The organism is Mycoplasma tracheobuteonis, from assembly GCF_054456995.1.
In genome coordinates this window covers 57672-102702 of record NZ_JBTKTG010000002.1, presented here as the reverse complement: position 1 = coordinate 102702, position 45031 = coordinate 57672, and the positions used below count along the sequence as shown (strand labels likewise).

Here is a 45031-nt window from a genome sequence, read left to right as displayed (position 1 = left end):
TTTCTTTTGCCATTTTTAATAATTTATGAATTTACACAAAAATATATATAGCATCCTGAAGATAGTATAACATTGCCTACTAAGCAAAGGATCTGATACTAATTTGCCTAACTTCTAGTGCTAAAAGTATAAAAAAACTTATAGCCGAGGCTATAAGAATTTACTATTATAAATCAATATTTTTAACATATTTAGCATTAGTTTGGATAAATTCACGTCTTGGTTCGACACGTTCACCCATAAGTGTTTCAAACACTTGATCTGCTTTATATGCGTCCTCAATTTGAACTTGAAGCATTTTTCTGTTTTCAGGATCCATTGTTGTTTCTCATAATTGTTCAGGATCCATTTCTCCAAGTCCTTTGTAACGTTGAATAGTAATTTTAGTATTAGGATTTAAATCAGCTAAAATATCATCTTTTTGAGCATCATTGAATGCATAAGCAACAAATTTATTTTGTTGAATTTTGTAAAGAGGTGGTTGAGCAATATAAATAAATCCGTGTTCAATTAAAGGTTTAAAATATCTGTAGAAGAATGTGAGCAATAATGTTCTAATGTGAGCACCATCGACATCGGCGTCAGTCATAATAACAATCTTGTGGTATCTTAACTTGTTAATATTGAAGTTATCACCTAATCCGGTTCCTAGAGCTGTGATTAATGAAAGAATTTCTTCGTTAGCAAGGACTTTTTCTTGACGAGATTTTTCTACATTAATAATTTTCCCTCTTAACGGTAGAATGGCTTGAGTTTTTCTGTCTCTACCCATTTTAGCACTACCACCAGCTGAGTTCCCTTCGACTATATATAATTCTGAGACTTCAGCATTCTTAGAAGTACAGTCTGATAATTTACCAGGTAATCCTCCACTTTCAAAAACGTTTTTTCGTCTTGCGTTTTCTCTGGCTGCATTAGATGCTAAACGTCCTTTACGAGCTGTTGTAGCTATTTCAATAATCTTTTTAGCTAAGTCAGGATTTTCGTTTAAGAAACGTTCTAAGATAGGGCTAAATACTTTATTTACTGCTTGTCTTGCATCTTTAGAACCTAATTTACCTTTAGTTTGTCCTTCGAACTCAGGATCAGGGTGTTTAATTGAGATAACTGCTGTAACGCCTTCGAGTAAATCATCACGAGTGAATTTTTCTGCATCAGTTTTGATAATTCCATGTTCAATTGCATAGTTGTTGATTAATCTCATTAGTGAATCATAGAATCCAGAAACGTGACTTCCGCCTTCGTGAGTTGAAATGTTGTTTGTGTAAGAAATTACATTACCACGATATAAATCTGCTAGGTATTGCATTGCTACTTCTACACCGATAACAACATCTTCATCCTTATTGTTTTTAACTGAATATTCACCTTCTGCATAAATAACTGGTGTAACAGGCTTATACCCTTCATTTAATTCGTTGACATAATCAATAATCCCATTATCATATTGGAATTCAACTTGTGTATTATCACGAAGATCAGTTACTGAAACATAAAGCCCTTTGTTTAAGTGTGCAATTTGTTTAGCGTGGTCGATAATTAATTCTTTATCAAAAGGAAGTTCTTCCATTACTAAATAGTCTGGATGGAATTGAATTTTTGTTCCCGTTTCATTAGGATTACATTCTCCAATAATGTGAGTTGATTGAATAGTTTTTCCACCGTTAGCAAATTCTGCAAAATAGATATTTCCATTTCTCTTAACTCAAGCTTTAAATGAATCACTTAAAGCATTAACTACTGAAGCTCCAACCCCATGAAGTCCACCTGAAACCTTATAAGCATTAGATTCGAACTTACCTCCAGCGTTAAGCTTAGTTAATACAACTTCAAGAGCTGAGATCTTAAATCTTTCGTGTGTATCAACAGGAATCCCACGCCCATTATCTTCAACGATAATTGAATTATCAGGAGTAATTGTAATATCAATTCTTGATGCGAACCCAGCCATACATTCGTCAACTGAGTTATCAACAATTTCTCAAACTAAGTGGTGAAGTCCTGATTTAGATGTAGAACCAATGTACATCCCTGGTCTTTTTCTAACATGTTCAAGACCTTCTAAAAACTGAATGTTACTTGCATTATAGTTGTTTTGTTGTTGGTTTTGCTCTGCCATTTTAGCTCCAATTCTAATAAATATTTATATTTATTAGAATTATATCGAAATTTGGACTTTTTCCAAATTGCTCAAGTCGTTTAAATCTAACTAATATGCCTATGAGCTAGATAAAAAAAATAGCATCGCTGCTATTTTTCATCAACATGGAATACATCATTTATATTTTCGGCTCAAAATCCACGTTTTTCTTCTTGAGCTTTCGCTTGAACTTTGATGATATTTGCTAAATAATCTCTTTCTAATTGAGTGTGTGTATAATACTTAGCTTTAGGATTTTTATCTTGAATGTATCAGTATCTAGCAAGACCTTCACGAACTTGTTGTGTACCAAATTCATCATCTAGATTCATTTCAGAGTTAGGGAAGAAGAAACAAATTCATCTACCATAAATATCAGTATCTGTTTGTTTAAGGTAGAAGACATAATTTTCTTCTTCAACAATTTTTTGTAAATTTACTTTTGCTTTTTGAGCATATTCATTTTCTTTAGGAGCTAATTTTTTATCTTTGTCTGGTTTATTTTTAAATGTTTCAGGAGTGTCTACACCTCTAAAACGAACACCTAGATCTCTACCATTGTGCATACGAACATTCATAAATTGATTGCTAATGTCGCTACCATCATTAGATTCTCCAAAAATTACACCATATACTGTATCACCATCGGCTACAGGTCCCATTAGTACTGCATAACCATTTGGTAAATTCTCTTGCATAAAAACTTGATATTGTTTTAATTCATCTGTATATTCTTTATCAAATTCTAAAGCGCTTAGAGAAAAATCAAAACGTTTATTTGCTACTCTGTTATTTAAATTTGATAAGTAAAGTTCATATTTTGATTTACTTTGGTCATTGTTTAAATCATGTTCAATAATGTATTGAGATTTTTGAATCATTTTATCTATTGATAAATTAAATTTAGCTCAACTTTTCTTTATTTGCATATCAGCTTCATTTTCAGCTGAAAACACCTTGTTCATAGCTTTAAAATTATTTTGAATTTTATCAATTTCATCTTGATTATTCATGTGGCTTAAGTTATTAACTTGAGTTGATAAATATTGATTTAAAGGTGCATATGAAGTGATTTCGTTTTTAGTAAGCAAATTCTCTCTAGCATATTTAATAGCTAAAGCACTATTTTGTGGTGGATTTGGCACTGGTTGAGTTATAGGAGTATTTCCTGGTTCGATAGGTTGAGGAGCAGGTTGTGGTTCTGGTTGTACCTCTGGAGTGGGAGTTGGCTTTGATATAGGTTGTTTTTCAGGCTGAGAAGTTGAATCCTTAGTTGGTTGGTCTTGCGTTTGTTTATTGCTGCATTGTACTGTGATAGCTGGTATCAAGCAAGTAGTGATACCTGCTAAAGTTAATATTAAATTCTTAAACTTTTTCATATCTAAATTTTAATCCTTTATTGCTAAAGCAAAACAAAAAAGGCTTATGCCTTTTCGTTTGAACCGAATTCAATTATTTTTTCCTTAATTACCTTGCACATAGCTTCATAGCCTGGTTTGTAAAGCTTTCTAGGATCGTAATTTTTACCTTCTAAATCTTTACCTGAGATTATAAATTCTCTAATTGCTTCATGATTTGCAAGTTGAAGTTCTGTATTAACATTGATTTTTGTAACACCAAGTGAGATAGCTTTTTGAATTTGATCCTTAGGAATACCACTACCACCGTGGAGCACAATTCCAAGTCCAGTTTCTGTAGCTAATTCAGATAGCACATCAAAGTTTAATCCTTTTCAATCCTTAGGATAAATTCCATGTATATTACCGATACCAGCAGCAAGTACTGTAATTCCTTGTCTACTTAATTTAACTGCTTCTTTAACATCAGCAATTTCGCCGGCACCAATAACGCCATCTTCTTCACCACCAATTGAACCAACTTCAGCTTCTACAGACATATTTCTACTTGAAGCAAGGAAAACAAGCTCTTGTGTTAATTCTTTATTTTCTTCGAATGGAAGATGTGAACCATCAAACATAATTGATGTAAAAGCTTCAGATTTAATGGCTTGCATACATCCATCAAAAGTACCGTGATCTAGATGTAAAGCTACAGGAATAGTGATTTTAAAATCCTTGATCATACCAAGAACCATTCCTGATACAGTTTCAAAACCACCCATATATTTTAAAGCACCTTCAGAAACTCCTAGAATAACTGGTGATTTCATTTCTTCGCAAGTGAGTAAAATTGCTTTAGTTCACTCTAAATTATTAATATTAAAGTGAGGAACAGCATATTTATTCTTCTTTGCTTTTTTTAGCATATCTTTTGCATTTACTAAAGCCATGATTACCTACTAAAATTCGATGTTTTTACCTTGTCATTTATCGTTAGGTGTTCTTTGAAATCTTTTATCAACTGTTAAAAGACGATGTAATTCACCCATTTTTGTTTCTCTTACTTTTTCATAAGATTTATCAGCTGTAACAAAACGTTCTTCTCAGTCTGATTTTAATTCATTTTCTACAGCATCAAATAATTCAAAAAAGCTAAATTCAGCTGTAGGGTTTGAATTTACTTTGTTAATTGCGATTTCTAGCATTGTTCTTTTTGACATAATTATCCCCTTAAAAGTATTTGTATTATACTTGATTATTTTATTATTACATTGATTTAGGAGCTGAAACACCAATAAGTTTAAGCCCTAGTTGTAAAACGATTTGTACAGCTTGAACTAAGTAAGCATATGTACTTTGATCTTCGTGATTTAATAATTTAGTTTCAGCGTAAAAACTGTTAAATAATTTAGCTAAATTAATTAAGTATTGAGTCATTAAGTTAACTTTAGTAGTTGAAATAATAGTTTTGATTAATTCATCAAAGTTATCTAATTCAACGATAACTTTTTTAGCTTTATCAGTGAATTGAATGTTTTTATTAATTGCATCTTTAGTTAGTCTATCTAGAAGAGAAACTGCTCTTGAGTGCGCATATTGTACTATGAATACTGGGTTTTTTGAATCTTGTGAGTTAGCGAAGTCAATATCAAAGTCAAATTTATTATTGATTTCTCTTGTTAACATCATGAATCTAATAGCATCTGTTGAAGAAACATCCATTAAATCAGCTAAAGTAACGCTTGTTCCAGCACGCTTAGACATTTTGAATTCTTGTCCATCTTTGATTAATCTAACTAATTGAATAGTTAAGATGTTTAAATTATCTGGATTAAATCCTAAATATTGCATTGCGATCTTCATTCTTTGGATATATCCTGAGTGGTCTGCTCCAAAAATGTTTACTAATTTACTGCATTTATTAAACTTAAATTGGTGATAAGCGATATCAGGTAAGAAATAAGTATAATCACCATTTGATTTGACTAATACACGATCTTTATCATCACCTAAAGCTTTGGTTTTTAAGAATAAGGCACCATCTTGTAGGTAAGTTGCATTTGATAGATCCTTAAGCGTTTTTTCAATAGCACCTGATTGTTTAATTGCTTTTTCGCTTGAGAATGTATTAAATGTAACGTTAAAGCTAGCTAAATCTTCTTTGATTTTATCCAACATAATTTTTGTTGCTATAGTTGCTAATTTTTCACGTTTTATTTGATCTAACTCAATAAATTCGTCACCATACTTATCTTTGATTTGTTGAGCACCTCAAATAATATCATTCCCTCTGTAGCAATCTTCAGGCATTTGGTGTTGGATGTTGAATAATTCACAATATCTAACTCAAATAGAATCAGTTAAGACATTAATTTGATTACCAGCATCATTTACATAATATTCAGCCTCAACATCATAACCTGCATGTCTTAGAATTTTAACAAGTGAATCACCGAATGCAGCACCTCTGGCATGTCCTACATGCAAGAATCCTGTTGGGTTAGCTGAAACAAATTCAACATTTAGTTTTTCTCCTTCTACATATTTTCCACCAAAAGCATCTTGTTCACTGATGACTTGTTGAATAGTTTGAATAAAAGCATCATTAGCTAAAACTATGTTTAAAAATCCAGGACGAGTTACATCAACTTGACTAAATAAAGCATCTTTATTTAGTAAATCAGCTATCTTTTCAGCTGAAGTCATAGGATTTTTATCTACAGCATATTGTTTTACGATGAAAGCAACATTAGTTGAAAAGTCATATTGCACTTGTTGAGCATTTAAGTTTTCAGGAACATTAGGTTGAACCACATTAAAACTTAAATCATCAATTTTAAGATCACTAGTAAAAAAGCCTTCATTTTGTAGTTGTTTTAAAGCTTGATTTATCGCAAGCTTAACTTTTTGTTTTAATGACATCATACTCCTTAAATATAGGTATATTAATAATTTTTTATATTATATAAAATTATTAATATTGTATAGGCTTAAACATTAAAATTTTCACTTCTTATATATAGGATTTTTAATAATTTGAAAACTAAATATATTATAATTGAATAAACTAATTAAGGAGATTTAATGATTAAAGTTTACACTTGTGGCCCTACAGTTTATAATGATGTTCATATCGGGAATTTAAGACCTATTTTAGTAATGGATTTAATACTAAAAGCCCACAGAGCATTAGGAAAAGAATTTAAGTTTGTACATAATATCACTGATATTGATGACAAGATAATAAATAAAGCAATCGAAACAAATCAAAGTGAAGAAGAAATAGCAAAAATATATGCTGATAAGTATCTTGAAATATTAAAAGAATTTAATGTTGACACTATAACAAACTTAGAATATGTAACTGATAATATGGACTTAATTATAAGTTTTATTCAAAAACTAATTGATAATGGTGCAGCTTACAAAGATTCTGAAGGTAATGTTTGATTTGATGTACTAAAATACAAAGATAGCTATGGCACGGTATCAAACCAAAAAATTGATAATATGATTTCTGAAGAAAATGAATATAGCAACTTTAAGAAATCACCATTTGATTTTGCTTTATGAAAGAAAACTAAAGTTGGTGTTGTGTATGATTCTCCATTTTCTAAAGGTAGACCAGGTTGACATACTGAATGTGCTGTATTAATTTATAAACACTTCAATGAGCAAGGTGTGGATATTCACTCAGGTGGTATGGATTTAACATTCCCACATCATGAAAACGAAAACATTCAATTTTTAGCAAATACAGGAAATCCAATTGCTAAAACTTGATTAAGAACAGGACAAATTAATTTAAATGGAATAAAGATGTCTAAGTCACTAAAAAATGTGATCTTGCCTAAAGACTTTATAAAAAGTTATAGTCCTGATGTACTTAAAACAATTTTCTTACAAAATGGGTATACAAGTGAAATTAATATTGATGATAATACATTGGAATCTGTAACAACATTTATTAATAAAGTTAAAAGAATCTATTTTGCAGCTTACTTACAAAATGTTGATAAAAACAGCTATGACAAATACTTATTTGAAAAATCAATGCAAGCAATAGCTAATTTAAGATTCTCTGATTTTAATAAAGAAGTTAATGAAATAATTAAACAGGCTAATAAAACAAAAGAAGATAAATACTATGCAACAATAGTTATGATATTTGATGTTTTAGGCTACGATTTCAAAAAGATAGATTTTAAGAAATATGCTGGAATTTACCACAGTTGAAAAGCTTTAATCAATGAAAAAAAATATTCAGAAGCAGATAAGCTTCGTGATGAATTAACAAGCAATAATTTAATTTAAGGAAAATATGAGAAAAGAAAAACCATCCAGATATGGAAAAAAAGAAAAATTTGAACCTAAAACAACTATAAGCAAGTCAAATAAGGTAAATAATGAAACATTGATTTGAGGTAAAAACTCAGTAATGGATGCTTTAAATAGCAATCTAAATATTTCAAAAATTTATGTAAATGAAGCTTTTAAAAACTTCAAGGTAGAAAAACGCCAAATAGAAGTTGAATTTGTTTCTAAAGCAGTTTTAGATTCTATGTCTAATAATGCAAATCACCAAGGTTATATAGTTTCTATAAAAAGCATTAACTACAGTGATATAGATAGATTAGTAAAAAATAAACCAGAAATTATTTTAGTTTTAGATCATATAGTTGATCCACAAAATTTAGGAGCAATTATCCGTACAGCTAATGCAGCAGGTATTAAGGACATTATTCTACCAAAAGATAATGCAGCCGAAGTTAATTCAACTGCATTAAAAGTCTCTTCAGGTGGATTTGTAGGAATGAATTTCTATAAAGTAAGTTCATTAAGTGCTGTACTAACTAAATTAAAAAATAACTCATACTGAGTTTATTCAACTACACTACAGGAAGATTCAATTGATTACACTACTATTTCATATCCTGAACACACAATAATAGTTATGGGAAATGAAGGAACTGGAGTAAGCAAAAGTGTACTTTCAGTAACTGATCAATGTATCCACATTAATCAATTTGGAACTGTACAATCTCTTAATGTTTCAGTGGCAACAGGAATTGTGCTGTTTGGATATCTAAATTCTAAGAACAGGTAAGCTCCTGTTTTTATTTTGCAAAAGAAAAGTCTGTTTTACGGGAATAAAACAGACGTTGTTAAAATAATTATATTATTATGCGAATCTCGATAAAAAATATAGGTAAGTATCTAATATGTTTAGAATAATATTATTTGGAGGAATAAATCGTATCTTCGAATTATAACGATTTTAATGTCTATAAAAAAGGAGGCAGATCTATTCAAATGAAGTTAAAACAAAATGTGGAAGGATTGTTTTCACAATAAAATAATATATAAAAAGTTTATTCGGAATGTAATATTGAAATATCTATACTAGATCATAAAAAATAAATATATAAGAGATTAAATGTTAATAATATTGATTTTGATTTTTGATATGGAATAATAAATTTTGAAATAAAAAGTGAGTATGTTTTGAGTTGAGGTAATTAAAATAATTACCTCATAATTATTTTACCAATTATGAAGTGAAAAATTTATTTCCATAAAAGTTCCACATTTTTATTAATAAGGCTAGGAGATAGTTATAAAACAAAATATAACTAGTGATATTTTCAAAAAAATGATTCAGAAAAAATCCATTTTAATAAGTAAAATAAATTATCCAATAAGTAGACAATTTAGTAAAATAATTTTATGACGATTACCTGATTATATGTGATTACAATAATACTTGCTACATTACTATTTTATGCAGCATTTAAGATGTATGGATACTTTAATTTTATTAGAGCTGGATTTAATATAAACTGAGTAAGAAAACAAACATATTGAAAACTTGGACAAGGCTCAGCTTACATAAGCATTCTTATTATATTTTTCTGTGTATATGCAACAGGAACACTAAAAGTATGAGGAAATGATAAAACAGATGTTCTAGAACCATTTAGTTGACTAGGAGCTTTTGCTTTAATTAGTTACTGTTCCCTAATCTTTTATGTTGTTATTGTGGTTTTTGCGCTAATAGTATTACTAAGCAAAAAAGAGAGAATACATATTTCATGAGCTGATATATCAGAAATGAATATAGAAGAATATAACTTAGATATAGATAAAAGTTATATTAAAAATAGAAATAGCTTTACAATGTTTAAGGACTACATCACTAATTCAATGATGTTTAAGAAATATCCTAAAATATTTGCTTCTAAAGTTATCTATTATTCTTTAATGTTTATTTATTCTTCACCTGTGTATGAAAATTTCTTTAAGTCACAAATAGACACTTCAGATAGAGAAATTCCTTCAGATCCGGAACTAGATAAATTATTAGTTAGTGAAAGACCTATTGCTGAGTTATTTAAGAATAATAAAGAGTACATTACTTTTGTAATTAAAACAGCTTATCAAAAGGTAAACACATTCCATCCATTGGATGAGAAAGTGTTTAAGGAGGCTGTGATAAAGGCTTTTAAATAGCCTTTTTTCTTTATTTTTATAACTTTTTTGTAAATTAATATAGTAAAATAAAGCTATGGGTAAATTAGGTTATAAAACAAAACAATCTGCCCAAGAAATTCCTTCATTTCAAAGGCTAAAATACCTTGCGATTCAAGATAATAATGAACTTGAAAAAGAAGTGAAATGAATTAATAAATTTTTTGGATCAGAATTAGTCGAAATTAAACATTTTAATATCCAAGCTCCTCAAGATTGATGTGATGAGCAATCTTTTATAACCGATAAAAAGCCAATTAAAAATGTAGAAGATGAATTAAACAAAATTGGAGTTGAATACTTGAACCTATCAGGTTGCTTCATGGAAAATTATTCTTTTTATGAAATTAATGATAAGAATAAAGTAATCTATGAAATCATAAATTCTCAACCTAATAGTACTCAAGTAGCCAATAAAAACAAAGGCACAAATACTACTCGAGTAAAGGTAAATAAACTCGAAATATAATTTTGTGCATTTTTATTTATATTTAATTGTAGGAGAACATATGAAAGTTAATATAGCTATTGATGGACCAAGTGGTGCAGGAAAATCAACAATATCAAAAGAAATTGCAAGACGATTAGGATACACATTTATTAATAGTGGTAGTGCATATCGTGCAGTTGCATATAATGCAAACAAACAAGGAATCGAATCTCATGAAACAGATAAGATCATTGCTTCACTAGAACCTGGAATGATTGAGTTAAAACCTAATGATGTAACATTACTTCGTGGAGTGGATATCTCACACGATATTAGAGCTGATTACATCTCAAAAATTACACCAACTGTTGCAAAGATTCCTCAAGTGCGTGAATTTGTTGTAGATTTCATTCAAAAAATGACACTTAAAAGTAAGGGTTACATTATTGATGGTCGTGATACAACATTTAAAATTATGCCTCATGCTGAAGTAAAAATCTTCCTATGAGCAAGTGAAGAAGAACGTGCTAGAAGAAGATTGGAGCAAAACCAAGCTTTAGGATACAACACAGATTTTCAAGAAGTTTTATATGAAGTTAAATTAAGAGACGCTCAAGATATGAATAGAGCAATCGATCCTCTTCATAGAACTGAAGATGCAATTTATGTAGATTGTACTGATATGAATTTAGAAGAAGTCTTAGATCACATCCTACAAATTATAGATAACAAAATTAAAACCTTACAAGGAGGTAAGAATGCGTAATACAGTAGCTATTATTGGAAAACCTAATGTTGGAAAAAGTACCTTTTTCAACAAGCTCATAGGTAAAAAAGTTTCAATCGTACACGATGAACCAGGTGTTACACGTGATAGACTTTATGAAAAAATCCATTGAGCAGGAAAAGAATTAAAAATCATTGATACAGGTGGAATTGAAATTGAAAATAGACCTTTTCAAGAACAAATTCAAATCCAAGCTAAAATTGCTATCGAAGAAGCTGATGTAATTATCTTCTTATTTGATGGAACAAGCGAAATCACTAATGATGATATGTTTATCATGAATATTCTTCATAAAAGTCATAAACCAGTTATTGCTGTAGCAAATAAACTTGAAGATAATCAACAATTCGATTACACTTGATATAAATTAGGTGTAGATCACATTTTCCCTATTTCGGCACTTCACGGAGAAGGTATTGGTGATGTGCTAAATAGATGTATTGAAGATTTAGATTTTAGTGAAGAAGAAAATATCGAAACATTTAATCTTGCAATTATTGGTAAGCCTAATGCAGGAAAAAGTTCATTGCTTAATAACCTCGCTAAAGAAGAACGTTCAATCGTTTCCCCTATAGCAGGAACAACACGTGATTCAGTTAAATCACTTGTAGAAATTGATGGTAAGGTCTATAATGTTATTGATACAGCTGGTATAACTAAAAAATCAAAATTAGTTGAATCAGTTGACCACTATGCACTAATGAGAGCGATGAACTCTCTTGCTGAAGCTGATTTATCATTAATCGTTATTGATGCAACACAAGAAGAAGTTTCACACTTCGATTCACGTATAATTGGATATGCATTAGAAAACGAAAAACCTATTATTGTAGTTATAAACAAATGAGATCTAGTTGAAAAAGAAACAAATACTATGGCTCAATATGAAAAGAAACTTAGAAACAAATTCCACTTTGTTCCTTGAGTACCTTTTGTGTTCATCTCTGCAAAATACAACCAACGTTTAAACAAATTATATGAAACTATTAATATGGTTAGAACAAATCTTGAAAGAGATATCAAACCTTCAATGTTATCTAACTTAATTATGGAAACTCAAATTATTCAACCTGCTGTACCATTTAATGGTGGTAGATTAAATATTTACTTCGCTCGTCAAGAAAGAGCTAAAATTCCTACATTTACATTCTTTGTTAATAATAAAAAATACTTACACTTCTCATATCAACGTTACTTAGAAAATCAATTAAGAGCAACTTTTGACTTCAGAGGTTGTCCTATTAAAATGAATTTCAAAAACAAGCAAAACGCTATGGAGTAGTGTTAAAACCATTTATATAAATTAAAAATCAAGAGCTTTTTGTTCTTGATTTTTAATTTATCAATTTATCTATTGAGATTTCATTTTAATCCTATGGCATAGGTATTTTGGAAAAGTTGCATATATACTGAAATAAGATTGCACCTTAAAAGTGGGTATAAAAAAATCAGGCTTGCTGATTAATTTAGATTTGGATATCAGAAATATTAAGTAATTGAATAGAATTACCATTTACTTTATCTAATTTGATGATAACACCATTAATTTGTGTATTGTTATCACTTACTTTAAAGCGTTCGTGTGCATTGTAACGCATCTTGTGATAAACTTCATCAAAATTTGCGCCAATAGCACTATTCATTGGACCTGTCATACCTGCATCAGTTACATAGCAAGTACCATTAGGAAGAACTCTTGCATCATTAGTTTGCACATGAGTATGTGTTCCACATATTGCATCAACTTTTCCATCTAGGTATAAGGCAAAAACGTTTTTTTCACTTGTTGTTTCTGCATGGAAATCAACAAAGTGAAAATCAGCTTTTGGTTCTTCTTCAAGCAATTCATCCATTGCATCGAAGAAGTTATTAGCTTGAGCTTGTTTTCAAGGAGACATAAGTTCGTTAAATGTAATCCCCATAATAGAAGTTACTCTTAAAGTGTTTCCTTTAACATCAAATATTTTGCTTCCTACACCTGAATATTCTGGATCAATATTATATGGTCTAATAACATTGCTATCTGCGATAAAGTTTTCGATATCATTATTTGCTCATACGTGGTTCCCCATTGTAAAAGCATTTACTCCAGCTTGTGAAAGTCTATCGTAATCTTTTTTATCTAATCCTTTTCTACCAGTTACATTTTCACCCTGTGCAATAGTGAAATCAACTGAAAAATCTTTGATTAGGGTAGGTAGAAATTTTTCTACAGTTTTCACACCTGGTGTTCCAAAAATATCACCTAAAAATAAGATATTAATTGAATGATTTTTCATATCGCATGTATTATAACAACATTATTAAAAAGGTTATTAAAAAACAAGTAACAAGAGCAAAAATTGTTACTTGTAAATATATTATTTATCTTTCTTTTTATCAGCTTCTAAGTTTTTGTTAATCTTATCCATTAAAGCATTAATAGCAGCAGTAGCTGATTCTTGAAGTATTCTAACTTGTTCTAAAGTTTTAGCTTCAGTTTGCACTCTTTCTTTAGAGAAAATCATTTCTCCTGCTTTATAATCTTGATCAAAGTATTTGATATTGAAAGCAATTTTTTCAGGGTTAGCTACATCTAAGTGGTAAATTCTAGGAGTATCAGTTGAAATTGCATATGATTTAACTTCATCAATAAAACTACGTTCAAGTACATCACGAACCAGCATAGTTGTTTCATCATTTGAAATTTCAGCAATATTATTAACCACGAATTTTTTAGCATCTTTAAAAATAGCTTTTCCTTTAATGTTTTTAGGCACGAATGGTAGCTTATCAGCTTTGATTTTTACAATTTGACCATTGTGAGAAACAAGTCCTAATAAACCATCAGTATTTACGGTTGTAAATGCTTGAACTTTATCGTTAAGTGATAAGTAAACTCCCTTATTTCCTTTGGCTTTTGACCCATATTGAGGTAAGTCATTTTCGCTATATCTTGAAACACAACCATTTTCAGTCACTATAACTACATCACGTGAACCGTTGCAAATAGTTGCATTGAGTAATTTGTCACCTTTTTCCATTGAAATAGCTGTATAAGATTTATTGATTCTTGATACAGAAAAGTCTTGTAGCAAGGTCTTTTTGAAATATCCATTCTTAGTTCCTAAAGCAATATAAACTAAAGAATCTCAATTATTAATTTCATAAACAGCAACAACTTCATCAGCAAGAAGGAAGTCAGCAAAATTAGATAAGTGGAAACCTAAATCTTTTCATTTAGATTCTTGAATCTTGTAAGCTGGGATAATCATATAGTTACCTAAAGCAGTAAAAATCAATAGATTATTAATTGAATTTACTTTTCCAAAATATACTAAATAATCATCATCTTTTAAATTATATGTTTCAAAGTTATTTGAATCTACAACCCTTTGTGATAGGCGTTTTATGTATCCACTACGTGAAAGTCCTATATTAATCATTTCTTCTTTGATTAAGTCTGTTTCGTTGTAGCTAAAGTCAAATTCTTCTTCAACAATTTGAGTTTTTCTAGGCTTAGCAAACATTAATTTTAATTGACTTAATTGGTCGATAATAAAATCGTTAAATTTACCTTCGTCACTAAGTAGTAGGTTTATGCGGTTAATTTCTGATACTAATTCAGCTTTTTCACTTAAGTAAGCTTCTTTATCTGTTTTACTTAATCTGTAAAGTCTTAACTCAGCAATAGCTGTAGCTTGATTTTTGGTAAAACCAAAAGCATTAATTAAGTTTTCAATTACACCAGCTTTAGATCCTTCGGTTTTTCTAATTACCTCGATTACTTTATCAGTAATTTCAGATACTTTAATAAAACCTTCTACTATTTCAAGACGTAATTTATATTTTTCTAAGTCATAAATTAAAGTCTTAGTTTTGATATCTTTAACGTGTAAAATGTAGCTATCAATTAATTGTACAATTCCAAGTGTTTTAGGTGAATTTTGTACAATGCAAGTATTATTGTAAGAATATGTAACTTGTAAATCTGTTTTTTGGAATAAGTAGGTTAAAATACTTTTTTCACTAGCATTAGCATCTAAAGTAATTAAAATGTTAATTCCTTCACGATCTGATTGATCCTTGATTTCTATAATTCCATCAACATCTTTATTATTTATGATGTTATCAATATCATAAACTAATTTAGATTTAACTACACCATAGGGGATTTCAGTAATTTCAATGTACTTATATTTCTCTTTTTCAAATATGTTGTATTTAGCAAATAATCTAATTTTATCTTTTTGGTTTCTACCTGTGTCAAAGGCTTCGAGTATACCTTTAGTACCACGAATAATTCCACCTGTAGGAAAATCTGGCCCTTTTATAAACTTAACTACATCATAAAATGTAGCATATGGATTTAAAATCCGATAGATAGATGCATCAATGATTTCTCCTAAGTTGTGAGGAGGCATATCTGTGGCCATCCCAATAGCAATACCCATTGAACCATTTACAAGTAAGTTAGGGAAAATTGAAGGTAAGACTGTAGGTTCTACTTCTGAGTCATCAAAGTTAGGAGCAAATTTAACTGTATTTTTCTTTATATCACCAATAATAAATTCAGCAATTTTAGAAAGTCTTACCTCTGTATAACGCATGGCAGCTGCAGGGTCATTATCAATTGAACCGACATTTCCGTGCATATCTAAAAGAGGAAGATTCATTTTTCATCATTGAGACATATTAACCATAGCTTCATAAACAGAAGAATCTCCGTGAGGGTGGTATTTACCAATAACATCACCAACAACTCTAGCTGATTTCTTGTATTGTTTATCGCTAAAAAGACCTAAGCCATACATAGCATATAAAATTCTACGTTGTACAGGCTTTAGCCCATCTCTAACATCAGGAAGTGCTCTTTGTTGAATAACATATTTTGAGTATCTTCCAAAACGATCAGCCATAATACGATCTAATGTTTCATTAATAATTTTCTCAGTTACGATTTTTTCTTTTTCTTTTTTCATAAATACCCCTATTTGAATAAAAGTTTCCTTTTAATTATAATTTATTTTATTTACATAGTTATAAAAAGCCTAGATTGATTTTTGATTTTTTCCTTAAGCTTGTGAAGTGAAAATATAAGAATTTTTATCAATTTTATATTACTAAAAAATCTATTTTAACTAGTTATTCTTAAGAAAAAAATTTTTAAAAATTTAACTTTTATAGTAAAATAAATTCATAATTATTAATAATTAAATGAAAAGGATTAACATGCGTAAAGTAGTTAGATTAAAAAACAAATTACGTGCTGAAGCTCGTGCAAAAAAATTAGCTAAAGAACAAGCAAAAGCTGCTAGAAAAGCTGCTGAAGTTGAAGCTAAATAATCAAGTCCTTAGGACTTTTTTTATTTTCATTTTATGGAATATGAAAATTTACGAATATTCCTATGTTTTAGGACTAAAAGTTTTTAATATAATAAATTTTATTTATTTATATTAGCAATTTTTTTAATTGTTTATAATATTAAAACATAAAGGAGCAAAATGAGTTACAAGACATTATATAGAAAATATAGACCTAATACTTTTGAACAAGTTGTGGGACAAGAACACATCGTTAAAACGCTACAAAATATTCTTCTTTCAGGTAAAGTTGGACATGCTTATTTATTCTGTGGACCAAAAGGAACTGGGAAAACATCTGTAGCTAAAATTTTTGCTAATGTTTTAAATTGCTCACATTCTTCTAATTCAATGCAATCCTGTGCAAATTGCTTAAATCATTTTAATGATAGTTTGGATATCATTGAAATGGATGCAGCTTCAAACAATGGTGTTGATGAAATTAGAGACTTAAAAGAAAAAATAGAACAAGCTCCAATCAATAGTAAATACAAAATTTACATCATTGATGAGGTGCATATGTTAACCAAGAGTGCTTTTAATGCTCTTTTAAAAACACTTGAAGAACCTCCTTTACATTCTATATTCATTCTTGCTACTACTGATGTACAAAAGGTACCTCTAACAATTCGTTCTAGAGTTCAATCATTTAATTTTAATCGTATGAGTGATAAAGATATCATGCAACATCTTGCACATGTGCTTGATTTAGAAGGAATCACTTACGAACAAGAAGCTTTAAGAATAATTGCTCGTTTATCAAGTGGTGGTATGCGTGATGCTTTATCAATTGCAGATCAAGCAGCTTCATTTAATGGCGGAAATATCACAGCAAGTAGTTTATATGCTAACTTTGGTATTTTATCTACATCAGAAACAATTGCTTTAATGAACTTAATTCTAAACGCTAATGCTTATGAATTAATCAAAAAACTCAATGAATTAGAGCAAAAAGGAATTGATCCAAGCCAACTTGTGCTTTCGTTATTAAACTTAAATAAAGAAAAACTACTTTATCTAAAAACTCATTCAAGTGACTTACTTGCAATTTATTCAGAAGCTGAATTAAATCAACTTACAACTTCAGTACATAATTGTTTTGTTTTAGCCGATACTTTCTACGATATGTTTATCAAGGTGCAAAGAAGTCAATTCCCATTTGAAATTATTGAATTAGGACTTCTAAAGGCATTACAAGAATTTCAAACAGAAGATGTAGTTGCATCTCAACCTCAAGCACAACAAGTTGTTATCCAACCACCTAAAGAAGAAAAGATTCAAATTCAACAACCTGTTGTTGAAGCACCACAAGTTGAGGAAGAAGAACCTGAAGTATTTATTAATTTAACTGCTCCACAAGAAGATGAAGAAGAAAGTTCAGCTCTTGATTTAGATCAAATGCAAGATATAAACATTCAACATCATACAACTGAAAGTGTGCTAAATCTTGTATCTGAAAACTTCCATTTCGATATTAAGCCAAGTATTGAAATTGATTTAGTCAGTGAAAATAAAGAAGAAGAAATAGTTCAAAGCAACGAAAGTGAAAAACTTGAAACTGTTGTTGATCAAAAGGTTCATGCATTCTTAAATGCTTCAGTGCAAGATTCATTTATTGCTGATAAATTAATCAAAGAAGACGATTATTCACAAATGGATTTATCATTCTCAAGTGCAATTGAGCAAAATAATCAAACTCAAACAATGGTTAATGAAATGCTAAATCAAACAAGAGAATTTCTATTAAATAATAATGAGCAAGAAGGTGATATCAAAGATGTTGATTCAGAGATTATTAATCAACAAGCTAACACAGGTGAAAAAGAAAATCTTATTTCAACTAGAGAGATAGATATAAACAAAATTCAAGATTTCAGCAGTTTAGAATATAATAAAGAAACACCAATTGCTAAGAAAGTTCCTTATGAAGAATTTCTGCAAAAACGTGGAATTGAAGAATATGTAAACGATGCAAGATGAATCCAACAAAATTCTGATTATAATTACACAGCTATTTTCAAAAATTCACTTGCAAATATAGACTCAATTATCTTATCTAAGCCCGAATTTAAAAAACAAGCAGCTCTTTTTAAACAAATCAAAATTATGTTCGGTTCAGATCGTTTTATTGTAGTCACATCTAATAACCAAGAAGTTTTAGATGAACTAGCTAAAAAAGGAGATAGTGAGTGATTACAAGGTTTTGTCACATATATCTTCGGAGATCCTTATAAATATATTTATCCTATTTCACACGCTAGAGTAACTGAAATTAAGGATTATATCAATACACACAAGGATCAATTACCACCTGTTGTAGAACCTGAGTTTCTTGAGGAAACTGTAAAAGAAAACAATGACGATTGATTCATCAATCGTGCTAACTTATTTAGATAAAATTAGGAGATTACTATGAATATGTCACCAGACTTTTTAAGAAGAATTAAAACAATGCAAAAAGAACTTGAAGCTAAACAAAAAGATTTAGAAGAAAAAGAATTTGTTATTGAAAAACAAGGAATTAAACTTACAATGAAAGGTGACTACTCAGTAGTATCACTTGAACTAGATGAATTATTAGTCGACCCAGATGATATTGAATTATTACAAGATTTACTTGTAGTTGCATTCAACGAAGGTATTGATCTAATCAAAGAAGAAACTGAAAAACTAGCTCCAGCAATGCCGGGAATGCCTTTCTAGTTAACTATGTTTTATACTGATGATATTAATGCTTTTATTGTAAAGGCAAAAAAAATACCAGGAATCAGTAAAAAGCAAGCTGAGAAAATTGTTTACTGGATTCTAGAATCAGAACAAGATGATGTCTATGAATTATGTAAATTAATTCAAGACATCAAAATTGAAACTAAATTTTGTCCAATATGCAGTAGTTTAATGCATGAGGATAAATGTACAATTTGTGATGATGAGGGGCGTGATAATTCGCTTCTTATTATTGAAAACCTACAAGCAATGCAAAAAATTGAAGATGCAGGTTTTTATAAAGGAAAATACTATATCTTACCTTTCTTAATTGAAAAAGAAAAAGATGTAATTAAATATCAAAAAGAAATTAAAGACTTTCTTGCTTATGCGAGAGGTTTTAATGAAATCATTTTAGCGATTTCACCTACACTAAAGGGTGAAATAACTAGTCAAATTTTAAAAATTGAATTAGGGAAAGAAAACTTAAATGTTACTAAATTAGCTATCGGGGTTCCACTAGGTGCTTCATTAGATTATATGGATGAAGTAACTATTAAGTTCGCTTTGAATAATAGACAAAAATAAAGGAGTTGCTATGTTTATATCGTTTGAAGGACTTGATGGATCAGGAAAAACAACCATCACACAAAAATTAGTAGCTAAATTAGCTGATTTACATCCTGAAATTAGTGTACTATGAACTAGAGAACCAGGTGGAAGAGATATTAAAGAGGCTGAAAAAATTAGAGAAATCATTTTAGATAAATCTTCTGATCTTTCTCCAGTTGCTGAAGCTTTACTATACACAACAAGTCGTAGAATTCACCTAGAAAAGGTTATTTGACCTGCTATTGAAAAGGGGCAATTAGTTGTGTGTGATAGATATGTTGATAGTTTTTATGCATATCAAGGATTTGCAAGAGAACTTGGTATAGAATTTGCAAAAGCTATTACTAATATCGTTATAAATAACACATTACCTGATATTACAGTGTTTTTAAACCTAACACCAGAAGAATCAAAAGCAAGACGCGAAAGTACAAGACTTGTTGAAGATAGAATGGAACAAGAAAAATTAGAATTTCATAACCTTGTCTATAAAGGTTACTTAACTCTAATCAACGAAGATCCTCAACGTTTTATGGTTATAGATGCAACTCAAACAGAAGAAGAAGTTCTTCAAGATATTATCAATCAACTTCACCAACACCCTAAATTTATCGCCTTCTTAAAAAAGAATGCTACAAACTAAGATACTTGAAAATATAAATGATTTAGCTCGTAATGGTAAGTTAAATCATTTATTTTTATTACAAGGTGAAGAAAATTATTCATTTGATAACGATCTTATAAATTTTATTAATGCAATTAATGGTAATAAGGAAGTCTCTACATTAGAATACCTTACTCCAAATGTTTTACTCCTAGATGGTAGCGAAGAAAGTATTAAAAAAGATGAATTAGATAATGCTTTTTATGCATTATCATTTGCAAGCACTACTAAAAGATTGTATAAATACTCAATCTTAGTTATTAAAAACATCGAAAATACCTCTCTCAATGGGCTAAACTCAATTTTAAAGTCGGTTGAAGAACCTAGCGAGGATTTAATAATTGTGTTGACTTCAAACAATATTAATGCTCTTTTAGATACTATTATTTCCCGTGCTCAAGTAATAAAAGTTGAAAACATGAGTTATCAAGAAATTTTCGCTAGCTGACCTAGTGAAATACAACAACAAGATATTGCTTTGTTACTTGCTTACTTATTTAAAAATCCAAATCTTATAGAAAATGATGAAGAAGATTTCTTTTCAGCAGCTAATTTTGAACTCAGAATGCTAATAAATGCTATTAAAAGATCATTTGATAAACCTGAAGAATTATTCATCTATTTAGATGGTGTGCTTAATAAAGAAAAATTGCAAATGTCTAAATTTATTCTCTTAACTTTAAAGGCTATGTTATTAGGTAAATTACGTTATATGAAAGACAAAAACGACTTAATCATAGAGTTAAGTGAATTAAGTGATGAATGATATCATAAGTGTAACAACATCATTAATTTTGTTGTTGATATCGATGATTTCATCAACAAAATTAAAAGACAAGCTATCTTTGAACTACAAAAACAAATTATGTTAAACAAATTAATGGAGTATTATGGCTAAATTATATATAGTAGGAACACCTATTGGAAACCTTGAAGATATCACTTTAAGAGCTTTACGTATTCTTAATCAAGTAGAATACATTGCTTGTGAAGATACAAGAGTAACACATAAGTTACTAGAAAAATATGAAATCAAAAATAAGAAGTTATTAACATATAATAACTTCACTGAAAAAAGCTCATCAAAAGGTCTACTTGAATTAATTAAAAATGGAAACGATATAGCTTTAGTCTCTGATGCTGGAATGCCTGTTGTTTCAGATCCTGGGTTTGAAGCTATTGCTCAAGCTAAAGAAGCAGGTGTTGAAGTTGAAATAATTCCCGGTGTTAATGCAGCTATAACAGCATTTGTTGGTTCAAACTTCTCAAACGAATTTAGTTTTTTAGGTTTTATCAAGGATAAAAGTCAACAAAGAATAAACCAACTTTCAACTCTAGAAATAGGGACATATATCTTTTATGTATCACCACATAAATTACTTTCCACATTAGAGGATATTAATACTGTATTCGGTGGAAAAGAAAAAGTTTGTTTAGCAAAAGAACTAACTAAAATGTATGAGGAATGATTCTTTGGAACAGGGCAAGAATTATATGAACAATTCTTAGCTTTAGATAGTATCAAAGGCGAATTTACAATGGTGCTTAATATTCCTAAAGTAAAACGTGTAAAAGTAAATAAATATAAGAAAGATTAAAATTAACTAGTGGTTTAAGCTACTAGTTTTTTATACAAAAAACCTATAGCATAGAGCTATAGGTTAAATTTCTATTCTTCATCAATTATTTCGGCATCTTGAATATTAGGAATTTCCTTCATCGTGTGCTCAATTAGATTAATGCTGCTAAATTCTTCGTCACTAAGATTAGATTTCTTAATTTCTTTAAGAAGACTAAATGAATTAAATTTGCTTACAAGACGTTTAAATCTACCTTTAAGCTCTTCTTCGATTAAAGAATTAAGTTTATTTGTAGCTTGTGTTAAATTTTCGACTTGTTTTAGCATGTTTGTTATTGTTTCATCAACTAAACGAACATTCATTGAAGAAAATTCTTCTTTAAATTCATCAAACTTTTTAAGTAATGTGTTTTTAGCTTCTAAAGCTATGTCCAAGTGATTAAGCTTATTTTTTTCATAAAATAGTCTTTGTCAAATTTTAATCATTTGAGGCATAGCTTCAAAACGCATTTGAAGGATGTTTGGATATTCATTTACATTTTTAACTAGGTAATTTTCATTGGGTTCTAGTGTTGTAACTAAGAAAGCGACATCAGCCTTATATTTTGAACGATCTTTTTCAAGTTTTTTATAAAAATCAGAGTTCTTTTGTTTTCCTAATTCACTAGCTTGATCTTTAGCTTCAATTACGATTGATCCTATGACTTGGTTTTCTTTACCTGATTCATAGCTTAAAAATTCAATTAGAAAATCTGGTTTAGTTGCATCATCATCACTCTTGTTGGTATCTTTACCTTCACTATTTTTTGATTTAGTAGTTTTGCTAAATCTAATATGAGAGTCGAAACCAAAGTTTTCATTTAAAGAATCCATAATAGATTTTTCAAAATCTTCTCCAAGCTCTTTTGTAGAACGCATATATTTGGCTTGTGTAAGTTTTGTGTTTTCTTCCTTAGTGTGAGCGATTTCTGTTTTTAAGTCATCAATTTGTTTTAATAGTCCACTAACTTTTTCTTGATTAATTGCTTGATCTATTTCTTTTTGTTCCTGTTTTCCTTGAGAAATAAGCTTAATTCTTTCTGCTTCTAAAGCTTTAGAAACCTTATCTTGTAATTCATTTTTTACTTGTAGAACCTTATTTTCAACAATGGTTTGCATTTGTTCGCTAATATTTTGAAGTTGCATTTTGTGTTGATTAATTAAGGATTCTTTTTCATTTTTTGAATTGTTGATTTCTTGTTGAAGTGAATTAATTTGATCTTTAAGTTTAACTTCAGTCTCAAGAACTTCTTTTTTAACTTTAGTATCGATTGATTTATTTAGTTCTTCAAGGTGCTTGTTTAAAGCATTAAGCTCATTTTCCTTTTTAGATAGTTCTAAATTTGTTTTTTGTAGTTTATCAGCTTCAGCTTCTAATTTAGCTCTATATTCTTGTTCTTTTTGAGAAATAAGTTCAACAACTTCAACTTGTTTAGATAAGTTTGCAGTGTATTCTTTAATTACTTGTTCCTTAATTTTAGAGATAAAAGATGAACTTTGCTCCTTGTATTTTTCAAATAAGATAGAGATATTATCTGAACCCAGATCAAGAAGAGAAATGTAATCTCCAGCACTAGCATCTTGATTTAATTGGATTTCTAGATTATCAAAATCTCTGATTTTAATGTCGATTTTTTTGCTCATTTTGCACCTTTCCTAGTTATGTTTATGTCTTAATTTAATTGTATTAAATTAGCTCAAAAAGTATAGTAAAATCGCATTAGAAATGCGATTATTTTACTTTGAAATTAAGTTTGCATACTTGAGCAAGAGAGTCTTCACCAAATGTTAGAACAAAGTCTTTAACTTGTTCTTTAACTTGTTTGCTTGCACCTAAATTAAAGTGAAAGTTTCAAGTTTTTTCTTGCACATCCATATACTCAAGTAATTTGAATCTAGCAATAATTGAAGCACAGGCAACTGCCAAATGAACATCTTCAGCCTTTTCAATTAACAATGTAGGCAAGTCATATTCATAAATGTTGGCCCAATTATTTGAAAATATTTTATTGTGATATTTTAAGATTGAATTAGTTGTTGAATACTTATCAATCACGATTGCATTTGCTTTAGTTGATGCAGCATGATATTGATGTAAATTTGATAAAGCACAAGCATGAGTGAAGAATTTCAATTCATTATTATTAAGATTCTTACTTAATTTATTAAAGCCAGCTTGTGACAAGATGTAGGCTGAATAAGGAAGAAACTCCATTAATTTAGGTGCAAGTGTTCTAATTTTTGCATCTGAGATCTTCTTAGAATCTTTTACTCCTAAATCCAAGACGAATTTCTTCAATCTGTTAGGTAAATATACAGCACAAGAAACTAGTGGTGTAAAGTAGTCTCCAACACCAGTTTCGTCTACACCGATAACTTCACTCTCATCTAATTCAAATAAATTAATATCATCAATAAATTTCATTATTATTCTTCCTCAACAGCTTGAACTTTTCTTTTTCTTGCGTTTGATTTTTCGATTTCTGCTTTAGGGTTGTCTAAGAATTTGTGAATGTATTCTCCAACTCCACCTTCTTTGTTTGTTTTAGAAATCTTAATTGAAGCATATTTCTTAACATCTTTTGATGCGTTAGCCATAGCTACTGAAACATTAGCGATCTTAAACATAGGCACATCGTTAAATCCATCTCCCATAGCAATTGTGTTTTCAATTTTAATGTCGTAGTAACGGATAAGTAAGCTAAGTGCTTTACCTTTGTTTGCTTGAGTATTTGTGATATCAAATACCGGTGTAAGTCCTTCACCTTTTGATCAGTATGAAAATTCTGCTAAGTCTCCGTAACGTGCTTTTAGGTATCTTCTTAAAAATTCAACATTTGTTGTAGGTTTAACATCAAAGATAACTCCTGTAGGCATTAAAGGTAGTTTGTGGTAGTTAAGTCCGATTTGAAGTTTTGAACTTGTTTTGAATCCGAATACTTTTTCTAATTCTTCATCACGGTGGTCTAATTGTACCCAGTCCGGCCCTTCGATTGCGAGGTTAGTTAATTCAGCTTGAACTAAAGGGTCTCCAATAATGTATAAAGCTTCGTTTAAGTTTAAGTATTTGATGTAAGGGATAAATTCTTGATTATAAGGGTGGTGAATGTGAGCTCCGTTAAAGTTAGAAACGATTGTGTTTAAACCTAAAGTGTCATAAATAAATTTAGTACTTCTTCAAGGTCTTCCTGTTAGGATACATACAACGTGTCCTTCTTCTGTAGCTCTTTTAATAGCTGATACAGTTCTATCGTGGATAGCACCTGTCGCACTTGATTGTAATGTTGTACCATCTAAGTCGATTGCGAATAGGTATCTTTCTTTTTGTTCCATATTAATAATTCCTTTCTTATGAATGATTATTCTAATAGTAAATTTAATAAAAATGGTAATGTAACCATTTCGTCTTAATTGTTATACAATTATAAACATTTTTGCTGAAAAATGAAAAAACACAGCATGTTCCATATTTTGTTCCACATTTACATTTTTTAGTACTATAGGAGAGTTTTATAAGTATTTTTTAAGATATAAAAATCAAAACAACTTTATTTGTAAAATAAAAGCAAATTTTTAATTCAGAGTTACTAAGCTAGATTAAATATCTCAAAAAATGATGTTTATAGCTATATACATATAATAAAAAAAGTATTTAGGAGTTAAGATATAAGTATTTTTAATATAAAATATAAACAATAACTAATTAAGAGGTGAAAAATGATCAAATATAAAAGAATCTTAATAAAACTTTCAGGTGAAGGTTTTGCAAATAAAGAAAAACATTTAGCAATCGATTATGATTTAGTTTCTAACATTGCTCATCAATTAAAAGAGGTTGTATCTCAAGGAGTTGAGGTGTCAATCGTAATTGGTGGAGGTAACTTCTGAAGAGGTGCTTCTGCTGAAAAAAATGGAATCAACAGAAATAGAGCTGATTACATTGGGATGCTAGCTACAATTATGAATGGGCTTGCATTATGTAGTGGATTTGAACAAGTTGGCTTAAAAGCTAGAGTTCAAAGCTCACTTAATATCGACCAAAGAGTAGCTGAAAACTATGTAAATGAAAAAACTTTAAAATATTTAGAACAAGGTGAAGTTGTAATTTTTGTTGGTGGTACAGGTAGACCATTTTTCACAACCGATACAGCTGCAACATTATATGCTTCTGAAATCGGGGCTGAAGTTATTTTAATGGGAAAAAATGGAACTGACGGAGTATATGATTCAGATCCTAAGAAAAACCCAAACGCAAGACGTTATGACACTGTAACTTATGATGAAATTCTTGAAAAGAAATTACAAGTTATGGATTTAACAGCCACAAGTATGGCAAGAGATAATAATATTAATTTAATCGTGTTTAACTTACTTGAAGAAAATTCAATAGTTAGAGCACTAGAAGGAACAATTACTCATACGGAGGTAATTAAATAATGGAATTAGAAATGTACTTATTAGAACTTGAAGAAAAATGTGATAAAGCTATTTCACACTATCGTTTCGAGTTATCTAAAATTTCAACAGGAAGAGCTAACCCTCAAATTATTAAAGGAGTTAGAGTTAATTACTACGATACTTTAACACCACTTGAAGAATTAGCTAACATCTCTGTTCCTGAACCACAACAACTTTTAATCAAGCCTTACGACATCACATCAGTTAAAGAAATTGCTAAAGCTTTAGAAAAAGCTAATTTAGGTATTCTTCCAGTTGATGAAGGAAGTCAAATTAGACTGACATTCCCAACACTTACAACTGAAAGACGTAAGGAAATGACTAAATCATTAGCTAAATTAACTGAAAATGCTAAAGTTGGTGTTCGTAATGCACGTCAAGACATTAATAAAGCAATAAAAGCTGATGAAGAATTATCAGAAGATGTTCAAAAGAATTATTTAGATAGAATTCAAAAAGAAGTTGATAAAGAAATTGCTAAAATTGATGCAATTACTAAAGAAAAGCAAGATGAATTAATGAATAAATAAGAAAAAAGTCGGGAATTATCCCGATATTTTTTAAAAAGTTTTAATTGAAAAGATGGCACCAATATTAGATGCCATCTTTTCAATTAAGCCCTTGTAATAGGCTTAAATTTTAAAAACAATTATCATAAATAGTTCTTATTCATTCTCTAATTGTTTTTCATATTTAAGTAAGTTTTTAATTGCTTTATTTAGAGTATCATAAGCTGCTGAACGAGTAGTTGCAAGAATTTCAGCAACTTCTGCATATGATAAATCTTGTTCGTAGTAAAGTCTAAAAACTTGTTGTTGATTATGCGTTAATAAGTTTCCGTATTTATCAAATAATGCTGTATATCTATCGATATTTTCAATTGATTTGTTATTCATGGATTAAATCCTTAGTCATTTGGTAAATAAACATTTCAAGGTCGAATTCTTGAAGATCATCAAGTCCTTCTCCTAGACCTACATATTTAACATCGATATCATATTCATCTTTGATAGAAAGAACAATTCCACCTTTAGAAGTTCCATCCATCTTAGTTAGAATAATACCTGTTAAGTTAGCTATATCTTTGAAATGTTTAGCTTGAGATAACCCATTTTGTCCTGTAGTAGCATCTAATACTAAAAGTGATTCATGAGGTGCTGATGGTTCAAATCTATGGATAATACCAATCATTTTTTCAAGCTCTTTCATAAGGTTAACTTTGTTTTGTAATCTACCTGCTGTATCAATGATTAATAAGTCATAATTTTCGTTTTTAGCCTTTTCCATAGCTTTATATACAACACTAGAAGGATCTGCGCCTTCTTTATCAGGTTTAACAATAGCTGCTCCAATTCTATCTGCTCACACACCAAGTTGATTCACTGCTCCAGCTCTAAATGTATCAGCAGCTGCAATAAGCACTTTTTTACCTTCCTTGATGTATTTATTTGCTATTTTAGCGATAGAAGTTGTTTTCCCTGAACCATTAACTCCAACAAAAATAAAAACATTTAATCTATCATCTTCAAAATTTAAATTAGTGTTAACGATTGAGCCACTAGCATAGATTGAAAACATCATATCAGCTACTAATTCACCAATAAGTTTTGGATCATCGATGTTGTTTGCTCTGATCTCTTGTTTGATTTTTTCAATCATAACATCTACAAGAGAAGCATTAATATCTGACATAATTAACAATTCTTCAAAATCATCGAAGAAATCTTCATCAATTTTTACGTGCTTGTTTTGAATTTCTAGAAGTTTCTTTCCGAATGAAGAAGCATTATTTAATCCTGTTTCATACTTTTTAAATTTTTCAGAAGCTAAAATCTCTTTAACTTCTTTTTCATCTAATTCTTTATTAATAGTTTCTACATCTTTTTTTCTAGTAAAAACTTTTTCTTTTAATTTTGTAAAAAATCCCATATATGTATTTTACTAATTAAATTTAAAATAGTGCAATATTTTTTAGGAAATCTAGACTTTTTTGCCGATAAAAAAGCCCTAAAAATTAGTAATTTTGTGCTTAATTTCTTCTAGATTTTAAAATTTTATAATATAATATTAACAACAAGCCCGAGTGGTGAAATCGGCAGACACGCTAGACTAAGGATCTAGTGGAGCAATCCGTGCAGGTTCAAATCCTGTCTTGGGCACCAGAATATGCGATATTCGCATTTTTTTATTGCCATTTTTGGACAAAAAAATCACCACTAAATAATTAGGGTGATATTTATTATATAAGTCCGTTAGCTTCTAATGCACCTTTAATAGCTTTAACTGCATCAGCTTCGTCTTCACCAGAAACTTTAACGGTAATTTCGGCTCCATGTTTAACACCTAAGGCCATAATGTTCATAATAGATTTTAAATTAGCTTCACGTCCGTTGTAAATTAATTTTGAATCGGATTTGAATTTTGTAGCTGTAGAAACTATTAGTGTAGCAGGTCTTGCGTGTAGCCCAATTGGGTCGACAATCTTACATGAAAATTCTTTCATTAGTGTCCCTCCATAGTATTTAAGTATCTTTTGTTTATAAACTGAAATTCTTTTTCGTTTTTGTACTTTTAAATTATATCAGTGGTTTAGTTATATCATATAGAAATTTTTCAATTACATTAGGTTTTTTACAAATTTCTGGAAAATGTTCCACTTTTTTGCTATCTTTTTCATATTTGTGGAAAATTCCACAAAGTTCTTTGATAGATTCACCAGCAAGAATGTCCATTGTTTCGTATTGAGAAAACATACTACGTGAGTCTCAATTGTTTGTTCCGACTCATCCATATTCATCATCAATTAATCCTGCTTTAGTGTGCAAGAAGTGATCTTCATAGATTTTAACTTCTAACCCATATTCCATCAATTTGCTTAATTGATAAATACCAATTTTGTGTACCAACTTCTTATCAGGAAGACCAGGGAAGTATAAGATAACTTTTACTCCACTCTTAAGAGCAAGGATTATTTGTTTTTCTAAAGCACGTGTAATTGAAAAATATGGTGTAGCAATTTTAATGCTCTTTTTAGCGTTCGGAATCATTTTTAAGAAGAATAATTCTGCTTCAGAATGTGAATAAGAAGGCGATTCAGTAACTAATAAAGCTGAGTCTTTATATTCTTTAGCATCATCAATATATAAAGATGCTTGAATATCAATGTCCTTACGAGCGATAACTTTTCAAAACTTGATAAAGTGAATGATATAAGCATTAATATATGGACCTGTGATTCTGTAATTTAAATCAATTCAGTGCCCATATTTTTTAGACATGGAAGCATATTCATCCGAAATATTGTTCCCACCTGAAAAGACAATTTCATTATCTATAATAATGAATTTTTGGTGGTTTCTTGAAAATGAAGCTGCATTAATAAATGGATAATAAATCTTACCAATCAACTTAATTTCAATATTAGGATGTTTATTTAGTTGTCTAAGTAATTTCTTTTGAGATGCCATAGCACCAAAATCATCAACTAACCACTTAACTTTTACGCCTTGATTAGCTTTTTCTTCTAAAATGTGTAAAAATTCTTTTGATATTTCAGATTTTTTAATGATATAGGTAACAATATAAATGCTTCTTTGTGATTGGTTTAAAGCATCAAATAAATCATCATAAAAGCGATATCCTTCAGCAAAGAAATCAAAATTGCAAGGTAAAACTATATTTTGGTTAATGTTTTCCATACGTTTTAACATTGAAATGTGTTTTGCTGAGTTATTACAGTTAATAAGTTCTTTATAGGATTTAAGAGAATATTTAGGATTTTCATTAATAGCAAGTTCGTAATTATTTCTAAATATCATCCCATAACCAATAAAAATAGCATGGCCGATAAAAGGAATAAGTAGGACTAAATAAATCCAGCTAAATTTAGCTTCGTGTTCTCTATTTTGCGCATAAATCACAAAAACAAAGATAACATTTATGAAATAAAGAAGGAATAGTAGTAAATAGGCATAACGACGATCTACATTTAAAATTAACATAGTAATCCCTGCAAATAACCCTATAAATAGGATTATTTGCACGGAAAAGATTGCTATGTTTTTTAAGCTTATTTTTGATTTATTCATAATTAAATTTTATCTTAATACAAAAATAACGCATTGGCGTTATTTTATTATTTATCTTTAAAGCTTTGACCAGCTCTAATTTTACCTTTTTGACTGTGGATAAGGTATCTACCTTCATTATTTTTAGCTAATTGTTTAGCATATTCAATAGCTTCTTTTTGTGTATCAAATGTTTTGATAGCTTTAACGCCACCTTGTCTGATAACTTTTCATCCATCTGGGTGTTGTGAAACGTGTCAAACAGCTGCTAGTTCTTTAACTTCTTTTTCGTTCATTTCTAAGTTTTTTTCAGCCATAATTATTCGTCCAATTCATCAATTCTTGCTTGGTGACGTCCACCTTCGTATTCAGTTTTAAGATATTCATCAACCATTGCTTTAGCTTCATCTAAAGTAACTTGACGACCACCGAATACTAAAACATTAGCATTGTTGTGTTGTTTTGCTAAGTGTGCGTCTTCTACTGAAGTTACTCTAGCTGCTCTAATGTGTTTGTGTCTGTTTAAAGCATAAGAAATTCCTAAACCTGTTCCACAAACACCAATTCCAAATGTTGGTTTAGCTTCATCTACATAGTTAGCTAATTCTTTTCCCATTAATGCGTAAGAAACTGAATTTGCATCTGTAGAAGGTCCTAAATCAACGATATCAAAACCTTTTTCTTTAAGGTATGTAGCTAATTCATCTTTAAGTTTAAAACCAGCGTGGTCACTAGCAAGTGCTACTACTTTATTACTCATAATAATCTCCTTTCGCTTTTATAACATAATTATATAGAAAATTAGGGCTTTTGTTCATTTTTTGTTCGCTTATAGGCAAATTTAATTTATAAGTTGTATGAAAGAAAAACAAGTAGATATTAGAGATTGCTCATTATTCGTATTGAAATGATTTTATGATCGAAATAACATCAATTCAATCGACATAAACGAACTAAAATTAAATGCAAAATATACTGATACAGGAATATCTATTCCTGATTTTGAAGCACTGGCACAGAACTATTCATTTAGGATAGATGTTTTTAACTGTGACTTTGATAGGTTGCTAAAGCTATATGATAGTGTCTTTCCAATTGCTGCACTAATAAAAAAAGATAACAACACACATATGGTTGTTATTAAAAAAGTAACTAAAAGCAAAATTAAGGTTTATGATCCAACATTTGGTAATGTTTCATATAAACATCAAGAATTCCAAGAAAACTTTTTCAACTTGCTCATAGACTTCAAACCTATAGAAGAAAGCCTTCAAGTACATAAAGAAGTATCTGCAAGTTCCTGACTAAGATTTGATAAATTTTCAACATTTTATTTAATTGCGCTATTATGTGAAATCTTAATTTTATTTTCGCTCCCATACTTCAATAAGATAATCCTAGAAAAGATTATTCCTAATAAGCTTAATATTCATCTTATTTACATAGGTTTAGTTTTTATATTTATAGTCTTGCTAAATTTCTCACTAAAAAATTTAAGCCAAAAGATTTTACAAAAAATCCTAGCACAAAGGCGTGAAAGAGTTACTTTAGATTTTATTAAGGAGCTAAAATTTAAAAATTATAAGGTAATTGATAAATTAACTGTTTTAGAAGCTAAAAATAGAATCGGAGTATTTGAAAATATTATTCAATTTCAAATTAGTTTTCTTCCTGAAGTTATTTCTAGCTTGGTTACCCTAGTTTTAGCTCTAATCTTATTATGAAATATCAACTTATATTTAATGATAGTAATAGCAGTTTATTCAGCTTTAACGTTGCTACTAAGTTTTTTATCTAAAAGTATTTATGATAAGGAATTTCCAAAGTTATTACAACAAAATATCACAACTGATAATGCTTTTAACAATTACTATAATCATATAAAGAATATTTACAATTATTACTTAGAGGAAGACTTATATAACAAACTTTATCAGTCATACCAAAGTATGAATGATAAAATCTTGAATTTTAAAACAAAGAGTATAACTCTAGATACAATGTTAGCGACTTTGGATGTAGTTGCTCCATTATGCATCTTATTAATAGGATCGTTTCAAATCTGAGAAAACCAACTTAACATAGTTAATTTAATATTCTTTCTTACAGGTGCTTCTTTATTTACTAGACCTATAAAAAACATACTTCCTTTAGTTTCTTCTTATAGTGAATTTAGAAAAAGTTATAGTATGTTAAAAATATTTAAACTTGATGATCAAATAATAGAAGAAACCAAAACTGTAGATAAGAAAATAGAAAATATTAAGCTTGCTTCAGCAACATATTCATACACAGATTCTCATATAAACAAGGCATTAAATATTAAATCATTTGTAATTGATAAAAACTATCACATTGTAGGGAATAACGGAAGTGGTAAGACAACATTGTGTGCAGTTTTAAGTGGTTCAAAACAAGTTGATGATGGTGAAATACTGATTAATGGTCAAAAAGTCAATCCATTTCTTGATGCTATGTATAAATCTAAAGTTATTTATATAGGTAAGGATAATAATTTAGAGATTTCTGTTTTAGATTTCTTATGTATCAATAATATTGATCAATTTAACGAATTAATCAATCATATAGGGTTAAATGATTTATTGCAGCACCTAAATATAAATTTAGCTAGAAATATATCGATGTCGAGCTTATCTTCAGGGCAAAAGCAATTTATTGCCTTATTAAGTTTATTTTTAATTCCTTATGATGTAGTTATGTTAGATGAAGCTTTTGAAAATTTAGATAACTATACTTTTGAAGTTTTGTGTAGGAAACTTCAAAAAGAGTTGAAAAATGCAATGGTACTAGAAATAAGCCATAATAGTCGTTATTTATATCCTGAAAGTGAGGTAATCGATGTACAAGAAATGAGTGCATAGTTACTGATTAGAAATTATTCTTAGCATAATTATTTTCTTTCTCTTTATTTTGATCCTATATTTAGTTGTAACTGTAAAACTTGAAACATATAAAGATGCTTTGCTAAGATACGAAGGTGAAGATTTATATTTATACAATGTTACACCTGAAGAATTACCTAGTAATCAAGTTACAATAAACTTTAACTATAACGACAAGCTTTATAGCTATGCAGTAGAAGCAAAAAGAGTTGAAGGTACACTGATTTCAGTAGATAATGAAGCATTAAAATTCTTTCTGACTCAAAATAATATTGCTGAATTAAGAGTAAGTATTAAAATGAATGATATAACTGTATTAAATTACATTTTTTCTCTATAAAATAAGCTTAAAAATATTTTGATATGTATAAAAAAGAAATATTAAATTACTAAAATAAAAGTATAATAATTTTATACAAAATAGGAGAGAATTATGAACGATAGCATATTAAAGCAAATGGATTTTGGTATCTCTGAGCTTAAATTATCAAATATTAAAGACAAAAACTTAATTTCAGTACGTAATAGAATTAAAAGAGCCATTATTTATAAAGATGAAATGGAACAAATTCTTAAAAATTTAAAAGAATATTTTGACATTGAGAAACCTGTATTACTTGATGTTACTATAGTTTCGCCTAAGAAAATCAGAGAGCTTAATGCAGAATATAGAGGTAAGGATTATGTTACAGATATCTTATCATTTGATTTTGGGTTCGATGATTTTGCTGAAAATATGCCTTTTCTTCATCTTGGAGAACTTGTTATCTGCTGAGAAAAAGTTGAAAAACAAGCAGAAGAGTTTGGACACTCAGTTCGTAGAGAGTTTTGCTACTTATTTGCTCATGGTTTAGTGCACTTAATGGGTTACGATCACGAACTTGAAGATGAACGTAAAGAAATGAATGCTATAGTGGATACAATATTTAATCCATTAAAAATTACTAGAGAAGAAGATTAATTCGAGCATGTCGGTTAAAGGCGACTAAAGTAAGGATTATATGCTCACAAATTTATTAAGGAGATAATAAAAATGACTTTTGAAAAATTAAGAGACTTATTAAAATATTCTTACGCACCATATTCTAAATTCCCAGTTGCAGCTATTTTAGTTGCTGAAGATGGAACAGAATACTACGGAGTAAATGTAGAAAACGCAGCTTATCCATCTGGACTTTGTGCTGAAAGAAGTGCAATGTTTGGATCTGTAGCTTACGGTGGAAAAGTTGGAAAATTCAAGGAAATTCACATCATTAGTGGTAAAAATGAAATCATTAGCCCTTGTGCTGGATGTAGACAAGTAATGACAGAATTCATGCCATTAGATGCTAAAGTTTACCAATACAGTAACGATGGAAAAAGCCTTAGAGTAAACACAGTTGAAGAACTTGTTCCATTCAGTATCAGAGCAGAAGAAATTACAATTAAATAATTATGAAAATTTGTTTTGCAAGTATAGTTGGTAGACCAAATGTTGGAAAGAGTTCATTATTAAATGCAATTCTAGGATACAATGTCGCAATTGTAACTGACACAGCACAAACTACTAGAGATCAAATTACTGGTATTTATACCGATGATGATACACAAATTATATTCACTGATACTCCTGGAATTCATAAACCATTAAATAAATTAGGTGAAGCTTTAAACAAAAACGCCTATGACGCAGTTAAAGATGTTGATGTAGTATTATTCCTTTCTCCAGCTGATGAAAAAATTGGAAAAGGTGATGAAATGATTCTTGAAAAAATTAGCAATGCTAAAAACAAGATTGCAGTTATTTCAAAAATCGACAAAATCAGATCTAAGCCACAAATTTTAGTTGAAAAAATTCAAGAATTACAAGCTCACGGATTTGAAAATATCATCGCTACAGATGTAAGCGATCACAAATCTGTTTCAGCTTTAATTAAAGAAATTAAAAAATACACATATAAAGGTGAAGCTCAATACGATCCTGAATACATCACTGATAAATCTATGAGATTTTTAGCTAAAGAAATCATTCGTGAATCAGCTATTAATGAACTTTATGAAGAATTACCTCACTCAATCGCAGTTGAAGTAACAGAGTTTATTGAAGAAGATGATCGAATTACCATTGATGCTATTATTTATGTTAAAAAAGCTTCTCAAAAAGGTATGGTTATAGGTAGTGGTGGAGAAAAAATTAAACGTATTGGTAGAAATGCTCGTTTAAAAATTGCACATCAATTTGATGTTCCTACTACTTTAACTCTTAAAGTTAAGATTGCTAAAAAATGAAATGATGATCCAGAAGCTCTAGAAAAATTTGGTTATTCAAGTAAATAGTTGCCTTATATAAGGTAACTTTTTCTTTTAGCAAGTATTTAGCAAATTAGGATTTTATTTGCTAAAAATAAAAATAATGTGGTAAAATTAGTCTATGAAAACAGAAGAAAGATTAAGTGAAAAATATGAACCAGTGCTCAAATACACAGTGCAAGCTTATATAGAAACAGGTGAACCTATTTCATCTTCATTTTTATTAAGCAATTATGCTCCACTTCATTCAGAAATTAATTTTTCTAGTGCAAAAATGCGTTACATAATGAATGATTTGGAAGAATTTGGATACCTTAAAAAAGAAGCACATACAAGTGGAAGAATACCTACATTAAAAGGGTTAAATTATTATGCTAAATATTTATCTGCATTAGTTCCAACACGTTTTGAAGATAAATTAGATGCAATACTTGCTAACAAAAATACAAGCATTGATGAAACTGTAGATCAAGCAGCTCAAATCATTTCTGATATGACTGGATTAACGATGATTACTACAGAATCAGATGTGCATGATATGGAATTAAAAAGTATTGAGCTAGTAGCACTAAGCGAAACTAAAGCAACAATTGTTATGGTTATTTCTTCAGGTGAAGTATTTTCTAAAATTTTGAATATCAGTGATAAAGACTTCAAAATGAATGACGTTAGAATTGCTATCAAAATATTTAAAGAAAGATTGATTAATACTCCATTACAAGAAATTCCAGTTCGTTTAGAACTACTTAAAGATGTACTTGCTCAATCAGTTAAAAAATATCAAGAACTTATCAATTCCTTTGTAGAAGATGTGTTCCACAATATCGGATTTAGAACAAAAAGTAGAAATAATATATATGGTAAAAACAATATTATTCTAAGTCCTAAAATCGATCGTGAAAACTTAAACAAAATGATTGAATTAATTGAAAATCACTCTGTTTGAGAAAGCATCGAAACTGAGCTAGAGGAAAATGAAAAAATCAAGATCATGATTGATGATTCTGGTGCATATATGTCTAAAAAAATTGAATCAGGAGATAAAATTACTGAAATTTCTGTAGTTGGTGCAACAACATCAAACTATGATATGATGCGCTCTGCTTTAAAAATTTTAGACAATTACTTAAATAGAAAGAAGGAAGATAAAAATGAATAGTACTAAATTAAATGTTGGTGATGTTATTAAAGGAAACTTTACTTTATTTTTAGGGGATGAAATTGTTCCTGAATACACAAAACAAACAAGTATTGAATTAGGTAAAGAACAATATCTTCCTAATTTTGATGAATACTTAATTAATAGAAAAGTTAAGCCTACACTAGAAGTTAAATTAAGTTTTAGCAAAACTTATCCATTAGAAAATTTAGCAGGTAAAACAGCAAAAGTTGTCATTGAAGAAATTCATGTAAAACACGCTGCTAAAGCTAAAGATTCTAAACAAGATCAAGAAGAAATTGCTAAACTTCAAGCTGAAGTTACTGAACTAAAGGCTAAATTAGCTGAAAAAGAACATAAAATTTTAGTTGACGAATATATGTATAAGGAAAAACTTGAATCACTTCAAGCTAAAGCAAAAGAAAAACTTGAAGCCGAGCAAGCTCACTTACACGAAAAAATGAAAAATGAAAAAGCTGAAATTAAAAAATATGCTTTACAAGGATTTTTTGAAGATTTCATCGAACCATTTAATAACTTTTTAGCTGCTACAAATGCAGGGACTAATTCTGATAATGATATAGTAAGAAATTATTGTTATGGATTTTCAATTGTGGCAAAACAATTTACAAACTTACTTGAAGATAATGGAGCTTATATTGTAGAACCTCAAGTTGGAAATGAATTTAACCCTGAAAAAGAAGAAGTTTTAGATTTTGTAGTCGATGAATCTAAAGAAAATAACACAATTGTTCGTGTGGTTCGTTTAGGATTAGCAATCGATTCTAGACTAGTAAAACCAGCAGGTGTTATAGTAGTAAAAAATAATTAAAAAAATTTAGCAAATGTGTATTGTATTTGCTAAAATGGTGGTATAATATTATCAGTTCAAGGGAATATTAAAATGAATATTTACCTAAACTTAAATAAAGTTCATTTATTTTAGGAGGCTATATTATGGCAAAAGAAATAGTATTAGGAATTGACTTAGGAACAACAAACTCTGTTGTTACAGTTATGGAAAACAAACAACCAGTTGTGTTAGAAAACCCAAATGGTAAAAGAACAACTCCATCAGTAGTTGCATTTAAAGGTGATGAAATTATTGTTGGGGATGCTGCTAAAAGACAAGTTGAAACTAACCCAAATACAGTTGTATCAATCAAAAGATTAATGGGTACAGATAAAACAGTTCATGTAAATAATAAAGACTACAAACCAGAAGAAATTTCAGCAATGATCCTTTCATATATGAAAGATTATGCTGAAGCTAAACTTGGTAAAAAAGTTACAAAAGCAGTTATTACAGTTCCAGCTTACTTCGATAATGCTCAACGTGAAGCTACAAAAATCGCTGGTAAAATTGCTGGATTAGATGTATTAAGAATTATTAACGAACCTACAGCTGCTGCATTAGCATTCGGACTTGAAAAAACAAATAAATCAATGAAAGTGTTAGTATACGACCTTGGTGGTGGTACATTCGATGTTTCAGTTCTTGAACTTGAAAATGGAACATTTGAAGTTCTTTCAACAAGTGGTGATAACCACCTTGGAGGAGATGACTGAGATCATGAAATTGTTGAATGATTAATCAAGAAGATTAAAGATCAACACTCATACGATGTTAGAAACGATAAAATGGCTATGGCTAGATTAAAAGAAGCTGCTGAAAAAGCAAAGATTGATTTATCAAACCAATCAACAGCTACAATTAACCTTCCATTCTTAGCAGTTACAGCTGCAGGACCATTAAACGTTGAATTAGAATTAAAACGTAGTGAATTTGAAGCTATGTCTTCACACTTACTAGATAGAACTAGAAAACCTATTGAAGACGCTTTAAGAGAAGCTGGAATTACAGCTAAAGACTTAGATGAAGTTCTTCTTGTTGGTGGTTCTACAAGAATGCCTGCTGTTCAAGAAATGGTACGTTTAACATTAGGAAAAGAACCTAACAGATCAATTAACCCAGATGAAGTTGTATCAATTGGTGCAGCAATTCAAGGTGCTGTACTTGCTGGTGATATTAACGATATCTTATTACTTGATGTTACACCTTTAACATTAGGAATCGAAACTCTTGGGGGTATTTCAACACCACTTATCCCAAGAAACACAACAATCCCTGTAACTAAATCACAAGTATTCTCTACAGCTGCTGATAACCAAACAGAAGTTACAATTAGAGTTGTACAAGGTGAAAGAGAAATGGCTAACGATAACAAATTACTTGGTCAATTTAACTTAACAGGTATCGAAGCTGCTCCCCGTGGAATTCCTCAAATCGAAGTAAGTTTCTCAATCGATGTTAACGGAATTACAACAGTAACAGCTAAAGATGTTAAAACAAATAAAGAACAATCAATTACAATTCAAAACTCATCTAAACTTTCAGAAGAAGAAATCGAAAAGATGATTAAAGAAGCTGAATTAAACAAAGAAGCAGATAGAAAACGTAAAGAAGAAGCTGAAACAATTGTTAGAGCTGAATCATTAATCGATCAAATTAAGAAAGCTAATGCTGAACAAGGTGACAAGATGGATCCTAAAGCAAAAGAAGAATCAGACAAACTTGTTAAAGAATTAGAAGACTTAATTGCTAAAAAAGATATCGAAGCTTTAAAAACAAAATTAGATCAAGTTGAAGAAGTAATTAAGAATTTTGCAAACGCTGCAGCACAACAAAATGCTTCATCAAATGCTGGAACTAATGGACAAAGTAACAGTGATGAAGATGTTGCTGAAGTAGTTGAAGAATAATCCGCTATTAAACACAAATTTAACAAAAATAATTAATAACATTCATTTAAAATTCATTCAAAATATAATATTTAAAAGCACTCTACAAGTTGTGGAATGCTTTTTTATATCCTAAAGTCAAAATATTGATAAAATTAAACTTAATAGGAGATAATCGTGAAACTTTCATCATTAAATATAGATATTAAAAATCTTGCAAACATTAAAAAAGAAAAGAAATTTCAACATAGCTTAAGCAAAATGGAAAGTTTATTTGAAATTTTAAAAGGTAAAGATACTGAATATAATTTTAAGCTTGAAGAGTATGCTAAAAATTATTGAGAAAACAACAAAATGGATTTTGCTTCAGCTATCAGCTTTTTAAAAAGTAACGGGATTAAAAAACTAGTAGTAGTTGCAGATGGTGAATCTTATATTTTAACAAAAGCTATCTATGATATTTTTTATAACTCTTATAGCGAGCTAAAACCTGATATAGAATTAGTGTTTACGCAAGGTAATATCAATCCTGAAGAGTTAGTAGCTTCTCTATATAACCTTAAAGATGAAATTTTTGCAATCAACTATATTTCTAAATCTGCTATTTCGCTAGAAAGTTCAATTGCTTTTAGAGAATATCGTAAGCTTTTAACAGATAATTTAAAAAATGCAGGAATTGATCCAATAATGCTTACAGATTTGATTTATATTACTACAGATATTCACGAAAATACTCTAAATAAAATGGCTAGTTTAAATAAATACACATTATTTAACATGAAGGCACCACTTCCATCACGTTATAGTGCTTTATTTGAAGCTACATGTATGTTTCCGCTATTAGCTAGCGGAATTAATGTAAGCGAGATGCTAAATGCCTACGTGCTAGCTTTTAACACTATTATAAGCGATGAGAATTGAGAAAATAATCCAGCTTGTTTACTAGCTACATATATCTATTTTATTTCACGTTATCTTAATAGAAATGTAACTTACTTTTTAATGAATGATCCAACATTAATTTCTATGGGTAAGTTTCTAACATTACTAATCAATACCTCACTAAATAAGAATCAAAGGGGATTAGTAGCTTTTGAAGAATTATTTGACTATAGCTTGATTCCACAGTTAAGCGACAAAGAAGATAATTTCATTTTCACCACTTTTATTTCTAGAAGTAAAGACTTATCTCAAGATAATTTTGATATCAACATGCAACAATATGATGTTTTAGATTTCTTAGGAAATAGAGATAAAATAGCTAAATTATCAAATCAAGAAGCAATGCATAATATTCAAAATACTTTTGATATCAAAATTGAACTTAATGATTATTCTGAAATTTCACTTGCTTGCTTAATTATTTATATGCAAGTTGTAACTATTATTGTAGCTTATTTATATGATATTGATCCTTTATCTCAACCAGGAGTAGAAGTATATAAGCGTAACTTATATAACTTATTAATTAAATAATGCAAAAAACACGTTTAGATAAAATGCTTGCAAGCGCGCTTAAAATTACTCGGTCACAAGCAAGTAAGCTTCTTAAAACAAAACAAATTAAGGTAAATGATATAGTAGTTACTCATAATATAGATGTAACTTCAGAAGACATTGTAACATATCAGAATACACCTATAAGTAAGGGTGAAAAGTATGTTTATTATGTGCTAAATAAACCTGAAGGATACATTTGTGCTAATGATGATAGGATGCATTCAACAGTATTTGATATCTTGGGTGAAGATATCAAAAATATCAAAGGAATACATACTGTAGGAAGGCTTGATAAAGATACAACAGGATTATTATTAATTACTAATGATGGAGAGTTAACGCATGAATTACTCGCTCCTAAGAAACATGTTGATAAAAGATATCTAGTCACATTAAAAGAACCTTGTTTGCAAGAATTAGTTGAAGTTTTTGCTAAAGGTTTCACTTTAAATGATGAAAAAATAAAACCATCTAAACTAGAAATAATAAACCCAACTTATGTATCCTTAACAATTTCAGAAGGAAAATATCATCAAGTTAAAAGAATGTTTGCAAAATTTGGAAATGAAGTAGTCGGATTACATCGCGATTCATTTGGCAGACTAACTTTGCAAAATCTTAATCTTAAAAAAGGTGAGTGAAAAGAACTTAAAAAAAGAAGAAATCCTTTAGTGCAATTTATACTAAAAGCTTTATAAAATAGGTAAAAAAACCATTTTGTAATTTTCGGGTTTTAGTTATAATATATGTACTAATTGGCGAATGTGGTGAAGTGGCTAACACAGCGGGTTGTGGTCCCGTCATTCGCGGGTTCGAATCCCGTCATTCGCCCCATATGTTAAAAGACTGGTAAAATCAGTCTTTTTTCTTATCTTTTTATAGGTACTTTAATATTTAAATTTATAATTTATATTATTAAACTTAAGGAGTTAAAATGTATCGCTCAAAACTTAATATACGACAAACACAAAGTGCTATTCAAGATCTTAAATTATACTTTCAAGAACAACTAAAAGTTCACTTGAATTTAACTAGAGCTACAGCACCGTTATTTGTTTCTAAATCATCAGGACTAAATGATGGGCTTAATGGTGAAGAACCAGTTTGATTCTTGCCTAAAGATCGCCAAGAAAGACTTGAAGTTGTGCATTCACTTGCAAAATGAAAAAGAGATGCACTTAAAAAATATAATTTCTTACCTTATGAAGGCTTATACACAGATATGAATGCGATAAGAAAAGAAGAAGACTTAGATTTACTTCATTCATATTACGTTGACCAATGAGACTGAGAACTTGTAATTCTGCCTCAAGATCGTAATTTAGATTATTTAAAGAAAACAGTAAAACTTATTTATGATTCGCTAAAAGTAACTAAGAAGTTACTTAAATTAAAATATTATCAATTAGAAGAAGAATTACCTGAAGAAGTCTTTTTCATCTCTGCTCAAGACTTAGAAGATATGTATCCTAATCTAGATATCAAAGAAAGAGAAAATGCAATTGCTAAAGAACATGGAGCTGTATTTATTTATGGAATTGGATATCCTCTTGCTTCTGGATTAATTCATTCAGCTAGAGCATTTGATTATGATGATTGAAAACTAAATGGTGATTTAATTGTTTATTCAAATGTAATTAATCAAGCAATTGAATTATCTTCAATGGGAATTAGAGTTAATGATGAATCTCTTATTGCACAAAGTGGTTTAGATAAAGAGGCTGTAAGACAAATTTCACCATATCACAAAAATGTTATAGATCATAAACTTCCTCTCACAATTGGTGGAGGAATTGGACAAAGTCGTGTATCAATGTACTTACTGGAAAAAGCTCATATCGGAGAAGTCCAAGCATCACACTGACCAGAAGATTACCGTGAAGAAATGTTAAAAGAAGGTATTGATTTACTTTAATATTATTGAAACTTATAAGTATTTTTGCTTATAGGTTTTTTTGTCCCAGAATATATGAAATTTGTCCCATATTATGGTACAATCTAATTGAGAAGAGGTCTTATGAAAAAGGAAAATATATTAAACTTAATAAAGTATCACGCTGATAAAAATGATAAAGCTTTTAGAGAAGAAGCATTTAAAATAGCTAGGTATTTTGACACAATAGGAGATAATCAACTATCAGAATATATTGTTAATCTATTTTTTACATATAACACTTTTGCACCACAAGATAGAGAGTTTAGTCATATTTTTCTTAAAGAAATAAATACTGAAAATCTATCTTTTTTAGATCTGCCTAATGATGTTGCGGACGATGTTTTAGGCGTTATCAACTCAATACATCACGATATGAATGTAAATAAGTTTTTATTTTATGGAATGCCTGGAACAGGGAAAACCGAAGCTGCTAAACAAGTAGCAAGAATCTTAAAAAGAAAACTATATATTGTAGATTTCAATAATTTGGTTGATAGTAAACTTGGTCAGACAAATAAAAATATAAGTGCATTATTCGATGAAATTGCCGAAGTTAGTCGCATAGAAGAAATAGTAGTTTTATTTGATGAAATTGATGTCATTGCTTTGGATCGTATAAATTCAAATGATGTGAGAGAAATGGGGAGAGTAACATCAGCAATATTAAAAGAATTAGATCGTATAAATGAAAGAAATAAAGAAATAATTGTAATCGCAACAACTAATTTATTTGCTAACTTAGATAAAGCATTATTGCGTAGATTTGATTTCGCTATTAATTTTGATAAGTATTCAAAAGAAGATTTAATTGAAATTGCGGAACATTATTTCACACAACTTTCTAAAAAAGCAAAACATATATCTAAAGATATACGACTATTCAAAAAAATACTTATGATATCAAATAATTTGCCATATCCTGGAGAATTGAAAAATATTATTAAGACATCAATCGCCTTTAGCAACCCTCTGGATAAATTTGACTATTTGAGAAGACTTTATAGTAATTTAATATGTCCTATCGATAATAAAACATTAATCCAATTGCGAGATGAAGGATTTACATTAAGGGAAATACAGGCACTAAAAGGTGAATCAAAAAGCACAGTTGCTAGAAAAATAAACAAGGAGTACGTGTTAAATGAATAATATATTAAGTATAAAAAGGACTTTTTTGCAAAGAAAAAGAACTGGTACTGGTGGTGGAGCAAGATTTAATGGTAACAAAATAGTTACTTCAGAAGACTTATTATACTTGATAAAAAACCTTGAAGATGTAAGAAAATATTGGAAAAATATATCAAAACCTTTCAAGGGTGTGTTAATAACTGCATACTATAATAAAATTGTTGCAAAAAGTAATAGAATTACTGGTTTATTAAAAGGTCAAAATACAAGTAAGGCTGCTGTGGGCGCGAAATATAACGATAAAAAAACCAAGCACATTATTACTTATTTGGTTGATTTAGATCACGTAGAGGAAAGTATAAGTAATTTAAAAATAGTAAAAGAAATACTCGATGAAAAATTTAATGGGGAAATTAATAAAACTATTTTTGAAGATAAGAATATAGATATTAAATTTAATGTAGACTCAAAAATAACTAAATCTAAATTTAAAGCAATAATTGGCGATGTATCATATTTAGATTCTTTTGGCATTGAAATTGGTAAGAAGAATAATGATGAAAACATTATTTCATTTTATGATGTAGATATGAAGCTTAAAGATTTATTTAAAGAACTAGATATAGATGTTTTAGAAAGCAAAATATATGATAATTCAACTGCATTTTTATCGAGTGAAGA

43 protein-coding genes and 2 tRNA genes (1 of these 45 running past the window's edge) are annotated in these 45031 nt (G+C 29.3%); 29 read left to right on the top strand and 16 right to left on the bottom strand.

Going from position 1 to position 45031, the window contains the following annotated elements; all coding sequences use genetic code 4:
• Positions 1 to 166: 166 nt before the first annotated feature.
• From ACX1M8_RS01205 to argS, 5 genes are all read right to left on the bottom strand, one after another.
• The gene (locus ACX1M8_RS01205) at positions 167 to 2119 is read right to left on the bottom strand and encodes a DNA topoisomerase subunit B (protein ID WP_458835235.1); all 1953 of its coding nucleotides are present in this window, start codon (positions 2117 to 2119) and stop codon (positions 167 to 169) included.
• 131 nt (positions 2120 to 2250) lie between these two features.
• Positions 2251 to 3519, bottom strand: a complete 1269-nt coding sequence (locus ACX1M8_RS01200; protein WP_458836625.1) for a thermonuclease family protein — start codon at positions 3517 to 3519, stop codon at positions 2251 to 2253.
• A 44-nt stretch (positions 3520 to 3563) separates the two neighbouring features.
• Positions 3564 to 4430, bottom strand: coding sequence for a class II fructose-1,6-bisphosphate aldolase (fba, locus tag ACX1M8_RS01195; RefSeq protein ID WP_458798195.1), 867 nt, complete (start codon positions 4428 to 4430; stop codon positions 3564 to 3566).
• A 9-nt stretch (positions 4431 to 4439) separates the two neighbouring features.
• The gene (gene rpoE / locus ACX1M8_RS01190; protein WP_458616311.1) at positions 4440 to 4700 is read right to left on the bottom strand and encodes a DNA-directed RNA polymerase subunit delta; all 261 of its coding nucleotides are present in this window, start codon (positions 4698 to 4700) and stop codon (positions 4440 to 4442) included.
• Positions 4701 to 4746: 46 nt separating this feature from the next.
• Positions 4747 to 6402 carry an arginine--tRNA ligase gene (gene argS / locus ACX1M8_RS01185; protein ID WP_458810525.1) on the bottom strand — a complete coding sequence of 552 codons (1656 nt, stop codon included), beginning with the start codon at positions 6400 to 6402 and terminating at the stop codon, positions 4747 to 4749.
• Between the two features lie 162 nt (positions 6403 to 6564).
• Between argS and ACX1M8_RS01180 the strand changes: the two genes are divergently transcribed.
• From ACX1M8_RS01180 to der, 6 genes are all read left to right on the top strand, one after another.
• Entirely contained in the window at positions 6565 to 7794 is a 1230-nt protein-coding gene (locus ACX1M8_RS01180) for a class I tRNA ligase family protein (RefSeq protein WP_458798193.1), read from the top strand.
• Between the two features lie 7 nt (positions 7795 to 7801).
• Positions 7802 to 8587: a 23S rRNA (guanosine(2251)-2'-O)-methyltransferase RlmB gene (rlmB, locus tag ACX1M8_RS01175; protein ID WP_458836624.1), complete on the top strand. Its 786-nt coding sequence runs from the start codon at positions 7802 to 7804 to the stop codon at positions 8585 to 8587.
• Between the two features lie 641 nt (positions 8588 to 9228).
• A complete protein-coding gene (locus ACX1M8_RS01170) occupies positions 9229 to 9990 on the top strand; it encodes a hypothetical protein (RefSeq protein ID WP_458836623.1) in 762 nt (253 codons plus the stop codon).
• Between the two features lie 55 nt (positions 9991 to 10045).
• The gene (locus ACX1M8_RS01165; RefSeq protein WP_458798190.1) at positions 10046 to 10477 is read left to right on the top strand and encodes a hypothetical protein; all 432 of its coding nucleotides are present in this window, start codon (positions 10046 to 10048) and stop codon (positions 10475 to 10477) included.
• Positions 10478 to 10517: 40 nt separating this feature from the next.
• Complete coding sequence (gene cmk / locus ACX1M8_RS01160; RefSeq protein WP_458616305.1) at positions 10518 to 11204, top strand: (d)CMP kinase; 687 nt, start codon at positions 10518 to 10520, stop codon at positions 11202 to 11204.
• Positions 11197 to 12507 (top strand): ribosome biogenesis GTPase Der, encoded by a 1311-nt coding sequence (gene der / locus ACX1M8_RS01155; protein WP_458807273.1) that lies wholly within the window; start codon positions 11197 to 11199, stop codon positions 12505 to 12507. Before cmk ends, der begins: the two co-directional genes overlap by 8 nt.
• A 184-nt stretch (positions 12508 to 12691) precedes the next feature.
• On the opposite strand, the gene ACX1M8_RS01150 is transcribed toward der, so the two are convergent.
• Together ACX1M8_RS01150 and ACX1M8_RS01145 are read right to left on the bottom strand one after the other, a co-directional pair.
• Positions 12692 to 13504, bottom strand: a complete 813-nt coding sequence (locus ACX1M8_RS01150; RefSeq protein WP_458616303.1) for a TIGR00282 family metallophosphoesterase — start codon at positions 13502 to 13504, stop codon at positions 12692 to 12694.
• A gap of 81 nt (positions 13505 to 13585) precedes the next feature.
• Positions 13586 to 16186, bottom strand: coding sequence for a DNA topoisomerase IV subunit A (locus tag ACX1M8_RS01145; RefSeq protein ID WP_458836622.1), 2601 nt, complete (start codon positions 16184 to 16186; stop codon positions 13586 to 13588).
• 523 nt (positions 16187 to 16709) lie between these two features.
• Here ACX1M8_RS01145 and dnaX point away from each other — a divergent pair.
• From dnaX to rsmI, 6 genes are read left to right on the top strand one after another with little or no spacing between them, the layout of a single operon-like run.
• Complete coding sequence (gene dnaX / locus ACX1M8_RS01140) at positions 16710 to 18965, top strand: DNA polymerase III subunit gamma/tau (protein WP_458836621.1); 2256 nt, start codon at positions 16710 to 16712, stop codon at positions 18963 to 18965.
• A 15-nt stretch (positions 18966 to 18980) separates the two neighbouring features.
• Positions 18981 to 19271, top strand: coding sequence for a YbaB/EbfC family nucleoid-associated protein (locus ACX1M8_RS01135; RefSeq protein ID WP_458798057.1), 291 nt, complete (start codon positions 18981 to 18983; stop codon positions 19269 to 19271).
• Between the two features lie 6 nt (positions 19272 to 19277).
• On the top strand, positions 19278 to 19862 hold the full coding sequence (locus ACX1M8_RS01130) for a hypothetical protein (RefSeq protein ID WP_458616299.1): 585 nt from the start codon (positions 19278 to 19280) through the stop codon (positions 19860 to 19862).
• 10 nt (positions 19863 to 19872) lie between these two features.
• Positions 19873 to 20529, top strand: coding sequence for a dTMP kinase (tmk, locus tag ACX1M8_RS01125; protein ID WP_458836620.1), 657 nt, complete (start codon positions 19873 to 19875; stop codon positions 20527 to 20529).
• Complete coding sequence (locus ACX1M8_RS01120) at positions 20516 to 21448, top strand: DNA polymerase III delta subunit-related protein (protein ID WP_458836619.1); 933 nt, start codon at positions 20516 to 20518, stop codon at positions 21446 to 21448. Before tmk ends, ACX1M8_RS01120 begins: the two co-directional genes overlap by 14 nt.
• Entirely contained in the window at positions 21441 to 22148 is a 708-nt protein-coding gene (rsmI, locus tag ACX1M8_RS01115) for a 16S rRNA (cytidine(1402)-2'-O)-methyltransferase (RefSeq protein ID WP_458836618.1), read from the top strand. The genes ACX1M8_RS01120 and rsmI overlap by 8 nt, the downstream gene beginning before the upstream one ends.
• Positions 22149 to 22219: 71 nt before the next feature.
• On the opposite strand, the gene ACX1M8_RS01110 is transcribed toward rsmI, so the two are convergent.
• The 3 genes from ACX1M8_RS01110 to ACX1M8_RS01100 all read right to left on the bottom strand — a co-directional run bounded on the left by ACX1M8_RS01110 (position 22220) and on the right by ACX1M8_RS01100 (position 25501).
• Positions 22220 to 23812 (bottom strand): DUF2130 domain-containing protein, encoded by a 1593-nt coding sequence (locus tag ACX1M8_RS01110; RefSeq protein WP_458836617.1) that lies wholly within the window; start codon positions 23810 to 23812, stop codon positions 22220 to 22222.
• Positions 23813 to 23900: 88 nt separating this feature from the next.
• Positions 23901 to 24593 (bottom strand): ribonuclease HIII, encoded by a 693-nt coding sequence (locus ACX1M8_RS01105; RefSeq protein WP_458834734.1) that lies wholly within the window; start codon positions 24591 to 24593, stop codon positions 23901 to 23903.
• Between the two features lie 2 nt (positions 24594 to 24595).
• Entirely contained in the window at positions 24596 to 25501 is a 906-nt protein-coding gene (locus tag ACX1M8_RS01100) for a Cof-type HAD-IIB family hydrolase (protein ID WP_458616293.1), read from the bottom strand.
• 384 nt (positions 25502 to 25885) lie between these two features.
• Here ACX1M8_RS01100 and pyrH point away from each other — a divergent pair, with 384 nt between their 5' ends.
• Positions 25886 to 26605: a UMP kinase gene (pyrH, locus tag ACX1M8_RS01095; RefSeq protein ID WP_458616292.1), complete on the top strand. Its 720-nt coding sequence runs from the start codon at positions 25886 to 25888 to the stop codon at positions 26603 to 26605.
• Complete coding sequence (frr, locus tag ACX1M8_RS01090) at positions 26605 to 27156, top strand: ribosome recycling factor (RefSeq protein ID WP_458616291.1); 552 nt, start codon at positions 26605 to 26607, stop codon at positions 27154 to 27156. The genes pyrH and frr overlap by 1 nt, the downstream gene beginning before the upstream one ends.
• Before the next feature lie 135 nt (positions 27157 to 27291).
• Here the strand turns inward: frr and ACX1M8_RS01085 are convergent, their stop codons facing one another.
• Both ACX1M8_RS01085 and ftsY read right to left on the bottom strand, forming a co-directional pair.
• Complete coding sequence (locus ACX1M8_RS01085) at positions 27292 to 27522, bottom strand: sigma factor-like helix-turn-helix DNA-binding protein (protein WP_458616290.1); 231 nt, start codon at positions 27520 to 27522, stop codon at positions 27292 to 27294.
• The gene (ftsY, locus tag ACX1M8_RS01080) at positions 27515 to 28555 is read right to left on the bottom strand and encodes a signal recognition particle-docking protein FtsY (protein WP_458616289.1); all 1041 of its coding nucleotides are present in this window, start codon (positions 28553 to 28555) and stop codon (positions 27515 to 27517) included. Before ftsY ends, ACX1M8_RS01085 begins: the two co-directional genes overlap by 8 nt.
• Before the next feature lie 148 nt (positions 28556 to 28703).
• Between ftsY and ACX1M8_RS01075 the strand changes: the two genes are divergently transcribed.
• Positions 28704 to 28788 (top strand) — tRNA-Leu (locus tag ACX1M8_RS01075).
• A gap of 77 nt (positions 28789 to 28865) precedes the next feature.
• Here ACX1M8_RS01075 and ACX1M8_RS01070 read toward each other — a convergent pair.
• The 4 genes from ACX1M8_RS01070 to ACX1M8_RS01055 form a co-directional block, all read right to left on the bottom strand.
• Positions 28866 to 29129 (bottom strand): HPr family phosphocarrier protein, encoded by a 264-nt coding sequence (locus tag ACX1M8_RS01070; RefSeq protein ID WP_458798050.1) that lies wholly within the window; start codon positions 29127 to 29129, stop codon positions 28866 to 28868.
• 73 nt (positions 29130 to 29202) lie between these two features.
• Positions 29203 to 30627 (bottom strand): phospholipase D-like domain-containing protein, encoded by a 1425-nt coding sequence (locus ACX1M8_RS01065; RefSeq protein WP_458834735.1) that lies wholly within the window; start codon positions 30625 to 30627, stop codon positions 29203 to 29205.
• A gap of 134 nt (positions 30628 to 30761) precedes the next feature.
• Positions 30762 to 31010, bottom strand: a complete 249-nt coding sequence (locus ACX1M8_RS01060; protein WP_458616285.1) for a DUF2188 domain-containing protein — start codon at positions 31008 to 31010, stop codon at positions 30762 to 30764.
• Positions 31011 to 31012: 2 nt separating this feature from the next.
• The gene (locus ACX1M8_RS01055; RefSeq protein WP_458616284.1) at positions 31013 to 31453 is read right to left on the bottom strand and encodes an RpiB/LacA/LacB family sugar-phosphate isomerase; all 441 of its coding nucleotides are present in this window, start codon (positions 31451 to 31453) and stop codon (positions 31013 to 31015) included.
• Between the two features lie 97 nt (positions 31454 to 31550).
• On the opposite strand from ACX1M8_RS01055, the gene ACX1M8_RS01050 reads away from it, so the two are divergent.
• The 14 genes from ACX1M8_RS01050 to ACX1M8_RS00985 all read left to right on the top strand — a co-directional run.
• On the top strand, positions 31551 to 33575 hold the full coding sequence (locus tag ACX1M8_RS01050; protein WP_458836616.1) for an Mbov_0121 family peptidase domain-containing ABC transporter: 2025 nt from the start codon (positions 31551 to 31553) through the stop codon (positions 33573 to 33575).
• Positions 33553 to 33936, top strand: a complete 384-nt coding sequence (locus ACX1M8_RS01045) for an MAG1140 family protein (protein ID WP_458836615.1) — start codon at positions 33553 to 33555, stop codon at positions 33934 to 33936. The genes ACX1M8_RS01050 and ACX1M8_RS01045 overlap by 23 nt, the downstream gene beginning before the upstream one ends.
• A gap of 93 nt (positions 33937 to 34029) precedes the next feature.
• Positions 34030 to 34557 carry an rRNA maturation RNase YbeY gene (gene ybeY, locus ACX1M8_RS01040; protein ID WP_458836614.1) on the top strand — a complete coding sequence of 176 codons (528 nt, stop codon included), beginning with the start codon at positions 34030 to 34032 and terminating at the stop codon, positions 34555 to 34557.
• 72 nt (positions 34558 to 34629) lie between these two features.
• Positions 34630 to 35028, top strand: coding sequence for a cytidine deaminase (cdd, locus tag ACX1M8_RS01035; RefSeq protein WP_458616280.1), 399 nt, complete (start codon positions 34630 to 34632; stop codon positions 35026 to 35028).
• A gap of 2 nt (positions 35029 to 35030) precedes the next feature.
• Complete coding sequence (gene era / locus ACX1M8_RS01030; protein WP_458616279.1) at positions 35031 to 35912, top strand: GTPase Era; 882 nt, start codon at positions 35031 to 35033, stop codon at positions 35910 to 35912.
• Between the two features lie 94 nt (positions 35913 to 36006).
• Entirely contained in the window at positions 36007 to 37044 is a 1038-nt protein-coding gene (locus ACX1M8_RS01025; protein ID WP_458616278.1) for a heat-inducible transcriptional repressor HrcA, read from the top strand.
• The gene (locus ACX1M8_RS01020; RefSeq protein ID WP_458798046.1) at positions 37037 to 37876 is read left to right on the top strand and encodes a nucleotide exchange factor GrpE; all 840 of its coding nucleotides are present in this window, start codon (positions 37037 to 37039) and stop codon (positions 37874 to 37876) included. Before ACX1M8_RS01025 ends, ACX1M8_RS01020 begins: the two co-directional genes overlap by 8 nt.
• 125 nt (positions 37877 to 38001) lie before the next feature.
• The gene (gene dnaK / locus ACX1M8_RS01015) at positions 38002 to 39807 is read left to right on the top strand and encodes a molecular chaperone DnaK (protein WP_458616276.1); all 1806 of its coding nucleotides are present in this window, start codon (positions 38002 to 38004) and stop codon (positions 39805 to 39807) included.
• Positions 39808 to 39963: 156 nt separating this feature from the next.
• Positions 39964 to 41262, top strand: coding sequence for a glucose-6-phosphate isomerase (locus tag ACX1M8_RS01010; protein WP_458836613.1), 1299 nt, complete (start codon positions 39964 to 39966; stop codon positions 41260 to 41262).
• On the top strand, positions 41262 to 41984 hold the full coding sequence (locus ACX1M8_RS01005; RefSeq protein WP_458836612.1) for a pseudouridine synthase: 723 nt from the start codon (positions 41262 to 41264) through the stop codon (positions 41982 to 41984). Before ACX1M8_RS01010 ends, ACX1M8_RS01005 begins: the two co-directional genes overlap by 1 nt.
• Positions 41985 to 42044: 60 nt before the next feature.
• Positions 42045 to 42120, top strand: a tRNA-His gene (locus ACX1M8_RS01000).
• 100 nt (positions 42121 to 42220) lie between these two features.
• Positions 42221 to 43201, top strand: coding sequence for an aspartate--ammonia ligase (asnA, locus tag ACX1M8_RS00995; RefSeq protein ID WP_458798043.1), 981 nt, complete (start codon positions 42221 to 42223; stop codon positions 43199 to 43201).
• A gap of 102 nt (positions 43202 to 43303) precedes the next feature.
• Positions 43304 to 44371, top strand: coding sequence for an ATP-binding protein (locus tag ACX1M8_RS00990; RefSeq protein ID WP_458835246.1), 1068 nt, complete (start codon positions 43304 to 43306; stop codon positions 44369 to 44371).
• Positions 44372 to 44396: 25 nt separating this feature from the next.
• On the top strand, positions 44397 to 45031 hold the 5' end (the start) of the coding sequence (locus tag ACX1M8_RS00985) for a S8 family peptidase (RefSeq protein ID WP_458836611.1). It continues 1579 nt past the right edge of the window; 635 of the gene's 2214 nt are visible here — the first part of the coding sequence; the start codon lies at positions 44397 to 44399; its stop codon lies beyond the right edge, outside the window.